General features: G+C 73.0%; 40 protein-coding genes and 1 tRNA gene (1 of these 41 cut by a window edge). 29 read left to right on the forward strand and 12 right to left on the reverse strand.

Going from position 1 to position 44,375, the window contains the following annotated elements:
- The 4 genes from WFH32_RS18015 to WFH32_RS18030 all read right to left on the reverse strand — a co-directional run.
- Positions 1 to 954, reverse strand: partial view of an NAD(P)/FAD-dependent oxidoreductase gene (locus WFH32_RS18015; RefSeq protein ID WP_191796358.1) — the 5' portion only. It extends 285 nt beyond the left edge of the window; 954 of the gene's 1,239 nt are visible here — the first part of the coding sequence; it begins with the start codon at positions 952 to 954; its stop codon lies off the left edge, out of view.
- A 227-nt stretch (positions 955 to 1,181) separates the two neighbouring features.
- A tRNA-Pro gene (locus WFH32_RS18020) sits at positions 1,182 to 1,258 on the reverse strand.
- A 123-nt stretch (positions 1,259 to 1,381) separates the two neighbouring features.
- Entirely contained in the window at positions 1,382 to 2,326 is a 945-nt protein-coding gene (locus WFH32_RS18025) for a metallophosphoesterase (RefSeq protein ID WP_336708679.1), read from the reverse strand.
- Positions 2,327 to 2,337: 11 nt separating this feature from the next.
- Complete coding sequence (locus tag WFH32_RS18030) at positions 2,338 to 4,668, reverse strand: transglycosylase domain-containing protein (protein WP_336708681.1); 2,331 nt, start codon at positions 4,666 to 4,668, stop codon at positions 2,338 to 2,340.
- A gap of 143 nt (positions 4,669 to 4,811) precedes the next feature.
- Here WFH32_RS18030 and WFH32_RS18035 point away from each other — a divergent pair, with 143 nt between their 5' ends.
- Positions 4,812 to 4,976, forward strand: coding sequence for a hypothetical protein (locus WFH32_RS18035; protein ID WP_021481786.1), 165 nt, complete (start codon positions 4,812 to 4,814; stop codon positions 4,974 to 4,976).
- A complete protein-coding gene (locus tag WFH32_RS18040; RefSeq protein ID WP_336708682.1) occupies positions 4,976 to 5,464 on the forward strand; it encodes a RidA family protein in 489 nt (162 codons plus the stop codon). Before WFH32_RS18035 ends, WFH32_RS18040 begins: the two co-directional genes overlap by 1 nt.
- Before the next feature lie 156 nt (positions 5,465 to 5,620).
- Here WFH32_RS18040 and WFH32_RS18045 read toward each other — a convergent pair whose 3' ends face one another.
- Complete coding sequence (locus WFH32_RS18045) at positions 5,621 to 6,298, reverse strand: Crp/Fnr family transcriptional regulator (RefSeq protein ID WP_030143997.1); 678 nt, start codon at positions 6,296 to 6,298, stop codon at positions 5,621 to 5,623.
- A 193-nt stretch (positions 6,299 to 6,491) separates the two neighbouring features.
- Here WFH32_RS18045 and nth point away from each other — a divergent pair, with 193 nt between their 5' ends.
- Positions 6,492 to 7,223: an endonuclease III gene (gene nth / locus WFH32_RS18050; protein WP_191796362.1), complete on the forward strand. Its 732-nt coding sequence runs from the start codon at positions 6,492 to 6,494 to the stop codon at positions 7,221 to 7,223.
- A 54-nt stretch (positions 7,224 to 7,277) separates the two neighbouring features.
- On the opposite strand, the gene WFH32_RS18055 is transcribed toward nth, so the two are convergent.
- Positions 7,278 to 8,210, reverse strand: a complete 933-nt coding sequence (locus WFH32_RS18055) for an alpha/beta fold hydrolase (protein ID WP_318244129.1) — start codon at positions 8,208 to 8,210, stop codon at positions 7,278 to 7,280.
- On the reverse strand, positions 8,207 to 8,983 hold the full coding sequence (locus WFH32_RS18060; RefSeq protein WP_318244130.1) for a winged helix-turn-helix transcriptional regulator: 777 nt from the start codon (positions 8,981 to 8,983) through the stop codon (positions 8,207 to 8,209). Before WFH32_RS18060 ends, WFH32_RS18055 begins: the two co-directional genes overlap by 4 nt.
- Positions 8,984 to 9,201: 218 nt before the next feature.
- On the opposite strand from WFH32_RS18060, the gene WFH32_RS18065 reads away from it, so the two are divergent.
- The 4 genes from WFH32_RS18065 to WFH32_RS18080 all read left to right on the forward strand — a co-directional run bounded on the left by WFH32_RS18065 (position 9,202) and on the right by WFH32_RS18080 (position 11,658).
- Positions 9,202 to 9,936, forward strand: a complete 735-nt coding sequence (locus WFH32_RS18065) for a hypothetical protein (RefSeq protein ID WP_336708687.1) — start codon at positions 9,202 to 9,204, stop codon at positions 9,934 to 9,936.
- 25 nt (positions 9,937 to 9,961) lie between these two features.
- Positions 9,962 to 10,423, forward strand: coding sequence for a thioredoxin family protein (locus WFH32_RS18070; RefSeq protein WP_318244131.1), 462 nt, complete (start codon positions 9,962 to 9,964; stop codon positions 10,421 to 10,423).
- 40 nt (positions 10,424 to 10,463) lie between these two features.
- Positions 10,464 to 10,925: a DUF4395 domain-containing protein gene (locus WFH32_RS18075; RefSeq protein ID WP_191796364.1), complete on the forward strand. Its 462-nt coding sequence runs from the start codon at positions 10,464 to 10,466 to the stop codon at positions 10,923 to 10,925.
- A gap of 61 nt (positions 10,926 to 10,986) precedes the next feature.
- Entirely contained in the window at positions 10,987 to 11,658 is a 672-nt protein-coding gene (locus WFH32_RS18080) for a pentapeptide repeat-containing protein (protein WP_336708689.1), read from the forward strand.
- A 147-nt stretch (positions 11,659 to 11,805) separates the two neighbouring features.
- On the opposite strand, the gene WFH32_RS18085 is transcribed toward WFH32_RS18080, so the two are convergent.
- Positions 11,806 to 12,216, reverse strand: a complete 411-nt coding sequence (locus WFH32_RS18085) for a DsrE family protein (protein WP_336708690.1) — start codon at positions 12,214 to 12,216, stop codon at positions 11,806 to 11,808.
- Between the two features lie 250 nt (positions 12,217 to 12,466).
- Here WFH32_RS18085 and WFH32_RS18090 point away from each other — a divergent pair, with 250 nt between their 5' ends.
- The 9 genes from WFH32_RS18090 (at position 12,467) to WFH32_RS18130 (ending at position 20,112) form a co-directional block, all read left to right on the forward strand.
- Complete coding sequence (locus tag WFH32_RS18090; protein WP_191796366.1) at positions 12,467 to 13,087, forward strand: FABP family protein; 621 nt, start codon at positions 12,467 to 12,469, stop codon at positions 13,085 to 13,087.
- A gap of 83 nt (positions 13,088 to 13,170) precedes the next feature.
- On the forward strand, positions 13,171 to 14,394 hold the full coding sequence (gene ygfZ / locus WFH32_RS18095) for a CAF17-like 4Fe-4S cluster assembly/insertion protein YgfZ (protein WP_442946358.1): 1,224 nt from the start codon (positions 13,171 to 13,173) through the stop codon (positions 14,392 to 14,394).
- Positions 14,395 to 14,454: 60 nt separating this feature from the next.
- Positions 14,455 to 15,606 carry an FUSC family protein gene (locus tag WFH32_RS18100; RefSeq protein ID WP_191796368.1) on the forward strand — a complete coding sequence of 384 codons (1,152 nt, stop codon included), beginning with the start codon at positions 14,455 to 14,457 and terminating at the stop codon, positions 15,604 to 15,606.
- A 163-nt stretch (positions 15,607 to 15,769) separates the two neighbouring features.
- Positions 15,770 to 16,033: a type II toxin-antitoxin system Phd/YefM family antitoxin gene (locus WFH32_RS18105; protein WP_138822733.1), complete on the forward strand. Its 264-nt coding sequence runs from the start codon at positions 15,770 to 15,772 to the stop codon at positions 16,031 to 16,033.
- A 13-nt stretch (positions 16,034 to 16,046) separates the two neighbouring features.
- Entirely contained in the window at positions 16,047 to 16,472 is a 426-nt protein-coding gene (locus WFH32_RS18110) for a type II toxin-antitoxin system VapC family toxin (protein ID WP_191796369.1), read from the forward strand.
- A gap of 9 nt (positions 16,473 to 16,481) precedes the next feature.
- Positions 16,482 to 16,829, forward strand: a complete 348-nt coding sequence (locus WFH32_RS18115; RefSeq protein ID WP_191796370.1) for a DUF2516 family protein — start codon at positions 16,482 to 16,484, stop codon at positions 16,827 to 16,829.
- Positions 16,826 to 17,833, forward strand: a complete 1,008-nt coding sequence (locus tag WFH32_RS18120) for an asparaginase (RefSeq protein ID WP_442946359.1) — start codon at positions 16,826 to 16,828, stop codon at positions 17,831 to 17,833. Before WFH32_RS18115 ends, WFH32_RS18120 begins: the two co-directional genes overlap by 4 nt.
- Positions 17,830 to 18,255, forward strand: coding sequence for a D-aminoacyl-tRNA deacylase (gene dtd, locus WFH32_RS18125; protein WP_191796372.1), 426 nt, complete (start codon positions 17,830 to 17,832; stop codon positions 18,253 to 18,255). The genes WFH32_RS18120 and dtd overlap by 4 nt, the downstream gene beginning before the upstream one ends.
- A gap of 300 nt (positions 18,256 to 18,555) precedes the next feature.
- Positions 18,556 to 20,112, forward strand: a complete 1,557-nt coding sequence (locus tag WFH32_RS18130; protein WP_336708693.1) for a glycosyl hydrolase family 18 protein — start codon at positions 18,556 to 18,558, stop codon at positions 20,110 to 20,112.
- A gap of 109 nt (positions 20,113 to 20,221) precedes the next feature.
- On the opposite strand, the gene WFH32_RS18135 is transcribed toward WFH32_RS18130, so the two are convergent.
- A complete protein-coding gene (locus WFH32_RS18135; protein WP_191796374.1) occupies positions 20,222 to 21,229 on the reverse strand; it encodes a CorA family divalent cation transporter in 1,008 nt (335 codons plus the stop codon).
- A complete protein-coding gene (locus tag WFH32_RS18140; RefSeq protein ID WP_336708695.1) occupies positions 21,226 to 21,537 on the reverse strand; it encodes a hypothetical protein in 312 nt (103 codons plus the stop codon). Before WFH32_RS18140 ends, WFH32_RS18135 begins: the two co-directional genes overlap by 4 nt.
- A gap of 467 nt (positions 21,538 to 22,004) precedes the next feature.
- Here WFH32_RS18140 and WFH32_RS18145 point away from each other — a divergent pair, with 467 nt between their 5' ends.
- The 4 genes from WFH32_RS18145 to WFH32_RS18160 all read left to right on the forward strand — a co-directional run bounded on the left by WFH32_RS18145 (position 22,005) and on the right by WFH32_RS18160 (position 31,135).
- Complete coding sequence (locus tag WFH32_RS18145; protein WP_336708697.1) at positions 22,005 to 25,022, forward strand: helix-turn-helix transcriptional regulator; 3,018 nt, start codon at positions 22,005 to 22,007, stop codon at positions 25,020 to 25,022.
- Between the two features lie 247 nt (positions 25,023 to 25,269).
- The gene (locus WFH32_RS18150; protein ID WP_336708698.1) at positions 25,270 to 27,222 is read left to right on the forward strand and encodes a glycosyl hydrolase family 18 protein; all 1,953 of its coding nucleotides are present in this window, start codon (positions 25,270 to 25,272) and stop codon (positions 27,220 to 27,222) included.
- 292 nt (positions 27,223 to 27,514) lie between these two features.
- Positions 27,515 to 30,202: a glycosyl hydrolase family 18 protein gene (locus WFH32_RS18155; RefSeq protein ID WP_336708700.1), complete on the forward strand. Its 2,688-nt coding sequence runs from the start codon at positions 27,515 to 27,517 to the stop codon at positions 30,200 to 30,202.
- 231 nt (positions 30,203 to 30,433) lie between these two features.
- On the forward strand, positions 30,434 to 31,135 hold the full coding sequence (locus tag WFH32_RS18160; RefSeq protein WP_336708701.1) for a hypothetical protein: 702 nt from the start codon (positions 30,434 to 30,436) through the stop codon (positions 31,133 to 31,135).
- A 107-nt stretch (positions 31,136 to 31,242) separates the two neighbouring features.
- Here the strand turns inward: WFH32_RS18160 and WFH32_RS18165 are convergent, their stop codons facing one another.
- Both WFH32_RS18165 and WFH32_RS18170 read right to left on the reverse strand, forming a co-directional pair.
- Positions 31,243 to 31,962, reverse strand: coding sequence for a peptidase (locus WFH32_RS18165; protein WP_336708703.1), 720 nt, complete (start codon positions 31,960 to 31,962; stop codon positions 31,243 to 31,245).
- Between the two features lie 182 nt (positions 31,963 to 32,144).
- Positions 32,145 to 33,974 (reverse strand): DUF4012 domain-containing protein, encoded by a 1,830-nt coding sequence (locus WFH32_RS18170; RefSeq protein ID WP_191798288.1) that lies wholly within the window; start codon positions 33,972 to 33,974, stop codon positions 32,145 to 32,147.
- Between the two features lie 144 nt (positions 33,975 to 34,118).
- Here WFH32_RS18170 and WFH32_RS18175 point away from each other — a divergent pair, with 144 nt between their 5' ends.
- From WFH32_RS18175 to WFH32_RS18215, 9 genes are all read left to right on the forward strand, one after another.
- Positions 34,119 to 34,724 carry an RNA polymerase sigma factor gene (locus WFH32_RS18175; protein WP_318244277.1) on the forward strand — a complete coding sequence of 202 codons (606 nt, stop codon included), beginning with the start codon at positions 34,119 to 34,121 and terminating at the stop codon, positions 34,722 to 34,724.
- Between the two features lie 56 nt (positions 34,725 to 34,780).
- Complete coding sequence (locus WFH32_RS18180; RefSeq protein ID WP_336708705.1) at positions 34,781 to 36,280, forward strand: hypothetical protein; 1,500 nt, start codon at positions 34,781 to 34,783, stop codon at positions 36,278 to 36,280.
- 366 nt (positions 36,281 to 36,646) lie between these two features.
- On the forward strand, positions 36,647 to 37,867 hold the full coding sequence (locus WFH32_RS18185) for an inositol-3-phosphate synthase (protein WP_336708706.1): 1,221 nt from the start codon (positions 36,647 to 36,649) through the stop codon (positions 37,865 to 37,867).
- A complete protein-coding gene (locus WFH32_RS18190) occupies positions 37,864 to 38,886 on the forward strand; it encodes an SCO3242 family prenyltransferase (protein WP_318244276.1) in 1,023 nt (340 codons plus the stop codon). The genes WFH32_RS18185 and WFH32_RS18190 overlap by 4 nt, the downstream gene beginning before the upstream one ends.
- A 32-nt stretch (positions 38,887 to 38,918) precedes the next feature.
- On the forward strand, positions 38,919 to 39,812 hold the full coding sequence (locus WFH32_RS18195) for a sugar phosphate isomerase/epimerase family protein (protein WP_336708708.1): 894 nt from the start codon (positions 38,919 to 38,921) through the stop codon (positions 39,810 to 39,812).
- A complete protein-coding gene (locus WFH32_RS18200; protein WP_191798280.1) occupies positions 39,809 to 40,588 on the forward strand; it encodes an EboA domain-containing protein in 780 nt (259 codons plus the stop codon). Before WFH32_RS18195 ends, WFH32_RS18200 begins: the two co-directional genes overlap by 4 nt.
- Positions 40,588 to 41,466: a TatD family hydrolase gene (locus WFH32_RS18205; protein ID WP_191798279.1), complete on the forward strand. Its 879-nt coding sequence runs from the start codon at positions 40,588 to 40,590 to the stop codon at positions 41,464 to 41,466. Before WFH32_RS18200 ends, WFH32_RS18205 begins: the two co-directional genes overlap by 1 nt.
- Positions 41,466 to 42,755: a metabolite traffic protein EboE gene (eboE, locus tag WFH32_RS18210; protein WP_336708709.1), complete on the forward strand. Its 1,290-nt coding sequence runs from the start codon at positions 41,466 to 41,468 to the stop codon at positions 42,753 to 42,755. The genes WFH32_RS18205 and eboE overlap by 1 nt, the downstream gene beginning before the upstream one ends.
- Positions 42,752 to 44,158: an alkaline phosphatase family protein gene (locus WFH32_RS18215; protein ID WP_191798275.1), complete on the forward strand. Its 1,407-nt coding sequence runs from the start codon at positions 42,752 to 42,754 to the stop codon at positions 44,156 to 44,158. Before eboE ends, WFH32_RS18215 begins: the two co-directional genes overlap by 4 nt.
- The last annotated feature ends 217 nt before the right edge of the window (positions 44,159 to 44,375 follow it).

Raw genomic sequence — 44,375 nt, forward strand, 5'->3', positions numbered from 1 at the left:
GCGCGCCGCGTGCGGCCCGGTCTCCAGGGCCACGGCCCAGTGCTCGACCCGCAGAGGGCGGCCGTAGCGCGGCGAGGGGACGCTCGCGATGTCTCCCGCCGCCCACACGTCCGGGGCAGACGTCCGCAGGGTCGCGTCGACGGCCAGCCCACCACCCAGGCTCGCGTCGCGCAGGTCGATCCCCGCGGCCTCCGCGAAGCCGACGTTGGGCGTCACGCCCACACCGACCACGACGACGTCGGCGGCCACGTGCGTCCCGTCCGCGACGTCGAGCCCTGTGACCCGCCCCTCGCTGCCCGTGATCCCCACGACCTGGGCGTTACGGTGCAGGTGCACGTCGTGGTCCGCGTGGACCTTGCCGTACATCTCGCCCAGCAGCGGGCCCAGCACGCGCCCGAGGGGGTGCACGCCGCGCCCGACGACGGTCACGTCCAGGCCGAGGCTGCGCGCCGAGGCCGCGACCTCCATCCCGATCCACCCGTCACCCACGACGGCGAGCCGACCCGCGCCCTCGCGGGCCGAGGCCTCGAGCGTCGCGGCGAGCAGGTCGGCGTGCTCGATCGTGCGCAGGTAGTGCACGCCCTGGAGGTCGGCACCGGGCACCGCGAACGAGCGCGGCGTCGAGCCGGTCGCGAGGAGCAGGCGCGCGTAGGGCAGGGACGTCCCGTCGATCAGCGTGAGGGAGTGCGCGTCGACGTCGATCCCGGCGGCCCGCGTCGCGGTCCGCAGGTCGACGTGGTGATCGGCGTACCACTCCTCGGACAGGGGGAACAGGACGTCGCGCTCGGCCTCGCCGCGCAGATAGTCCTTCGAGAGCGGCGGACGTTCGTAAGGCCGGTGCGGCTCGCTCGAGACGACCACGAGGTCGCCGTCGTACCCCTCGGTCCGCAGGGACTCGGCGGCCTTCGCGGCCGCCAGGCCGCCTCCGACGATGACGATCGGCTCCTCAGCCATGACGACGACCTCCGACGCTGGGGGTGCAGGACCCTCATCGTGACACCGGAAGGGGGGACCCGCATAGGGCGGTCGCGGGCGAGGGAACGACGTCGTCACCCTCGACGTGCGGTGCGGTCGCCCTCGACGGGCGGGGACGTCACCGTCGGCGGGTGGGAACGTCACCCTCGGCGGGCCGAGCGGGAACGACGAAGGCCCGGAGTCCAGTGGACTCCGGGCCTTCGTGCTGGTCGGGGTGACAGGATTTGAACCTGCGACCTCGTCGTCCCGAACGACGCGCGCTACCAAGCTGCGCCACACCCCGATTGCTCCTGTTGCGACCGGCCTGCGGAGGGTCCTCGAAAGGTCCCGCCAAACCTGCGCGCTGGAGCCTGCCTAGGATAGCCGACGTTTGCCCCTGCGACGAAACCGGCCCCTCGGCGCGTGCTCACGGTGCCGTGAGGGTCACGAGCGTGGCCTCCGGGCGGCACGCGAACCGGAAGGGCGCGTAGGGCGAGGTGCCCGCCCCGGCCGACACGTTGAGCCAGGTCGAGTCCTCGCCGCCCGGGGCGTCGGGCCGGGCTCCGGGCCACCCGTGCAGGCCCTTGGCCCGCCCGCGGTCCAGGTCGCAGTTGGTCACGAGCGCCCCGTAGAACGGGACGCAGAGCTGCCCGCCGTGGGTGTGGCCGGCGAGGATCACGTCAGCGCCGTCGTCGTGCATCTGGTCGAGGACGCGCACGTAGGGCGCGTGCACCACGCCCATCCGCAGGCCCGACGACGCAGCGTCCGTCCCGTGGTCGCCCGCCGCCCGTTCGCGTGCGGCAGGGAAGACGTCCCTGTCCAGGTGCGGGTCGTCGACGCCCACGAGGTCGATGTGCACGCCGCCGACGTCGATCGCGTCGCGGCGGTTGGTGAGGTCGATCCACCCCGCGGCACTGAACGCGGCGGCCAGCTTGTCCGCGGGGAGCCGCGGCGGGTCGATCTTGTGGAAGATCCGCGCGTCGGGCAGCAGGTACCGGGCAGGGTTCTTCGGCGAGGGCGCGAAGTAGTCGTTCGACCCCATGACGAATGCTCCGGGAGCGCTGCTCAGGAGCGGCTCGAGGGCGTCGAGGAGCGGCTCCAGCGAGTCGACGTGCGCCAGGTTGTCGCCCGTGTCGACCACGAAGTCGGGGCGGAGGGCCGCGAGGGACCGGATCCACTCGATCTTGCGTTCCTGCGTGGGCGTGAGGTGAAGGTCCGAGAAGTGCAGGACCCGCACGTCGGACGCCCCCCGAGGGAGCACCGGTACCGTGACCTCACGCAGCGTGAAGAGCTTGGTCTCCAGGTGGGCGTAGGCGAGCGCCCCCGCTCCGGCGGCGGCGAGTGCGCCGACGCCGACGAGCGCGGGGTGCACGCGGGCCCCGGTCAGTCCTGCTCCCCGCCCGGCGTGCCGGTCTCGCCGCCGCCGTTCCCGTTCCCGCCGCCATTACCGCCGCCGTTGCCGTTCCCGCCGTTGCCGTTCCCGTTGCCGCCACCGTTCCCGTTGCCGCCGTTGCCGGTCCCACCATCGCTCGGCGGGGTCGTGGGGGTCGTGGGGGGCGTCGTGGTCGGCGGAGCCTGGACCTGGCCGACCATCTTCGGGTCCGGCGCCGGGAACGGCTGGGCGGGGGTGCCCGCGAGGACGGTGTTCATGTAGTCACGCCAGGTCGGCGCCGCGAGGTCCGAGCCGAACCACCACTGCTTGCCGACGCCGTTGATGACGAAGCGACCGCGCCCGTTGCTCCGCATCTCGACGTTCTTCTCGGCGTTGCCGATCCACACGGCCGTGGAGACCTGCGGGGTGTAGCCGACGAACCAGGTGTGGGTGTTGAGGTTCGCGGTACCGGTCTTTCCTGCGCTCGGGCGCCCGTCGAGCTGCGACTTCTTGCCGGAGCCCTGGGTCATGACGTTCTCGAGCGCGTAGGTCACGGTGTTGGCCACCGCAGGGTCGAGCGCGGCCGTGCAGTTCGCCGACGGGACCTCGAGGTCCTTGCCCTCCGCGTCGACGATGCGGGTGATCGCGATGGGGTCGCAGTAGGTGCCGCCGCTGGCGAACGTGGCGTAGGCCGCGGCCATCTGCAGGGGAGAGGACTCCTGGGTGCCGATGACCATCGACGGCATCATCTTGACGCCAGCCTCCTTGTCGGCCGTGACGGCCGGCTTGAACCCGATGGCCTCGGCGGTCGACTTGACGTCGCACAGACGCAGCTGGGACTCCATGGACGCGTACGCGGTGTTGATCGAGTTGTACGTGGCGCGCAGGACGGAGATGTTGCCCTGGTCGTTGTTGCCGTCGGAGTTGCTGGGGCTCCAGGGCTTTGCCTCGTTGCGCACCCGCGCGCCGCACCAGTCGAAGTCGGTGTTGTTCCATGCGCGCTTGTTCGCGCTCACCGACTCGTTGAGCGTGTGGCCGGACCTGAGCCACTCGGCCAGGAGGAAGGGCTTCCACGTCGATCCAGGGGAGAAGCCTCGGGAGGAGCCGTGAGCCTGGTCCGCGCTGTAGTTCTGCGCCGTGGTACCCGGCTCGGGTTCGAGGGCCGCGTCGTACGGTCGGTTCTGGGCCATCGCCAGGATCTTCCCGGTGCCGGGCTCGATGGAGACGATCGCGTCCTCGATGCCGCTCGGGTCGTTCGTCGGCACCGCTGCCAGCGCGTTCTCCTCGGCCGCGGCCTGCATCGCGGGGTCGAGCGTCGTCGTGATGTCGAGGCCTCCGCGGTAGAGCAGGGCCTTGCGGTCCTTCTCGGTCTCGCCGAAGCTCGGGTTGGAGATGATGACCTTCGTGACGTAGTCGCAGAAGAACGCCGCGCCGTTGGCGGCCTCGCAGCCGACCTCCACGGGCACGATGTTGAGGGTCGCGGGCAGCGGGGTCGCGACGGCCTCGTCGTGCTCCTGCTGGGTGATGTAGCCCTGTTCGAGCATTCGACGGAGCACCAGGTTACGTCGCTCCTCGGACTTCGCCGGGTTGCTCACAGGGTCGTACTTGCCGGGAGCGTTGGTCACGCCGGCGATGGTCGCGGCCTCGACGATCGAGAGATCGGACGCGCTCTTGCCGAAGTAGTGCCGCGCCGCGGTCTCGACGCCGTAGACCCGGACGCCGAACTGCGCGATGTTGAGGTAGCCCTGGAGGATCTCGTCCTTCGTCATGCGCTTCTCGAGCGAGATCGCGAGCTTGGCCTCGCGGGCCTTGCGCTCGATGCTGCTCTCCTTGACCGCCTCCATGGCGATGGGGTCCTCGGCGCGGACGGCCTGCTCGATCAGGACGTTCTTGACGTACTGCTGGGTCAGGCTCGACCCACCCTGCTGCGACTTGCCCATCGCGTTGTTCACGGCGGCACGCACGGTGCCCTCGGGGTCGATCCCGCCGTGCTCGTAGAAGCGCTTGTCCTCGGTCGCGACGACCGCGTTCTTCATGTGCTCGGAGACCTGGTCCAGGGGGACCACGATGCGGTTCTCCTGGTAGAAGGTCGCGAGCAGCGTGGTGCCGTCCTTGGCGTAGACGCGCGAGAGCTCGGCGAGGGGGCCCGGCTCGAGCTCGTCGGGCAGCTCCTCGAAGATCTGGACGCTGCTGTCGGTGACCTGGCTGGCGCCCGCCGCGAGGGGGATGAGCAGGCCCGCGCCGAGCACGCCTCCGACCCCGGAGACCAGGACGAACGCCAGCAGCAGGGCGATGAGCTGATAGGCGTTGACTTGTCGACGGGGACGCGCAGGGGAAGCCATAGGCGCAAGCCTACGGGAGGGCCCAGACGGTCCCCGGGGGATTCCGCCCTCGTCCGGTGTGCGGGTTGTGTGAGCATCCGTGGGCCGGTTCGGGGAGCGGGTGTGACCTGTGCGCAGGCTGGATGGCGACTACGCTCGGGCGCATGGCAACCACCTGGGAGTACGCGACCATCCCCCTCATCATCCACAACACCAAGGCAGTCCTCGACCAGTGGGGCTCGGACGGCTGGGAGCTCGTCCAGGTCGTCACGGGACCGGACGGGAACGGCCTCGTGGCCTACCTCAAGCGCCCGACCGGCGAGAAGTAGTGGTCGGCGTCGTCGACGCCCGGCTCGCCGAGCTGGGCATCACCCTGCCCGACGTCGCCGCGCCCGTCGCGGCGTACGTGCCCGCGGTGCGCACCGGCCGGTACGTGTACACCTCGGGCCAGCTCCCGTTCGTGGCGGGCGCCCTGCCGGCGACCGGCAAGGTGGGTGACGGCGAGGGGCTCGTCGCGCCGACCGACGCGGCGGGCTACGCCCGCACGAGCGCGCTCAACGCGCTCGCGGCGGTCAAGGCGCTCGTGGGGGATCTCGACCAGGTCTCGCGGATCGTCAAGGTCGTCGGGTTCGTGGCGAGCGACCCGTCGTTCACGGGTCAGCCGGCCGTGATCAACGGCGCCAGCACGGTGCTCGGGGAGATCTTCGGCGAGGCCGGAATCCATGCGCGCAGCGCGGTGGGCGTGGCGGTGCTCCCGCTCGACTCCCCGGTGGAGGTGGAGCTCGTCGTCGAGCTCGCGGACCCTGCGGACGCCTGAGCGACGCTTCCGAGACGGCGAGAGGCCCGGGGGGCGCCCCGCAGGGGGCGCGCCCCGCCGCGCGCGCGGGGGGGCGCGGGGCCGGGGGGCGCCCCCCCCCCCCCCCCCCCCCCCCCCCCCCCCCCCCGGCCTCTCGCTGGTCTGGTGCGTCCGCGGTCAGCGCGCGCGGCGCTCGAGCCGGTCGACGTCGAGCAGGACGACCGCCCGGCCCTCGCGGCGGACCCACCCGCGCGTGGCGAAGTCGGCGAGGGCCTTGTTGACCGTCTCGCGCGACGCGCCGACGAGCTGGGCGAGCTCCTCCTGCGTGAGGTCGTGCGCGACGCGCACGCCCTCGTCGGTCTCCTCGCCGAAGCGGGTCGACAGGTCGAGGAGCGCCTTGGCGACACGGCCGGGCACGTCCGAGAACACCAGGTCGGCGAGCGTCTCGTTGGTGCGGCGCAGCCGGCGGGCCAGCGCGTTGAGCAGGTGCTTCGCGACGCTCGGGTGCTTCTCGATCCACTCGATGAGCTGCTCGTGGCGGAGCTCGTAGAGCAGAGCGTCGGACACCGAGCTGGCCGTGGCGGTGCGTGGCCCCGGGTCGAAGAGCGAGAGCTCACCGAACATCTCGCCCGGTCCGAGGATGGACAGGAGGTTCTCCCGACCGTCGTTCGAGCGGCGGCCGAGCTTGATCTTGCCCTGTGCGATCACGTACAGCCGGTCGCCGGGCTCACCCTCGCGGAAGAGCACGTCTCCACGGGTGAGCTCGATCTGCTGCATCGAGTCGAACAGCGTCCGGGTCTCTTCGCGGTCCATGGTGGCGAAGAGGGGGGCCGAGAGCACTACGTCGTCGTCCACGCGATGTCCTTCGAGTGTTGAGCGGACTTTCCCGGTATGAGCCCGTCTGCATCGGCGGAGTTCGAGCGAACCGGTACTCGTGATTCCTCCCACAAGTCTGCCTCATGCGCGCAACTCGGATCGCCACCGACCTGGTGAGACCTGCGCGGAAGGCGTGGGGGAGGTGTGGGTGGGGCCGAGTAGGCTGCCGGACGTGACCACTTCGGGCGGTACCTCGAGTCCTGCACCAGCCCCGCACGTCGAGTCACGGCTCGCCCTGGTGCGGCGAGCACGGCGCACCAACCGCGAGCTGGCGCTGACGTACCCGGACGCGCACTGCGAGCTGGACTTCACCACGCCTCTCGAGCTGCTGATCGCCACCGTCCTGTCGGCGCAGACCACGGACAAGCGCGTCAACCTCACCACCCCGGAGCTCTTCGCCCGCTATCCGGACGCCGCGGCCTACGCCGCCGCGGACCGGGAGGACCTCGAGGACATCCTGCGGCCCACGGGCTTCTTCCGGGCCAAGGCGCAGTCGGTCATCGGGATCGGGCAGGCGCTCGTCGAGCGCTACGACGGTCAGGTCCCCCGCAGGCTCGACGACCTGGTGACGCTGCCCGGCGTCGGGCGCAAGACCGCCAACGTCGTCCTGGGCAACGCGTTCGGCGTCCCGGGCCTGACGGTCGACACCCACTTCGGGCGCCTCGTGCGCAGGCTGGGGTGGACCACGGAGGAGGACCCCGTCAAGGTCGAGACGGAGGTCGGCGAGCTCATCGAGAAGCGCGAGTGGACCATGCTCTCGCACCGGCTGATCTTCCACGGCCGCAGGGTCTGCTTCGCGCGCAAGCCCGCGTGCGGGGCGTGCACCATCGCGCAGCTGTGCCCGTCGTTCGGGGTCGGCGAGACCGACCCGGCGGTCGCGGCGGGCATGGTCAAGACGGACTGAGGTGCGCGGCGGCGCAGGGCCTGCAGCCTGCAGGGCCCGCGCCACGCACCCTGCTCAGCCCTGCGTGGTGGGCAGCCAGTCCAGCAGGAGGCGGGTGACGTCGTCGGGCGCCTCCTCCGGGAGGAAGTGCCCCACCCCGTCGAGGACCTCGAAGCGCAACGAGCGCGAGACGGCGGCTGCGTCCGCGTCGGTGAGCTCGCGGCGCAGGAAGCCGTCGGCCCCGCCGTGGACCTGGAGCGTCGGGATGGCGATCGGGCGGCGCAGCGCGCTGCGGAAGCGGCGCCCGTCGGGCCGTGGTGCGGAGCGCACCGACCAGCGGATGGCCTCCATCGCGGAGTGCGCCGCGAACGGGATGCGCATGACGGTGCGGTACGTGTCCACCGCCTCGGTGGCGAACGGGGTCGCGGACCCGTCCGCGAGCACCCGGCCGACCAGGTCGTCCTGCGTGAGGGCCCGCTCGGGGAACGTCGGGAGCTGGGCGAACGCGAGGTGCCGCTGCGCGAGCGGCGTCAGGAGCCTGCGGCCCGAGGTGTGGACGTGCGAGGGGTGCGGCGCGGCGAACGCCGCGACGCCGGCGGTCACCGCGGGCTGGAGCGCGGCCATGGCCCAGGCGAGCCCGCCGCCGGTCCCGTGCCCGACGACGACGGCGCGGTCGGCGCCCAGCGAACGGACCACGCCCGCGACGTCGCGCGTACGGGTCGGGGCGTCGTAGCCGATCGGAGGCTTGTCCGACGCACCGGTGCCGCGCAGGTCCATCGCGGCGACGCGGTAGCCGGCCTCGGCGAGCGCCTCGAGCTGGTGCCTCCACGCCCACCAGAACTGCGGGTACGAGTGCAGCAGGAGCACGAGGGGAGCGCCCGAACCGCCTCCGCGGGACTCGGGGCCGGCCACCGCGAGGTGGAAGCGGGCGCCGTTGGCCGGCACGAACTCGTGCCGCCAGGGGCCGTCGACGAGGGCTGCGGAGAAGTCGCTCGAGTCGGTCGTCACCCGGACGAACCTACCTGCTCGCTCGAGGCCGTGGGTTCGGTCGCCTCGGTTCCCGGCGCGTCGCTCGTGCTCCCGTCGGCCGCCGCGGACGCGCGCCGGTCCTTGGGCGGGTCGAACCGGTAGCCGACGTTGCGCACCGTCCCGATGAGCTGCTCGTGCTCGGGGCCGAGCTTGGCGCGCAGGCGCCGCACGTGGACGTCGACCGTCCGGGTGCCCCCGTAGTAGTCGTAGCCCCAGACCTCCTGCAGGAGCTGGGCGCGCGTGAACACGCGGCCCGGGTGCTGCACCAGGTACTTCAGGAGCTCGAACTCCTTGTAGGTCAGGTCGAGCGGGCGTCCGCGCAGGCGGGCCGTGTACCCGCCCGCGTCGATCGCGAGCTCGCCCGCGGAGATCTCCTGCGGGGCGTCGTCGGCGCGGCCGTGCGACGAGCGCTCGATCACGAGCCTCAGCCGGGCCTCGACCTCCGCGGGGCCCGCATGCTCCAGGAGCAGGTCGTCGGCCCCCCACTCGGCGGTGACCACGGTCAGGCCGCCCTCGGTCAGGACGAGCACGAGGGGCACCGTCAGACCGGTCGCGTGGAGCAGGCGGCAGGTGGTGCGGGCGGCCGCGAGGTCGCGGCGCGCGTCGAGCAGCACGACGTCCGAGTCCGGAGCGTCGACGAGTGCCGACGGCTCCATGGGCAGCACCCGCAAGCGGTGCGACAGCAGTCCCAGCGCAGGCAGGATGTCGACGGACCCACCTGTCGCCGGTGTCAGGATCAACAGCTCTGCCACCGACGCACCTCCTCCCAGTGACCCCCGAGGAGGCCGGAATCATTACCGTAGCGCGTGGAACAGGGGTCGACGGGGTGACCAAGGCCTTTGCGCTGTTACAACCTTGTTTCGTGTTCTCGTGCGGCGTCATCTGGGAGACTCATGTTCGTGCTCAGCCTCTTCGGACCCGGTGCCGACCCCGCCCTCTCACCGCTCATGCTGTCGGGGGAGTGTGCCTAGTGGGTCTCTCCTCGCGCGCCGTCGCCACGTCCGTGGTGGCTGCGGCGGTCGCTGCCGCCGCGTTCTTCGGACTCCTGCCCCTGACGATCGCGGCCGCCGTGCTCGTCGTGCTGGTCGCGGTCGGGTGGCCCGCGCTGCTGGGGCAGCCCGCCCCGGGCGGTTCCGGCCTGGTGATCGGCCTGACCGGGGTCGGTGCGGTCGCCGTCGTGGCTGCGACCGACGGCGAGCCCGCGCTGCGCAACCTGCCGCTCGTCCTCGCGATGGGCATCGTGCTGGCGTTCGTCGCCGAGATGCTGCGCCGGGACGGCCGCCCGCGACTCGTCGAGTCGCTCCTGGGCACGGTGAGCGGACTGGTCGTCGCGGTCTCGGCCGCAGGGTGGATCGCGACCGACCGCACCGACGCCGGGGCGGAGCTCGTCGTGACGTGCGCGGCGACGCTCGCCGTCGCGTCCGCGATCTCCGCGCTGCCCCTCGCCGGGTGGTGGAGCTCGGTCGTGACGGTCGTCGCCGCCGCGGCGGCCGGGGCCGCCCTCGGGTACGTGCTGCCCGAGGTCGCGATCAGCAACGGGCTGTGGACGGGCGTCGTCTCGGGGATGCTGGTCGCGGGGCTGCGCGCCCTGTTCGACCAGCTGCCGGCCCTCGAGCGCAGGCAGGCGGCCGTTGCTGCGATAGTGCTGCCCGTGACGGTCGGGGGGATCCTGGTCTTCGTGGTCGGTCGCGTGCTCGTGGGCTGACCGGCCCGCCGCACGGCGGGCCGCCGTGCCGCTGTCCGAGAGAGAGGTCGACGCCATGGTCTGGCGCATCGTGGTCCTGGTCGTGGTGCTCGCCGCGAGCGTGCTGCTCGGGCTCTGGTGGCAGCGCCGACAGGGGGTGGTCCGCGCAGCCCGGCCCGCGGCCGAGGACGGCGCGGTCGACTGGGCGGCCCTCGGCATCGTGCTCGGGGAGCACCGGACGTTCGTGCAGTTCTCGAGCGAGTTCTGCTCGCCCTGCCGGCACACGGCCCGCGTGCTCGACGAGGTCGTCGCGGCGCGCACCGATGTGACACATCGCGAGATGGACGTCGACGAGCACCACGATCTCGTGCGAACCTTCGGCATACTGCGCACTCCGACGGTGCTCGTCCTCGACCCGTCCGGTCGAGAGGTCGCTCGGATGAGCGGCAGCGTGAACCGGACCCAGGCGGTCGAGGCGCTCGACGTGCCCGCGGGGTCCGTCGCCTGACACCGCTCGCCCACCGGGGCGGGCCGACCGAGGAGCCGCCATGTCGCACGACCCGCACCCTTCTTCGAGCGTGGCTCGGGGCATCGACCCGCGTGGTCCTCGCGTCGGGGCCGGGATCACTGCTCTGCTGCTCGCCGTGACCCTCCTCCTGGGCACCTCCCAGGCTGCGCTGTGGTTGCTGACGTTCATCGCGCTGAGCTTCCTGCTGGGGGCGCTGCGCGGTGCGCAGGGCACGTGGCAGGGCTGGGTCTTCAAGACGCTCGTCCAGCCCAGGCTCGGCCCGACGGCGGAGCGCGAGGACCCGCGTCCGCCCCGGTTCGCGCAGGGCGTCGGGTTCGTCATCACCGGGGTCGGCGTGCTCCTGGGCTTCACGGTCTCGCTCGTGGCCGTGCCGGTCGCAGCGGCGCTCGCCCTGGTGGCGGCCGTGCTCAACGCGGCGTTCGGGCTGTGCCTGGGCTGCGAGATGTACCTGCTGATCCGACGGTTCGCACCCGCCCGCTGAGGTCCCGCGCCGGCAGCGAGGCGCCGAGGGTGCCGTGGCAGGAAGCGCGTAGGGTCGTGCGGTGCCTGCGCAGAACGACTCCTCGACCACCGTCCCTCCCCGGATCAAGCGGCTGCGTGCCGGGGTCCGTCCCCCGGGCGACGCCGAGGGGATCGGCGCGGAGGAGCGTCGCCACGACGAGCGGTTCGAGGGTGGCGACCTGTCCCACGCGGACCTGTCCGACGTCACGTTCGAGCGGTGCGACCTCGTCGGGCTCTCGCTGCACCAGGCGGACCTGCGGGCCGCGACGTTCAGCGAGTCCCGGCTCGAACGGATCGACGCACCCGTCCTGAGCGCCCCGCGGTCCGTGTGGCACGACGTCGTCGTGGCCGGGTCGAGGATCGGGTCCGCCGAGCTCTACGAGTCGGGGTGGCGGTCGGTCGAGCTGGTCGACTGCAAGCTCGGGTACGTCAACCTCCGGGGGGCGACGATCCGCGACCTGCGGCTCACGCGGTGCACCGTGGACGAGCTCGACCTGACGAACGCCCAGGCCACGCGGGTCGCGTTCGAGGACACCTCGGTCGACCACCTCGTCCTGGCGAGCGCCCGGCTGGCGCACACCGACCTCCGCGGGGCGACGCTGCGCCGGATCACGAGCCTCGAGAGGCTCGCGGGGGCCACGCTCAGCCCGTCCCAGCTCGTCGAGATGGCGCCGCTGTTCGCGGCGGAGCTCGGCATCCGCGTCGAGGACTGAGCGCGAGGTCCGCCGCCCGGAGCCCGCCACGCCACCGCGAGCCGCTCCGGACACGCCACGCCGCAGTGCAGCGCGAGGCGAGGCGCTCGCGCGGGGCGAGCGCCGCCGTCGGGCAGAGGGGTACCCCGCTGCGAGGACCGCGGCGCGTCAGTAGACGAGGGCCTGGGCCCCCGGCCGCAGCGCCTCCTCGACGAACACCGACGCCCCCGCGATGCGTACGCCCGGCAGGAGGTCGGCCTCCGTGATGCCGCGGCGCACGGCGCACTGGGTGCACACCGTGACGGTCCCTGCGGACAGGATCACGTCCAGCAGGTCCGGCAGGGCCGTCGCGTGCTCGAGCTCGAGCTCGCTCGCACGTCCCGGGAGCCCGAACCACGCGGACTCCCCGGTCAGCCACACGCTGACCTCGACCCCGGCGGCCACCGCGGCGGCCGCGACCGTGAAGGCCTGGTTGGTCGCCTCGGGGCGTTCGAGGCCCGCCGTCGTCTTGACGACGAGCGAGCGGGAGACGGCGGCCGGGGCGGCCGAGGACAGCGGCGGGACGGGCTGGGAGGTCACGTGCGCGAGCCTAGAGGCCGGACGGTAGGATCGGCGACATGTCCACGCATGCACTCGAGCTCATCTTCCTGGGACTGCTGATCGCCGCGACCGTGACCATCACGTGGTTCGCCGGGTTCGTCGTCTACAAGCTGTACAAGGGTCAGCGCTGACCTGAGCGTCGCTCCGGGCGTCCGCGCCCGGTGGGACCACGGTCCCGCTCCCCTCGTCGTCGTCACCGGTCCGCTGGGACCGCCGGAGGTACCACCAGATGGCTTTCGCGTTCCCTGAGGGGCTCGCCCCCGAGGCCTACCCGCTCGCGTGGCTCGTGGGCTCCTGGCGTGGCGAGGGAGTCATCGCCTACCCCGGGATCCCCGAGACCCCGTTCGTCCAGGACGTCGTGTTCGACCACGACGGCGGCCCGTACCTGCGGTACGAGTCGACCCTCCGCGTCCTCGAGGCCGAGGTCCCGGAGACCGTGCCGGAGGCCTGGACCGCGAACGAACCCGTCGACCCCGAGGCCGACGCGTCGAGCGACCAGACCGAGCCGAGCACCGAGGGGCACCTCGCGCCCGGCCGCATCTGGTCCACCGAGACGGGCTACTGGCGCGTCTCTCCCGAGCGCCCCGAGGGGCTGCCCGAGGACAAGTCCGCGATCGAGGTCATGATCGCGGACCCGTCGGGCCGCATGACCCTGTACCTGGGGGTCGTCGGCAACGGTCGGGTGGACCTGTCGAGCGACGCCATGATGCGCACGGCCACCTCGGCCGAGGTCACGGCGTCGAACCGGCTCTACGGCAACGTCCAGGGCCAGCTCCTGTGGGTCTGGGAATTGGCGGCCTTCGGTCAACCGTTGCAGTCGTATGCGTCGGCGAAGCTGGACCGCCTCTAGCCCTCCGACGCATGAGGCACGGCCGACGCCACCGCGCGGCCGGACGGACGTGCGCCCACCGGCGCCGAGGAGGTTGTTGCACCGTGACCGCTGGACCTGACGACGCCACCCAGACCGACCCTGTGACCGAGACCCCGGTCCGGACGAGCCCGCTGCTCGCGCGCCCCGGCGCGGTCGCCGGCTCCGGCCCCGACGCGGGCGTGGCATGGCACTACGGCGACCCGACGGGCGAGCAGCGCGCGCTCGGGTCGGGCGGTGCGGTCGTCGACCTCTCGCACCACGGCGTCGTGCGGGTCACGGGCCCCGACCGCCTGACGTGGCTCAACTCGATCACGTCGCAGAACCTCCTGGGCCTGGCGCCCCGCACCTCGACCGAGCTGCTCGTCCTGAGCCCGCAGGGGCACGTCGAGCACGCGGCAGGGGTCGTCGACGACGGCGAGTCCACGTGGCTCGTGACCGAGGGCTCGCACGCCCCGACCCTGGCCGCCTGGCTCGACCGGATGAAGTTCTCGCTCCGCGTCGAGATCACCGACATGAGCGACGAGATCGCCGTCCTGGGCGAGCCCCGCGACGCGGAGGGCGTGGAGGGGGAGCCCGTCACGTGGCGCGACCCCTGGCCGCGCACCGCGCCCGGAGGGACGCGCTACGGCCCCGCGGACGACGAGCACCCCGGTGCCCACCGCCCGTGGCGCCTGGTCCTGGTGCCCCGCGCCGAGCTGTCCGACGCCGTCGCGGCCCGAGAGGCCGCCGGGTGGCGGCTCGCCGGGACCTGGGCGAGCGAGGCGCTGCGCGTCGAGGCCTGGCGCCCCCGCCTCGCGACCGAGGTCGACCACCGCTCGATCCCGCACGAGCTCGACTGGCTGCGCACCGCGGTCCACCTGAACAAGGGCTGCTACCGCGGCCAGGAGACCATCGCGCGCGTGCACAACATGGGCCGTCCGCCGCGGCGCCTCGTGATGCTCCACCTCGACGGCTCGGGACACCTGCTCCCCGTCGCCGGGGCCGAGGTGCGGCTGCCGGGCGGAACCCCGGGGCCGGACGGGGTGGCGGCACCGGGCCGTGCCGTGGGGGTCGTGACGTCGGTCGCCCGGCACCACGAGCTGGGCCCCGTGGCGCTCGCGGTCCTCAAGCGCAGCGCCCCCGAGGACGTCGAGCTCGTCGTCGACTGCGACGGTGGCGCGGTCGCCGCGGCCCAGGAGGTCGTGGTCCCCGGCGAGGGCGTGTCGGTCGACCGCCCCGCACCCCGCGGTCCGGTCGCACGAGGCATCACTCCCAAGGGCGCGGGCGCGCCCCAGAGCATGATCTAGAACAGAGTCTGAGGACCGTGCCGGGACTCCGGCACGGTGGGACGCGGTGAGCAGGAGCACATGACGCAGGCGCGGGAGTCGGCCGGGGGAGCGACGACCCCGGAACCGGGGGCGGTCGAGACGGCTCGCAAGGCGTTCCGCCGGCTCGTGCTCCGCGCCCGGCTGCGGCAGGGGACCTCCCGGGTCCGGGTCGCGTTCTGGCCCGTCATCCAGGCCTCGCTCGCCGCGGGCGTCGCCTACGGGATCGCGCACTACCTGCTCGGGCACCCGTACCCGTTCTTCGCCCCGGTCTCGGTGTGGATCTGCCTCGGGTTCAGCCAGGACCGTCAGGTCCGCAAGGTCGGCGAGCTCGCGATCGGGGTCGCGGTGGGCGTGGGCCTGGGGGACCTGATCGTCCACTTCATCGGGTCGGGCTGGTGGCAGGTCGCCGTCGTCCTCGCGACGTCCGCCCTGGTCGCGCGCTTCATCGACCGCGGCGCCCTCCTCGCGACCCAGGCCGGTGTGCAGGCCATCGTCATCGTTGGTCTGCCCGCGACCCAGACGGGTGGGCCCGGGGGGCGCCTGGTCGACGCCCTGGTCGGTGGCGCGGTGGCGCTGCTCGTCGCGACGCTCACCCCCGGCGACCCACGCCGTCGGCCTCGGATCCTGGGGGACGAGGCGACGACCGAGCTCGCGGAGACGCTCGAGCTGCTCGCCCGTGGCTTCCGCTCGGGCGACATCGACGACCTGGACGCCGCACTCGTGCGGGGGCGGGCGTCCGAGCCCGCGCTCGAGGAGTGGCAGGCCACCGCGACGAGCGCCCAGGAACTCTCCCGGGTGAGTCCCGTGGGGCGCAAGCACCGCAGCGAGCTGGGCGACATCGAGCGCAAGGCGGTCCTGGTGGACCGTGCCATGCGCAGCGTCCGCGTCCTGGCCCGGCGTGCCCGCCCGGTCGCTGGGACCGATCACGACCTCCTGCCCGTCGCGGCGATCGTCGACCGGTTCGCGGCCGGCACGCGTGTCCTGGCCGAGGCGATCGGCGCGGGCCGCGACCCGTCGACCGCGCGCGAGATCCTGGCCGACACCGCGGCCGCGGCCGACCCGCGGACCGTCGGTGCCGGGGACTGGCAGGTCCAGTCGCTCGTGATGCTGCTGCGCTCCCCGATCGTGGACACGCTCGAGGCCGCGGGGATGTCCCCCGAGGACGCCCGGGCAGCCCTGCACGAGCTCTGACCGGGGTCGTGGCGCGCGCCGGGAGCACGCGGGAGCGCGTCTGGCGGGGCGCCGATCGTGCCGGGGCGTGCCCGGGCGTGCCGGGGCTCGCACCCGACACATCCGCAGGACTGGCACGCGTGGAGGTCTACGCAATCCGGGCGCTGGCCGGTACCTTCGGGGGATGGAGGTTTCCGTCAGCGCCCTGCGGGCCGAGCTGAAGTCGTGGATCGAGCGGGCGCGTGACGGGGAGGACGTGGTGATCACCGAGCGCGGCATCCCGGTCGCCCGCCTGAGCGCGATCGACAGCGCGGACCTGATCACGTCGCTGACCCGGGACGGCCTGCTGACGCCGGCCACCGAGGAGCGGCCCGTGCACACGCCGCCCGCTCGCCCGGCTGCCAAGCAGTCGGCGATGTCGGGCCTCGTGCGCCGCATCCGACGCTGAGCGGGCGCGCCCCATGGCACTGGTCTACTTCGACGCGAGCGCGCTCGTGAAGCTGTGCGTCGCCGAGCCCGGGTCCGAGCTCGCGAGCGCCCTGTGGAACCGGGCGGACGTGGTCAGCACGAGCCGGCTGTCGGACACCGAGGTCCGCGCTGCGCTCGCCGCGGGCGAGCGAGCGGGGGTCCTCGACGCCGCCGAGCGTGCTCAGGCGCTCGCCACCTGGGAGCGGCTGTGGCCCGCGCTGCACCTGGTCGAGGTCTCGCCCGAGGTCCTGGACCGGGCGAGCGCCCTCGCGGGGGGCAACGGGCACTCGCTGCGCGGCGCGGACGCCGTGCACCTTGCCTCGGCGCTGGTGCTGCGCCACGAGGACGCGATCTTCGCGGTGTGGGACGAGCGCGTCGCGAGCGCGGCGCGCGCGGAGGCGCTACGGGTCCTGCCGTAGGCTCGTGTCGTGTTCGGAGCAGCCCAGACCCTCGTCTACCTCGTCCTCTTCCTCGCGGTGTTCGTCGCGCAGCTCGTCGCGCTCATCGACGCCGCGAGCCGCCCCAAGAACGCCTACACGGCCGAGGGGAAGCTGACCAAGAACCTCTGGCTGCTCATCCTCGGTGTCTGCGCCGCGCTGGGCTTCATCGCCCTGCCGCCCATGGGGGCGAGCGTCGGCTTCCTCAACATCTTCGCGGTGGCTCCCGCCGTGATCTACCTCGTCGACGTGCGTCCCCGCCTCAAGCCGTACGGCCGCGGGTCGGGCGGCTCGGGAGGGTCGGGCGGCAACCGTGGCGGCCGTCCGGGCGGGTGGTGACCCCCGTGCTGCGCTCCGCCGCTCCGCTCGCTGAGGTCGTCCGGGGCGACCTGGTCGAGTCTGTGCACCTGGGGCACCTGGTGACGCTCGACGCCTCGGGCGCCGCCGACCTCGTGGTGGGCGACCCGTCGACCGTGATCTGGCCCCGCTCGTCGGTCAAGCCGTTCCAGGCCGTCGCGATGCTCCGTAACGGGCTCTCCCTGCCGCCGCGCCTGCTGGCCCTCGGTGCTGCGAGCCACAACGCGGAGGACTTCCACCTCGCGGGGGCACGCGAGATCCTCGCGGGCGTCGGGCTCGACGAGTCGGCGCTGCGCAACACGCCCGACATGCCGGTCTACCCGCCTGCGGCGTTCGCCTGGCAGGAGCAGGGCAACGGCCCGGCGTCGATCACCCAGAACTGCTCGGGCAAGCACGCGGCGATGCTCGCGACGTGCGTCGCGGCGGGCTGGGACACCGCGACGTACCTGGATCCCGCACACCCGCTGCAGGTCGCGATCCGCGAGACGCTGCTCGAGCTCACGGGGGACGACGCGGCCGACCTCCACGTGACGGTCGACGGCTGCGGTGCACCCCTCTTCTCGACCACGCTGCTCGGGATGGCACGGGCGTTCGGCCGGTTGGCCGCGGCACCGTCGAGTGCGCCCGGGTCGCCCGAGGCGCTGGTGGCGCGCGCGATGTCCTCGTTCCCCGAGATGGTCGGTGGGACGGGGCGCGACGCGACCGACGTCATGCGGGCCGTGCCGGGCCTCGTCGCCAAGGACGGCGCGGACGGCGTGTACGGCGCGGGCCTGCCGGACGGGCGTGCGCTCGCGTTCAAGGTCCTCGACGGCTCGCCGCGCCCGCGCCCCGCGGTGCTGGTCGCTGCTCTGGCGTCGCTGGGTGCGGGGGACGTCCCAGGGGTCGACGGCGCCGCGCTGGACCGCGTCGGCCGCACCCCGGTCCTGGGCGGAGGAAAGCCCGTCGGTGAGGTGCGGGCCACGTTCGGACCGGGCCACGCCGCATGAGGGCCGTCCTGCAGCGCGTGGCGCGCGCGAGCGTGAGCGTGGGCGGCGAGGTCGTGGGCAGCATCGACCGGCCGGGGCTGGTCGTGCTCGTGGGTGTGACGCACGACGACGGGCCCGCGCAGGTCGAGCTGGTGGCGCGCAAGGTCGCCGAGCTGCGGATCCTGCGCGACGAGCGGTCGGTGCTCGACGAGGGTGCGCCCGTGCTGGTCGTCAGCCAGTTCACGCTCTACGCGGACACGAAGAAGGGGCGTCGGCCGTCCTGGAACGGTGCGGCAAGGGGGGACGTGGCCGAGCCGCTCGTCGCCCAGGTGGTCGCCGCGCTGCGCGCGAAGGGCGTCGAGGTCGCGACCGGTGTGTTCGGTGCGGACATGCAGGTCGAGCTCGTCAACGACGGCCCGGTGACGATCCTCGTCGAGGCGTAGCGCCTCGTCGAGGCGCGGAAGGCTACCCTTCGTAACGTTTCGAACGATTCGCCGCGTTGGTAAGGGAAATCCCTTATGTGACCGCTGTGAACCATGTGGAAGCCCCGTACATCATTCGCGCGCCCCCCTGGCTAGGTTCGGAAGTGCCCAGCCGCTGGTTCCCGTTCAGGGATCCCCGGTGCCTGGGGCTCCGGAACGGACCGGAGTCAGCAGCACGGAAGACGAAGAGGCCTCCCTTTGCACGCATCCCGCAACAACCCCTCGCTACCACGCCGCACCCGCCGTGCCGCCGGTGCCGTGGTGACCGCGACGACCCTCGCCCTCGTGGGCTCGGGCCTGGTCGCAGCAGGCACCGCGACGGCCGCGCCGGCCGCGCCCGCCGCGGTCAGCCCCAACGGTGACAACGACATCAACGGGTACCGCAACGTCGGCTACTTCATGTCGTGGGCTCCCGAGAACTACGGCTACACGGTCAAGGACTTCCAGGAGTCCGGCCAGGCCGACCAGATCACGCACGTCAACTACGCGTTCGCGAACATCCACCCGACCGACCTGACGTGCTTCATCTCCGACAAGGACGGGTCGCCCGCACCTGGCGGCAACGACGGGGCCGGCGTCGCCGGTGCCGACTTCGTCGACGCGGTCAGCGCGGCGGACTCGATCGACGGGGTCGCCGACACGGCCGACCAGGCGCTCGCCGGGAACTTCAACCAGCTCCTCAAGCTCAAGGAGAAGAACCCCGACACCAAGGTGCTGGTGTCGATCGGTGGATGGACCTGGTCCAAGTTCTTCTCGAAGGCCGCCGCGACGCCCGAGTCCCGCGAGAAGTTCGTCTCCTCGTGCATCGACCTCTACCTCGAGGGCAACCTGCCGGAGATCGACGGCCGCGGAGGCGCGGGCGCAGCGGCCGGCCTCTTCGACGGAATCGACATCGACTGGGAGTGGCCGGGGGCACCGAGCTGGTCGCAGCACCCCGAGAACTTCGTCGACCCGGTGAACGACAAGGCGAACTTCACGGCGCTGCTCGCGGAGTTCCGCGAGCAGCTCGACGAGTACGGCGCCTCGCAGGGCGAGGAGTACCTCCTGTCCTCGTACATCCCCGTGAACCCGACGGTCATCAACGCGGGCTGGGACGCGCCGAAGATCTTCGACTACCTCGACTACGGCAACATCCAGGGCTACGACCTGCACGGCGGCTGGTCGCCGAACCTGGCCGGGCACCAGTCCAACCTGCACGACGACCCGACCTACACGGGCGAGATCTCGGTCGAGCAGGGGATCGACCTGTACCTGAGCCGCGGCGTCGACCCGCAGCAGATCACGCTGGGCATCCCGGCGTTCGGCCGTGGCTGGACCGGCGTCGTGGCCGGCGACTCGAACGGTGCGTGGCAGTCCGCCGCGGGCGTTGCCGAGGGCACGCACGAGCCCGGCTACAAGCAGTACTTCGAGCTGCGTGACCTGGGCACCGAGTACTTCGACGAGACGACCGGTTCGTCCTGGCGCTACGACGGCAACGAGTGGTGGACGGTCGACACCCCGCGCGCCGTCGAGTTCAAGGCGAAGTGGGTCGCGGAGAAGGGCCTGGGCGGCTCGATGTGGTGGGACCTCGCGGGTGACTACGAGGACGAGCTGGTCGGCACGGCCGCGGACGTCTACCGTGCGTCGCAGGCCGGTCCGGTCGACTCGGACGCTCCCGGTGGATGCTACGGCGACTGGACCAAGGCGGGCATCTACACTGCTGGCCAGGTGGCGTCCCACCAGGGCGTCAACTACCAGGCCAACTGGTGGGTCCACACCAACGCACCGGGCACCGAGACGCACTGGAGCCCGTGGCGCGTGGTCGGTTCCTGCGTCTGACCTGACGCGGTAGCGGCCTCGGCCCTGCGCAACTCGACGCCGTCGGGACCACGACCTGCCTGTCGTGGCCCCGACGGCGTCCGCACGTCCTTGGGACGGGGAGCGTGGCTCAGCGGAGCCAGCCGCGCCGCTTGATGTACACGAGCGGGATGACCGCGGCGACGAGCGTCACGAGCACGACCCACGGGAACCCGAGCTCCCACTCGAGCTCGGGCATGCGCGTGAAGTTCATGCCGTAGAACGACGTGATGAGCGTGGGCGGCAGGAACACTGCGGTGATGATCGTGAACACCTTGACGATCTGGTTCTGCTTGACGTCGAGCGAGGTCATGATGGCCTGCTGGAGGTAGCGGACCTTGTCGTGCTCGAAGCTCGCGTGCTCCTTGACGCCGTCGACGTCCGCGATGAGGGTCTCGACCAGGCTCGCGAGCACGGGGTCGGTGTCGGCGATCTCGCTGCGCAGGTGTCGTGCGGCGCGCGCGAGGGAGAGCTGGGACTCCTGGGTGCTGGAGACGATCTCCTCGGCCCGGTTCATGCGCGAGATGGTGCCCTGCATGTCGGTCACGCCGATCTCGCGCCCACGCCGGTCGTAGCCGAGCGTGGCCTCCTCGATCTGGTCGGACATGTCCTCGAGCAGGTCGCTGGCGTGGTGGATGACGCGTTCGGCGGCCTCGTTGAGCGCGTACAGCAGCGCGTACGTGACGCCGTAGGACGTCTGGGTCAGTCGCGGTGTGCGCCGCATGCGGGCGATGGCCTTGTCGAAGATCGGGTAGTGCCGGCTGGGCTGGAGGGTCACGACACGTTCGGGTGACAGCGCGAGCATGAGCACCTCGCGCTCGATGCGCTCGCCGCGCCGGTAGGTCGCCACGACCGGCAGGTACACGTGGTCGTCGGTCTCCCAGACGCGCCCGGACGCCGGGGAGAAGTCGACGCCGACCTCCGCCGCACGCTCGAGGGCGGCCGGGTCCTCGGACGCGACCTGGAGCCAGCGGGCGCGCAGGGCCTGCGGGTCGAACCGTGGGGCCGTCCGGACCGGGGCGGGCGTCCGCCGTGCAGCGGCGCGGGGCGACGTGAGGGCGCGGGGCGACTCGGCGACCGCGGGCGTCGTCCCGGTCACGGTGCCACCGCCGTCTCGCCCGTGGGCAGCGCGTCGGTGCCCGACGGCGTCGCCCCCGTCGGCGCGGTCGTCGTCACCAGCGGCGCCGGGACGGGGGCGTCGTCGTGCCCCGCGGCCAGCAGGTGCGTCCCGAGCAGGGTCGTGCAGATGAACAGGTACAGGCCGATCGTGAACGTGATCGACTGGCGTTCGAGGTCGGGGCGGCGGGGAGCGGGCGCGGGGGTGGTGGCCCGGTTCGTTCGGAGTGGTGCGGAGCCCTTGCGAGTGGTCGCGGGGCAGGGTGCACTGAGGTGTGTGCTCGTCGACATGGTGGTCCTTCCCGGCGCCGTGCTCTCGACGGTGCCGACCGGACGCCGGGCCGCCCTGCGTGCGGGCAGGGGCAGGTCCTGGCGAGGGGGGATGACGGTGCATGGAGCGCACTGGCGACCGCCCCGCGGGCCGTGCCGGGAGAGCCGACCGGAAGGGTCAGCGGGCAGGGTGGAGGGGAGCGAGCGCGCAGTGCGGGGATCTATGACTGCTGCCGTCCGGCATCGCTCTCACCTCCTTCTCATCTGCTTCTGGTTCCGTGCTCGTCTGAGGTACCGAGATCTCTCGGCAGAAGCAGACGGAGGAACGAGGTCACCCTAGACCTGGTCGAAGGCCCCGGCAAACCGCCCCCGGCGGAAGCCACCGAAGACACTGACGGGTAACAGGACAGGATGCCCGCCTTTACGTCGGGTTGTTAACATTCCTGAGAGTCGTCCGGCCATCGTTGCCCCGGACGGGAGGGTCTGACATGCCAGCCAGCCAGCAAGAAGTCCTGACCTCAGATCAGGTGCGCACGTCCCGCACGTCCACCGAGCACCGGCCCGAGCGGCTCTCGTCGCGTCGGGCGGAGATAGACCTCGCGCTCTCGGCGGTCGCCGACGGGCGGGGCGCGTTCGTCTGGACCGGGGAACCCGGCATGGGGGCGAGCACCACGCTCGAGCGCGTCCACGAGGCGCTGCACGGGGCGAGCGGTCCGCACCCGCCCCTGGTCCTGAGGGTCGCCCAGACGGTGGGCCCGCAGCGTTCCGGCGGAGCGGTGCGTTCGCTCGTGTCCCAGGTCGCCCAGGTCACCGGGTGCGCGGTGCCGGACCGGCTCGTGCGCCCGCTCGACGTCGCCGACCCGGAGTACGGGTACCTGCCCGAGGTCGGCGCGGTCGCGCTCGCCGAGTACCTGGAGGAGGCGGTGCCCGACCGCACGGTCGTGCTCCTCGCCGACGACCTCCACCTGGTCGACGAGATCAGCCGTGCCGTGGTCGTCGGGCTCGTCGCCCAGCGCCGCGCCGCGCTCGTGCTCCTCGCGACCGCCGTCCCCGGAGGGTTCGACCGCCCGCTGCCCTACCCGATCGAGGTCCGTGAGCTCGCGCCCCTGGGGCCGCCCGAGGCGCTGCACCTGCTGCTCGTCGAGGAGCGCCTGGCCGTGGCCCCGCACGTCGCGGCGAGGCTCGCCCAGAACCTCGCGGGCAACGCGGCGGCGATCGCCCAGACGGCCCGGCTGCTGTCGAGCGAGCAGCTCGCGGGCACCGCGATCCTCCCGGACCCGCTGCCCCCGGTTCCCGCGGTCCGCACGCTGCTCGGCGACCGGCTCGACGGGCTCGCCCCCGAGGAGCGGCGTGCGCTGCTCGTCGCGGCGGTCGCGGTCGTCGAGCGCACGGACGTGCTGCTCGCCGCGTCGGGGCTGAGCATCGAGGAGGTGCTCGACGGGCCGCTCTCGGGGCAGCTCTCGCTGGTCTCCGGTCGCTTCGCGTTCACGGACCCGCGGGTTCGCTCGCTGGTCCACGGCGACGCCCGCCTCGCAGACCGCACGGCCGCGCACCTGCGGCTCGCGACGGTCCACACGGCGGTCGGCGAGGAGGACATCGCCACCTGGCACACGGCGCTCGCGACGCTCGCGGGTGACCCGACGCTCGCCCCGGGGCTCGTGTCCCTGGCCCAGCGTCTCCTCGAGCGCGGGGACGTCGTGTGGGCCCACGAGGTCGCGCGCGAGGCCGCGAGCCAGGCCGCTGCGGCGGACCGCGGCGAGGCGTACGTGGTCGCGGGGACGGCCGCGCTCCAGTCCGGTCATGTCCACGACGCGGCCGACTGGCTGCGGCGGGCCGCGCGCTGCGAGGGCGGCGTGAGCTCGGCCCGCATCCTGGGCCCGCTCGTCACGGCGCTCACGCACGTCCAGGGCCAGGTGCCTGACGACGTGATCGCCCCGTTCCTCGCGCTCGCGGACAACGACGACGCCTGCACCTGTTGCGTCGACCACGAGGGCCGTCCCCGCGACGCGGCCGGGGGGTGCGAGATCGGCGACGTCGTGCAGGGGCTCACGAGCGCGGCGACGCTGCACGCCGAGCGCGGCGACGGCGTCGCCGCGTCCCAGGCGTTCGACGCGGCGAAGCGGCTCGCGCGACGCTGCACGCAGGGGGTCGGCGGGCTCGACGTCGTGCGGTCCTGGCTCGCCAACTACGGGGTGGGGGAGCGCGGCAAGGGGGCCAACCTGCCTGGTTCGTGCCTCTCTCCGGAGCAGGAGGCGTACGCACAGGTCAGCCGCGCGATCGCGCTGGCCGACGAGGACGCCCTCGACGTCGCGGGCCAGGCGCTGGCCAGCGCGGTCGCGAACCTCGCGCCGGTACGGAACGGGGGCCGCTGGTTCGACGCCCCGTCCGGTGCGGTGACCCCGTACGTCGAGGCGCACCTGCGCCTCGCGCAGGTGCTCGTCCACTTCTGGTCGGGGAACATCACCAAGGCGCGCCGCGAGCTCGAGGAGGCGGCCTTCCGCCTGCCCGTCGGGTTGCCGTTCGCGGGGACCGGGGTCGCGGTCGCACGCCGCCTCGACATGGCGGTGCACGGCAGCGTCGGGACGGTCGCGACCGCGCTCGAGGAGACCTGCTCCTGCCCGACGTCGCGGCCCGTCCGGCTGGGGCTCCTCGTGGACCGGGCCATCGGTGCGTCGTTCGCGCGCCACCACACCCAGGCGGCGACGCTGCTCGAGCTGGCCGCCGAGACGGACCGGCGCGACTGCGCCCACATGCTGCACCTGCCCGGGATGGACGACGTCGAGGCCTGGGTGCTCGCCGGACGTCCCGACGCGGCCGAACGGGCGCTCGCCCGGCGGCGCGTCGAGGCCAAGGACCTCTCCCCGGCGAACCGGGTCGCGACGCTCGCCCGTGCCGAGATCGCCCTGGCGCGGCCAGAGGACTCGGTCGCGCTGCGCGACGCCGTCGCCTCGGCGGGCAGGGGGATCGCGTCGCCGTTCGAGCACGGGCGCACCGAGCTCTGTCTGGGCCGGGCGCTGACCCGCTGGGGAGACCTGCCCGCGGCCCACGAGCACCTGCTCTCCGCGGTCGAGCTCCTCACGCAGTCCGGGGCGTGGGCGTGGGCGCGGCAGGCGCAGGGGGAGCTCGCCGGCGTCCTCGAGCACCTCCACGCGCTCCAGGTGGCTTCCGCCCGCAGCGACCACGCGCCCGTGCCGACCACGACGCCCGGGGGAGGCGTCCCGCACGCGGGGGCTGCGCCGTCGGGCAGGCCGCGCCTCGCCGCGCGCGAGAGCGACGTGTCCGACGACGCCCTCGACGAGCTGCGCGCCCGCTGGGCCGACGAGCTCACCGAGCGGGAGCTCGACGTCGCGCTGCTGGTCGTCCAGGGAGGCTCCAACCGTGAGGCTGCGGACCAGCTCTACCTGTCCGTGCGCACCGTCGAGGTGCACCTGGGCCGCGTCTTCCGCAAGCTGGGGGTGCGCTCGCGGGTCGAGCTCGCGGTGCTCGCGCACCGGGTCGGACGATGAGCCGGACGGTACGCGGGGTCGGCGCGACCCGTATGCGACGCGCGGGTACGTAGGGGGGAACACCTACGCGTCCGTGTGTATGTACGCGAGGTGAACAATGTGGGAAACGCTGATTCACGAGGACAGGGTCGCTCCCTAGGGTCGGGGTGTTCCTGGGCAACGACGTCCGGGTCACCGGGCACCCGAGCCCCCAGCCAAGTGAGGCAGACACATGCGACTGAGAACTCCACGAGGACGCGCGAGGAAGGTGGCAGCGGGACTGACCGCAGCAGCCATGCTCGCGACGTCCCTGGTCGCCGGCACCGTCGCCGCGACCGCGACCCCCCTCCCCGCAGCCACCACGACCGCCGAGACCGGCGACAGCGCGATCAACGGCTACCGCAACGTCGCGTACTTCACCCAGTGGGGGGTGTACGGGCGCGACTTCAAGATGAAGGAGCTCCAGGACTCCGGCGCCGCCGCCGACCTGACGCACCTCAACTACGCGTTCGGCAACATCCACCACCAGACGCTCACGTGCTTCGAGGCCAACAAGGCGCAGGGCACGGGCCCCAACGGGTCCGACGGCGCGGGCGACGCCTGGGCCGACTACGGCATGGGCTACACCGCGGCCAACTCGGTCGCGGGCGTGGCCGACGCCTGGGACCAGCCGCTCGCCGGCTCGTTCAACCAGATCAAGCAGCTCAAGGCCAAGAACCCCCAGGTCAAGGCCATGCTGTCGATCGGTGGCTGGACCTGGTCCAAGAACTTCTCCAAGGCCGCCGCGACCGACGCGAGCCGCAAGAAGCTCGTGTCGTCCTGCATCGACCTGTACCTCAAGGGCAACCTGCCCGTCATCGACGGCCGCGGCGGCCCCGGCTCGGCGGCAGGCGTGTTCGACGGCTTCGACATTGACTGGGAGTGGCCCGGCTCGCCGAACGGTGAGGTCGGCAACATCGTCGACGTCGCCAACGACAAGGCGAACTTCAAGGCCCTCCTCAAGGAGTTCCGCACCCAGCTCGACGCCTACGGTGCGACGACGGGCAAGAAGTACCAGCTCAGCGCGTTCCTCCCGGCGAACCCCGACGACATCGCGTCCGGCGGCTGGAACGACCCCGAGAACTACCAGTACCTCGACTTCGGGAACATCCAGGGCTACGACCTGCACGGCGCCTGGAACAAGACCCTCACGGGCCACCAGGGCAACCTGTACGACGACCCCACCGACACGCGCCCCGCGAACCGCCGCTACAGCGTCGACAAGGCCGTCAAGGCCTACCTCGACGCCGGCGTCCCCGCGAAGCAGCTCACCATGGGCCTCGCGATGTACGGACGAGGCTGGAAGGGCGCGACGTCGTCGGCCCCCTGGGGCGTCGCGACCGACGCCGGACCCGGCACCTGGGAGGCCGGCAACGAGGACTACGACAAGCTGAAGAACCTCGGCACCGGGTACTACGACCCGGTAGCGGTGGCCTCGTGGCGTCACGACGGCAACCAGTGGTGGAGCTTCGACGACCCGAAGTCCGTCGCCGTGAAGGGCGACTACATCGCCGCCAAGAAGCTCGGCGGGGCCATGTGGTGGGACCTCACGGGCAACCAGGACGGCTCGCTCCTCAAGGGCCTCGCGACGAAGTTCCGCGCGGCACCGGCCGGGCCGGTGATCGGTGACCCGACGGGTGGCGGCGGGACGACAGGTGGCACCACGGGTGGCACGACCGGCGGGACCACTGGTGGGACGACCGGCGGGACCACCGGTGGCACGACCGGCGGGACGACCGGTGGGACCACTGGTGGGACGACCGGTGGGACCGGGACCGAGTGCGCTGCGGCGTGGACCGCGACCGGTACCTACAACGGCGGAGCGACGGTCTCCCACAACGGCAAGAACTACAAGGCCAAGTGGTGGACCCAGAACGAGACCCCCGGCACGGCCGGTGGCCCCTGGGAGCTCGTCGGTACCTGCGGCACCTCTGGTGGGACGACCGGTGGTACGACCGGTGGCACGACCGGTGGCACGACGGGTGGCACGACCGGTGGCACGACGGGTGGCACGACCGGCACCGGTACCTGCACCGCCCCCGCCTGGTCCGCCACGGCGGTCTACGTCGGTGGGGCTCAGGTCTCGCACAACGGTCAGAAGTACACCGCCAAGTGGTGGACGCAGAACAACGTCCCCGGGGCCGAGCAGTACGGCCCGTGGCAGGCGCTCGGCGCCTGCTGAGAGTCGAGCCGGGGGGCGGGATCCCCGCCCCGCCCCCCGGCTCCTTCCCCACGACCCCCGCCGAGGACCGACGCCGATCGAGGCTCCGTCACCGGTGGGTACCACGTAGCGGCTCGCCGCTGCCGAACCCGAGGTCCCGTCGACCGGCCCGAGGGCCGCCCAGGATCTCGGGTTCGGCGACCTTCCTCCTGAGATCCCCGATCTCCCCTGATCTCCGCCGGGCCCCGCCCTGCGGTCTTTCGGCGCTCCACGCACACCGCGCGTTGCGCTCCGCACAACGAAGGCAGATTCGATGCACGTGAAACTCACCGGGCACCGCGCCCGGGTCGGCGCGGCCCTCGCGACCACGACGGCGCTGTTCGCGACGATGCTCGTCGCGGCCACCACCTCGTCGGCCATGGCCGCCGACTGCGCCCCGGCCTGGTCGGCGACGGCGACCTACACCAACGGCGCGACCGTCTCGAAGGACGGCGTGAACTACTCGGCGAAGTGGTGGACCCAGAACAACGTCCCCGGCGCTGAGGCGTCCGGTCCCTGGGCCTCGCAGGGGGCGTGCGGGACCGGCGGGACCACTGGCGGCACGACCGGTGGCACGACGGGTGGCACGACCGGCGGGACCACGGGTGGCACGACCGGCGGGACCACGGGTGGCACGACGGGTGGCACGACCGGTGGCACCACGGGTACGACCGGTGGCACGACCGGTGGCACGACGGGTGGCACGACGGGTGGCACCACGAACCCGGAGACCCCTGTGACGGGCCACGAGGCCTGCCGTCCGGACGGCATGTACAAGACCCCGGGCGTGGACGTCCCCTACTGCGACGTCTACGACACCGCGGGCCGCGAGAAGCTCCCCAACGGGCTCGACCGCCGCGTGATCGGCTATTTCTCGAGCTGGCGCACGGGGGCCAACGGCCAGCCGCGCTACCTCGCGAGCGACATCCCCTGGAACAAGCTGTCGCACATCAACTACGCGTTCGCGCACGTGGGTCCCGACAACAAGATCTCCGTCAACGCACAGGCCGCGGGCAACGCGTCGACGGACATGACGTGGCCTGGGGTCGCCGGGGCCGAGATGGACCCGACCCTGTCCTACAAGGGGCACTTCAACCTGCTCGCCAAGTACAAGAAGGCGAACCCGGGCGTGAAGGTGATCCCCGCCGTCGGGGGCTGGGCCGAGACCGGTGGCTACTTCGACGCGAACGGCAACCGTGTCGCGTCGGGCGGTTTCTACACGATGACCGAGTCCCAGGCGAAGATCGACACGTTCGCCGACTCGACCGTCGCGTTCATCCGTCAGTACGGGTTCGACGGCATCGACATCGACTACGAGTACCCCACGTCCAACAAGGGGGCCGGGAACCCGGACGACTTCGCGTTCTCGGACGCCAAGCGTGACAAGCACTTCCAGGGGTACGTGAACCTCCTCAAGACGCTCCGCGAGAAGCTCGACAAGGCAGGGGCCGAGGACGGCGAGTACTACGTGCTGACGACCGCGACGCCGTCGTCCGGGTGGCTGCTGCGTGGCATGGAGGCCTTCCAGGTCGTCCAGTACCTCGACTACGTCAACCTCATGTCGTACGACCTGCACGGGGCGTGGAACGAGCACGTCGGCGGCAACTCGCCGCTGTTCGACGACGGCAAGGACCCCGAGCTCACGGCCGCGGGGGTGTACACCGCGTACAAGGGCATGGGCTACCTCAACGGTGACTGGGCCGCGCACTACTTCCGCGGTGCCATGCCCGCAGGCCGCGTGAACCTCGGCGTCGGCTTCTACACGCGCGGGTTCCAGGGCGTCCAGGGCGGCACCGACGGCATGGGCGGCAAGGCCGTCCCGCCCGCGGGCTTCACGTGCCCGGCAGGTACGAACGGCAAGTGCGGGTATGGCGCCGAGGGCGTCGACAACCTCTGGTTCGACTCCGACCCCATGGGCAACGCGGTCCCGGCCGGCGTCAACCCGATCTGGCACGCGCTGAACCTGCAGAAGGGGATCGCCGGCGACTACGCGGCGTCGTACAAGGTCCCGACGACCGTCTCGGGTTCGTACGTGCACCACTTCGACCCGGTCACCAAGAACGAGTGGTGGTGGAACGCGAGCAAGAAGGTCTTCCTGTCCGGTGACACGACGCAGGCGATCGGGGCGAAGACGGACTACGTGGCCGACACGGGCCTCGGCGGCGTCATGATCTGGGAGCTCGCGGGCGACTACGGCTACAACCAGACCAAGGGCCAGTACGAGATCGGCCAGACCATGGTCGACCTCATGCACTCGAAGCTCAGCACGACGACGGCCTACGGGGCCACCAAGGCCAACGCGGACCGCGTGATGCCGAAGCAGGCGATCGACATGAGCATCGACTACACGCAGTTCGCGCTCGGTGACAGCAACTACCCGATCAACCCGAAGGTCGTGTTCACCAACAGGTCGAAGACCGCCATCCCGGCGGGCGCGACCATCTCGTTCCAGTACGGCACCACGGACACGGGCGAGATGAGCGACTGGTCGGGCATGAAGACGACGACGACCAAGCAGGGCCACACGGGTCCGAACGTCGGCGGCCTCAAGGGCGACTTCCACACGGCCGAGTTCACGGTGCCCCTCGGCGGGATCCCCGCGGGCGGGAGCATCACGAACCAGCTCAAGTGGACCATGCCGATCGCGCAGTTCTCCAACGTGATCGTGACGATCGGCGGGACGTCCTACTCGACGACCTACGACCACCCGCGGGGCGTCACCGTCGTCGAGCCCACGGGTGGGACCGGCGGCACGACCGGAGGCACCACGGGGGGCACGACCGGCGGGACCACGGGCGGCACAGGCGTCTGCACCGCGACGGCCTGGTCCGCCACGGCGACCTACGCCGGCGGCGCCCAGGTCAGCCACGCAGGGCGCACGTGGACGGCGAAGTACTGGAACCAGGGGGACACGCCGGGTGCTCAGCAGTGGGGGGCCTGGACCGACGGAGGCGCGTGCTGACGTCTCGGGACCACTGACCTCCGTGGGGCGGGCGGGCGGGCGCCTCGGTCGGCCCGCCCGCCCCACGGACGTCGTCGGGTACGGGATTACCCGTACCTCCCCGGCAAGGATGTGGGATCCCCTCATCACCCTTTCCGGCAGCCATCAGTAGCGTGAAATCGTCCGAGGCCCCGGCGCGACCCTCCCCAGTGGGTCACGCCGGGGCCGACCTACATGAGTGAGGCAGTACCCGTGCACCAGCACCGAGTGATCCTTTCTTCGGCCGCAGCAGCGGCGACGTCCCCGCAGGCCCGACGGCGTGGCACCGCACGTGCGCGTCTGGTCCCGTTCGTCGGGGTCGTCCTGGGAGTGGGGCTCCTTGCCTCGGCGTGCTCCGGTGGTGGAGCGACGGACAAGGGCACCGCGAGCACCGACCCGTCCGGCTCCGGCCCGGCGGCCGCCGACACCCACGACGGGCACGAGGGGCAGCACACGAACACCGTGGACGTCGGCCCCCTGGCTCTCTTCGCGGCCGACTACTGGTCGGTCGTGCAGCCCTCCGAGGGGCTCACCCAGGTGCGCGCGGGCGGGTGCCCCGAGTCGGAGGCGTGCCCGACCTTCGACGTCCTGAACGGCGACCCGGTCGCCGACGTCGACACGACCCAGGCCTACGTCCCCGAGGGGTCCTTCTGCCCCGGGACCGGGAAGCTCACGGTGGGCGCGTCCACGGAGACGAGCAAGCTGGACGTCGAGATCGACGGGCAGCCCGCGACGCTCACGCGCTTCGAGCTGAGCTGCGTCGACGCCTCGGGTGCCGAGCAGATGACGGTCGAGCAGATGCAGTGGTTCGTGCCGGACTCGCCCAACGGGCCGACCCTCATCGCGGACCGCTGGGCGTTCGAGGGGCTCGAGCAGCGCCTGTACGCCGCGACGTGGGCGACCGCCTCGGCGTAGCGCTCCCGGTGCCGCGCGGCGCGACCGGCGCCTGAGCCCGCCGCACAGCAGGAAGGCCCCCGGCGAACATCACCGGGGGCCTTCCTGCTGTCACGGGGTGCGGTGCGTCAGGCGTCGCTCTTGCGTCCGCGACGCGCGACCAGCACGAGTCCGCCACCGACCAGCAGGAGCGCTGCGCCGATGCCGACGAACTTGCCGACCGTCGCGCCCGTCGCGGCGAGCCCGCTCTCCTCGGCGCCGGCGCTGTTGGAGACGGTCGTGACCTTGCCGTCGACCGTCGTCGTCCCCGGGGGCGTCGTCTTGCCCGGAGGGTTCGTGTTGCAGTTGGGGCTCGACGGCGGGTAGTCCACCGAGACCGTGGTCTCGGGGTTGACCTGGAAGAGGACGTTCACGGTCGGGCGGACCCAGCCGAAGGTGCCGCCCTCGACCCACTCGCCGTTCTCGAAGACCCAGCCCGGCCAGCCCGTGGGGTTGCCGGCGTCGTCCACCGTGGCTCCAGGCCACAGGACACGACCGGAGAGGGGCAGCCCGGCCTGGACGACGTTCGCGCCCGACGGGTTGAGCCACGTGATGGTCACGGTGTCGTTCGGGGTTCCTGTCACGTCGACGTCGTACTCGAGGTAGGGCACGTCGCCGTCGCACACGGGCTGGAGCACCGTGAGCTCGATCGTGGGAGGCGGCGTCGTCTCGACGTAGTCGCCCCCGGCCGGGGTCGGTTCGGGGGACTCGACGGAAGCGTTCGCCGCGGGGCCGACGAGAGCCGTCGCACCCACGAGCCCTGCGACGAGGAGCCCCCGCGCCCAGAGTGTGGTCCTTGAAGTGCTCATGGCGTCTTCACCAGTCTTGGTCGTGGCGGTCGATGAAAGGGAGGGTCGAAGCCTCGGCGTGCCTTCGTACCGTCACTGGACCCTGGACTTTTGAGGGTAGCGACTATCGGTCAGGAAGTGGACGGTTGTCCGGGTGAAAAGACATTCCTGGGAAATCGTTGTCTCGCCGTGATTTCCGGCGGTCATCCGCAGACAGGGACCTCGATCGTCGCGAGCCCCGGCTGGTCGACGGTCGGGGTCGACCAGAGATCGATCCACCGCGTGCCCGACGAACCGTCGCCGTCGGTGGTCGCGACCGTGAACGTCACGCTCGTGCTCTGCCCTGGGGCGAGCTCTCGCGGGAGCGTCGCGACGGCACGGCCCTGGTTCTCGACGACCTCGCTGCCTGCGAGCGTCCCGTCGGCGGTCACGTTCAGGATGCGCCCCCCTCGGGGCGGGTAGAGGAACAGGTCGGTGCGGATGCTCCCGGGCGGGGTCCCGGAGATCCCGCCACCGGTCACGTACCAGGGCAGGTCGGTCGCGGCGTCGGCGGGTGCCGTCGACGTGAGGTCGACCTGGAACGTGTCCGCGCGGCCCGACGCCGTGCACTCGCTCGACACGTGCTGCACGGCCGAGTCGAGGTAATAGCTCATCTTCCCCGCGGTCGCGTCGTTGAAAAAGACGCCGACGGTGTCCGCGGCTCGGTCGGACGACGAGATGTCGCCAGAGACCACGGTGTCGGCGAGCATCGACTGCTCGTCCTCGTGGCTCGACCACACGAGGGCGCGGTGCTCGCTCGTCGCGCGCTGGACCGCGCCGAGCAGGCTCTGCGGGTCCGTGTCGCCCGACAGCGCCGTGGTGAGGACCTGCGCGGCCACCGCGGCGAAGAACGCGTCCGTCTCGGGGCCGGGCTCGAGCTCCGCGTAGGCGTCGGAGAGGAGAACGTCGACCGCGTTGCCGGCGTCGATCGTGGCGCCCGCGACGTCGATCGGGCCGGTGGCCTCGAGCAGGTAGGAGAGCGCGACGGGGTCGAGGGTCAGGACACCGTCGACGGCCTGCCCCTTCGAGGCTTCCCACATCGCCGCGGCGAGGGGAGCCGCGGTGGGGAAGTCGGGCGTGTACACGGTGTCCTGGACGTAGACGGCCATGTTCGGTCCGAAGAGCTCCTCGTCGGCCGGGGCCAGGGGGCCGATGCCCTCCGGGAAGGGGCCCACGTCCTGCGTCGAGGCCTGGTCGAGCAGCGTGATGCGCCCCGCGTCGGTGCCGATCACGGCGAACGACCCGGGGATGCCGCCGGGGGAGCGGAGCTCGGCGCTGTTGAGCGCCATGACGAGGTAGGTCCGTGGCCCGTCCCCCCCGAGCATGGCGGGCAGGAGCGTCGTCGCGCGGTGGGCGGTCGCCACGAGCCCGTCGAGCGTCCAGACCTTGTCCTGGAGGTCGGAGACCGGACCGGCGAGCACGTCCTGCAGCGCGGACACGTCGATGTCGCCGACGCGACCGACGACGGTCGACATGGTGTCGGCGGCCTCGGCGACCGCCGGCGCGGCGGCGGTGAGGGGGGCGAGGTCGACCGTCCCGCCCTGGACCTGGATCCCGCCCTCCGAGACGAGCGCCGCGGCGCCGGTGAGGGGAGGCAGGACGTCCTGCGTGATCTCGTCGACCGCCCAGGCCGCGGTCGAGAACGCGCTCACGTCGGCACCGACGAACGGCAGACGAGCAGCCACCCACCACAGGGGGCCGTCGGTGTGGCTGCGGGCGTCGGCCGTGAGGGGCTGGACCTCGGCCAGCGCGGCCTCGGCGGCGGCGCCGTCGCCGGCGCGGAGCGCCTCCTCGACCGCGGGCAGTCGGTCGATCGCGTCGGTCAGGGACGAGCGCGCGGCGAGCGCGTCGCGCACCAGGAGGCCCGCGCACACCAGCAACCCGACCAGGACCAGGAAGATCGTGAGGACGATCCAGCCTGCACGACGCCCCGCGCGACGCGGACGGCGAGAGGTCGGTGGCGTCGTCGGGCCTGCGTCGTCGGTGGCGCTCATGGCATCAGGGTAGAGGCATGATCGGAGCAGCACGCGCGGGCGCGGGCCGCATGGCCCGACGGTGGTCCGCGGCGCTCTTGCAAGGATCGACGGTGCCACGACACAGGGAGGTTGACGATGCCGGCAATCCCACCTGGAGCCTCAGTGACGCCCCCGACCCGCGACGACGCCTGGTTCGAGGCGCTCTTCACCGCGCACACGACTGCCGTCTACCGCTACTTCCGGCGCAGGCTCCCCGCAGGTGCGGGAGGAGCCGCCCCGGACACCGAGGACCTCACCGCGGAGGTCTTCGCGACGGCCTGGCGGCGCCGGGAGGACGTCCCCGAAGGGGCCGAGCTGCCCTGGCTCTACCGCACGGCAGGCTTCGTCCTCGCCAACCACCGACGCAAGATGCGTCCCGTCCTCGTGGCCGACGTGCCCGAGGAGGCCGACGACGTCGACCCGCAGTCCCTCGCGCTGTCCGACGACCACGTGCGCCGCGTGCTCGGCGTGCTCGCCCCGCGCGACCGGCGCATCCTGCTCCTCAACGCCTGGGACGGCCTCACGGGCGACCAGCTCGCGCAGGTGCTGGGCGTGAGCCGCGGCGGCGCGGACGCCGCCCTGTCCCGAGCGCGCTCCCGCCTGCGGGACGCCTGGGCCGCGCAGGCGCGCGCCGGCGACACGGGCGAGCTGCCCGTCGCCCAGGTCCGCGCCCGCGCCGCCGCACAGCCCGCGCAGTCCTCGCGGCCCGTGCAAGAGTCCGAGCGGTGACGACACAGACGGGGTAGAGGATCCGGGCCCCCGGATCGACGAGCTGGAGGCTCCCGATGAGCACCGACGACCAGGCCCCTGGATCTGCCCCCGGAACCGGACCCGGAACCGGACCCGACGCCGGTCGGACCCCGGACGAGGCGTACGAGCGCGTCCGCGACGCCGACCCGGCCGCGACCGTGACCCCCGACCTCGCGGCCATCGCCGCGAAGGACGCGACCGTGCGGGCGCACCTGGGGGAGTCCTACGGTCCCGCACCCACCACCGGTCCGGGGGAGCCGGACGCCACGGCCGGTGCGACGCCGTCGGGCGGGGCGACCGACGCGCCCGACGAGCTCGCCGTGCACCGCGAGAAGAAGCGGCGCCGTGTGCCGCTCGTCGGGGCGGCGGCCGCGGCCGTCGCGGGCGTTCTCGCGTTCGGTGTCGGGGGGTACGCGCTCGGGAGCGCGGGGAGCTCGGGGGGTGGGGCATCGGTCGCGACCGCGGACGCGCCCATCGCCCTCCAGGACCTCGCGGCGGGCAGTCGGGGGGCCGCGCCCGAGGGGGCGGCCATGGGCGCCGCCGACGCGAAGATGTCGAGCATGCCTGGCTTCGGGGGGCGGACCGTGTTCACGTCCGCAGGGCTCGGGACCGAGGGCACGTCGGCTCCCGCGTGGGCGTTCGACGCCGCAGGCACCTTCTCGGCCGAGACCGCCGAGAAGGTGGCCTCGGCGCTGGGCGTCGCAGGCGAGCCCCGGCAGGAGTACGGGGCGTGGACGGTCGGGCCGAACGACGGGCAGGGGCCCACCGTGAGCGTCCAGCCGGACGGTACGACGAGCGTCTCGTTCAACGACCCGAGCAAGGACCCGTGGGCATGTGCCGTCGTCGCGACCCCCGGGAGCGGCACGGCGACCACCGAGGAGATGGAGATCGACCCGCAGGCGGGGTGCGGCGAGTCCGACCTCGGCCCGGCACCCGCGCCCGTCGCCGCGATCTCGACGAGCAAGGACGTGCTCGGCTCGCTCGGCCTCGACCCGGCCGCCTTCGAGTACACGACCGAGTCGTACGACGGCGCGGGGAAGGTGCTCGCCGTGAGCGCAGCCCAGGTGGTCGAGGGACAACGGACCGGCATCGTGTGGAGCATGACCTACTCGGGCGCGGGACTGTCGTCGCTCTACGGTTCGCTCGCCCCGACCGTCTCGATGGGCGACTACGCCGTGGTGAGCCCCACGGCGGCCGTCGAGCGTCTGGGCGACCCGCGGTTCGGGAGCCCGGGGATGATCGCCTATGCGCGCGGCGGGGACGCGTCGGTGCTGCTGGACGGGGCCACGACGGACGTCGCGCCGGTCGAGCCCGAGGTGCCGGGCGTCCCACCGACCGCCGACGCGGGCGCTGCCTTCTCCTGGCCCGTGGAGGAGGTGACCATCACGTCGGCACGGCTCGGCTGGGCCGTGCACTACCAGGCAGACGGCGGAGCGGTGCTGGTCCCGTCGTACGAGCTGAGCGACGCGGAGGGCAGCACGTGGTCGGTCATCGCGGTGGCCGACGACGAGCTGGACTTCTCGTCGGCCGGCTGACGGGCCGGCACACCTCGCCGGGCGACGCCCCCGCCCGCCGAGGGTGACGCCGTCCTCGTCGAGGGTGACGCGCAAGGGCGCCGAGGGTGACGCGCCGGGGGGTGCCGAGGGTGACGCGAGAGCGTTGCCCTCGGCACCTTTCTTTTGTCGTCGAATCTGAGAGTCGGCGCAACAGCCATCCGGCTTTTGATTGACCATCGACAAAAGGGGGGTTAGGGTCGCTGCACGGCCACCAGCCCGGCAGGACTGGGCACGCCTCGCTCGCGCGAGCGTGCCCGCCACGGGACGGAGCCCGTCGAGGGCGACGAGGCCCTCGACTCCGCACTTCGGTCCTGTCAGCGGGGACCGACGGGACCAGGAGCGACGATGCACCTTTCACCCCACCAGCCCACCTGGGACCACGGCCGCACCGGCATCTGGTTCGTCGGGGCACGAGGATCCGTCGCGACGACCGCCACGCTCGGCCTGGCCGCGATCGCCTCGGGGCTCAGCGCCCCCACCGGCTGCGTCACCGCGCAGTCGCCGCTCGACACGGTCGCCCTCCCGGCGTTCACCGACCTCGTCGTCGGCGGCCACGACATCAGCGACACCCCGCTCGGCAAGCGCGCCGAGATGCTCGTCGAGGCGGGCATGATCCCGTACCGCCTCCTCGAGGCCGTGCGCCCCCAGCTCGACGCGGCCGACGCAGAGATCAGGCCCGGATACGACCCCGCCCACCGCACGGGCTCCCAGGCGGCGAGCGCCGAGCGCCTCGCCGCGGACATCCGGTCCTTCCGCGAGCGCCACGGCCTGGCTCGCGTCGTCGTGGTCGACCTCGCCTCGACCGAGCCCCTGCCGGACCCGGCTGCCGAGCTCGACGACCTGGACCTGCTGCGCGCCGCGATCGAGGACCCGGAGCGCGAGGTTCTGCCCGCGAGCTCGGTCACCGCGTACGCGGCGCTCCTCGCGGGGGCGCCGTACGCGGGCTTCACGCCGTCGGCGAGCATGAACCTGCCCGCGCTGCACGCCCTCGCGGTCGAGCGTGGTGTGCCGTTCGCGGGACAGGACGGCAAGACCGGTCAGACGTGGCTCCGGTCCGTCCTGGCCCCGGCGCTCGCGGCCCGCGGGCTGCGCGTGCTGTCCTGGGCCGGGTCGAACCTTCTCGGTGGCGGCGACGGCGCGACGCTCGCGGACCCGCACGCGGTCCAGAGCAAGCTCGTCTCGAAGAACCGTGGGCTGCAGGACCTCACGGGGACGAAGGTGACTCCGCTGCACATCGACAACGTCCCCGACCTGGGCGACATCAAGGTCGCGTGGGACCACATCCACGTCGAGGGCTTCCTGGGCTCGCGCCTGACGCTCCAGACGACGTGGAGCGCGTACGACTCGATGCTCGCCGCCCCGCTCGTGCTGGACCTGGCGCGCCTGCTGGCGCTCGCGGACGCGGCGGGCCTGTCCGGGCCGGTGCCGGAGATAGGCTTCTTCTTCAAGGACCCGTGGGGTTCGGACGTGCACTCGTTCGCGGAGCAGACGCGCGAGCTGGGAGTGTGGGCGCACCGGACGAGCGCGCAGGCGGACCAGGCACGCGCGGAGGTCGGCGAGCCGTGACGCTGCGCGACTACCTCGACCTGGTCCGGGCCCCGGCGGTCCTGTCGGTCCTGGGGGACACCCTCGCCGGCGCGGCGGCGGGCGGTCGGCTCGGCCCCGCACGCCCCGCGGCCGGGGCCGGGACCGACGTGAGGCCGTGGCGCCTCGCGCTCCTGCCGTTGTCGTCCGCGTGCCTGTATGCGGGCGGGATGGCTCTCAACGACTACGCAGACCGCGAGCTCGACGCGGTCGAGCGCCCGGAGCGCCCGCTGCCCTCGGGCCGGGTCTCGCCCGCGCAGGCCCTCGGGGTCGCGTCGGGGCTCACGGTCGTGGGGCTCGCGCTCGCGGGGGTCGGAGGTGGTCGGCGTTCGTTCGCGCTCGCGGTCCCGCTCGCTGCGAGCGTGTGGACGTACGACCTGGTCGCGAAGAACCACGCGACCGGTCCCGCCGTCATGGCGGCCTGCCGGGGCCTGGACGTGCTCATGGGTGCGGGTCTGGGTCGCGTGCGCGCTGCGCTCCCGGCGGCGGCGGCCCTCACGGTGCACACGGCCGGGGTCACGGTCCTCTCGCGCGGCGAGGTCCACGGCACGACGCAGCCCGTCGCCGCCGCGGTGGCCGCGGGCACGGTGGGCGTCGCGGGCGCGGTCACGGTGGGTGCGCTGCGCTCGCTGCGCACGCGCCCGACGGCGGCGCTCGCCTCTGCGCCGTCGGCGGTCCGGTCGTCGGGCGGGCAGGTGGACACGCTCGGCCGGGCACGCGCCGTCGTCTCGGCGGCGGCCGCACTCGTCTCGGCGGGGGTCTACGTGGCCTCGTGCCTGCCGCACCAGGCCGCTGCGGTGGGCTCTCCGGACGCCAAGAACGCCTTCGCGGCGACCAAGGCCGGCATCCGGTCGATGGTCCCGCTCCAGGCGGCGCTCGCGGCGCGGGGTGGGAGCCTGGGCTCGGTCGCGGTCCTCGCGGGGGTCGAGCTCGCGGGGCGCGCCCTGCGAGCCCGGGGGCGGCGCAGCGTGAGCCCGAACCCGGGCCTGAGCGAGTCATGAGCGAGACCTCGGTGCCGCCCCCCGTCCCTCGCATGCCGTACACCCTCGGCTACGGCACCAACGGCTTCACCGACCACCCGCTCGACGTGACGCTCGACGTCCTCGCGCACGAGGGGTACGGCGCGGTGGCCCTGACGCTCGGGCACCCGCACCTGGACCCGTTCGCGGACGACGCGGACGCGCAGGTCGCCCGCCTGCGCGGTCGTCTCGACGACCTGGGGATGCGCGTGGTCGTCGAGACGGGCACGCGCTTCCTGCTCGACCCGTTCCGTAAGCACCACCCGACGTTCCTCGACCCCGACGCGGACCTCGCGGACCTCCGGGTCCGCTTCCTGTGCCGCGCGGTCGAGGTCGCGGCGGGCCTGCGCGCGGAGTGCGTGTCCTTCTTCTCGGGCGTTCTGCCCGCGGGCACGACGGCGGAGCATGGGTGGGAGCGTCTGCTCGCCCGGGTGCCGCGCGTCGTGGCCCACGCCCGCGACCACGGGGTCCGGCTCGCGCTCGAGCCCGAGCCCGGGATGCTCGTCGAGACCGTCGCCGACGCGTTGCGGCTGCGCGAGGACGTCGGCGCTCCCGACGAGCTGGGCGTGACGGTCGACCTGGGGCACTGCGTCGTCGTCGAGCCCGACGGGGTGCGCGGCGCGCTGCTCGCCGCGGCCCCTCACCTGCTGAACGTGCAGGTCGACGACATGCGCCCCGCCGCGCACGAGCACCTGCCCTTCGGGGACGGCGAGCTCGACCTGGCGCTCGCCCTGGGCACGCTCGGCGAGATCGGCTACACGGGGGTCGCGGCCGTCGAGCTGCCCCGTCACTCGTACGACGCCCCCGGGCTCGCGCACCGCAGCATGGCCGCGATGACGGGTGCCTGGGCCGCCTGGCACCAGACCACCACAGGTTCCGCATCCACACCCCAGGAGGCACTCCGATGACCACCCCCGACCTCACCGACGCGCCGGGCCGCCCGACCACCGCAGGCGATCCAGGTGCCCTCGCGGGCCTCCTCACCGACGAGCAGGCCGCCTGGCTGGCCACGGCGTGCGGCGACGTCGCCGCAGACCCGGGCTCCGCCGTCGGGCACCTGGCACGCGCCGGACGCGCCGTGGGACGCACGTCCCTCGACCCCGACCTGGACCCCGCCGGGGTCCTGCACGGGACGCTCGACGACGCCGCGCGCGCCCGCCTCGTCGTGGCGCTCGCGGGCGCCCTGCCGCCCGACGGCGAGTCCCTCGCGACGCGCCTGACCGAGACCTACCAGCGCGGGGACACGCCCGAGCGGCGGGGCGTGCTGCGCGGGCTCGACGCGCTGACCCTCGCCGGGAAGCCCAGTGACACCCTGCCGCCTGCCGTAGTCCGTGCCGGGACGACGCTCGCGGCCGACGCGCTGCGCGCCAACGACCAGAGCCTCGTGGCGGCGGCCGTCGGACCGTTCGCGGCCGCGCACCTCGACGACCACGCGTGGCGCCACGCGGTGCTCAAGCTCGTGTTCATGGGCGTGAGCCTCGACGCGGTCGCCGGGCTCGACGACCGCGCCGACGACGAGCTCGCGCGCATGGCCCGCGACTTCGCGGCCGAGCGCCGGGCCGCGGGGCGCGTCGTGCCCGACGACGTCGCGCGCATCGCGCCCGGGGCGCCCGACAGGACCGGCGCCCCCACCCTGCCCACCGTGCCCACGATCTCTCTCGCGAACCACAGCAAGGACGCCTGATGCGCATCTTCGACCCCCACATCCACATGACCTCGCGCACGACCGACGACTACGAGGCCATGTACGCCGCGGGCGTCCGCGCGCTCGTCGAGCCGGCGTTCTGGCTCGGACAGCCCCGCACGACCGTCGGGTCGTTCCTCGACTACTTCGACGCGCTGCTGGGATGGGAGCGGTTCCGGGCCACGCAGTTCGGGATCCGCCACCACGCGACGATCGCCCTCAACCCCAAGGAGGCGAACGACCCGCGCTGCACCCCGGTGCTCGACGAGATCCCCCGCTACCTCGCCAAGGACGGCGTGGTCGCGGTCGGCGAGGTCGGCTACGACTCCATGACGCCCGCCGAGGACGAGGCGTTCACGCGCCAGCTCGCGATGGCGGTCGACGCGGAGCTGCCCGTCATGGTCCACACCCCGCACCGCGACAAGCTCGTCGGGACCCGGCGCACGCTCGACGTCGTCCGCGAGTCGGGGATCGCCCCCGGGATGGTCGTGGTCGACCACCTCAACGAGACCAACGTCGCGCTCGTCAAGGACGCCGGGGCGTGGATGGGCTTCTCGGTCTACCCCGACACCAAGATGGACGAGCACCGCATGGTCGCGATCATGCTCGAGCACGGCACCGAGCGCGTGCTCGTCAACTCGGCCGCGGACTGGGGACGCTCCGACCCGCTCAAGACGCTCAAGACCGGGCGGGCGATGCTCGCGGCCGGGTTCAGCGACGACGAGGTCGACAAGGTCCTGTGGCGCAACCCCGTGGCGTTCTACGGGCAGTCGGGGAACCTGCTGCTCGACCCCGTGCCCGGTTTCGTCGAGGGCGAGGCCCCCGCTGCGTCCGCGAGCTACGAGGGCAGCTCGGTGCTGCGCGGGGCCCGGGTCTGATGCAGCTCTCGTACTGCACCAACGTCCACCCCGCCGAGGACCTCGACGGCGTGGTGGACCAGCTCGCCCGGTACGCCGGGCCCGTGCGCGAGGCGGCCGGGCTCGACGTGCTCGGGGTCGGGCTGTGGCTGCCGGCCTCGCTCGCTCACCGGCTCTCGGCGTCCCCGCGCGCGGCCGAGGACATGGCCCGGCTGCGGGCCGCGCTCGACGAGCACGGCCTCCAGGTGCACACGCTCAACGCGTTCCCCTACGGCGGGTTCCACGACGACGTCGTCAAGCTCGCCGTCTACTCGCCCACGTGGGCCGACGCCGAGCGCCTCGCCTACACGCTCGAGTGCGCCGAGGTCCTCGCGGCTCTCCTGCCCGACGGCGTGGACGGGTCGATCTCGACGCTCCCGCTGGCTTGGCGCGAGCCGGACGGGGTCGCGTGGTCGCCCGCCCAGGACGCCGCGGCGACGCGCGCGTTCGAGGACCTCTCCGCGGGACTGCGGGACCTTGCCGCCCGCACGGGCAAGGTCGTGCGCGTCGCGGTCGAGCCCGAGCCCGGGTGCGTGCTCGACACCGTCGAGGACGTCGTGACCTGGCTCGAGGCGCGGCTCGCGCCCGGCCCGGTCGGTCGGGCTCATGAGCAGGTGAGCAGCGGCATCGACCCCGCGTTCGTGGGCGTCTGCCTCGACACGTGCCACCTCGCGGTCTCGTTCGCCGACCCGGCCGCCGCCGTCGAGCGCATCACGGGGGCCGGCCTGCGCGTGGTCAAGGTGCAGGCCTCGGCCGCGCTGCACCTCGCCGAGCCGTCCGCGCCGGGGGCGCGCGACGCCGTCGGGCAGTTCGTCGAGAAGCGCTACATCCACCAGGTGCGCGAGCTCGCCCCGGGCGGCGACGTACTGCCTGCCGACGACCTGCCCGACGCCCTGGGTGCCGGTGCGGCGCCCGGTCTGCCGGGGGAGGGACCGTGGCGCGTGCACTTCCACGTGCCCCTGCACCACGAGCCCGCCCCGCCCCTGGCGGCGACGACCGACGTGCTGCGCGACGCCGTCGCGGCCGTGCGTGCCGCGCCGCACGGCGACGAGGCCCACCTCGACGTCGAGACCTACACGTGGGCCGTCCTGCCGCCCGGCTCGCCTGCGTTCCCGGCCCCGGCACCGTCACCGTCGGTGGAGGACGCGTCACCCTCGGCGGACCGGCCGCTCGTCGCCGGGATCGCCGCCGAGCTGCGGTGGGCCACCGAGCACCTGCTCGGGCCCGCGCTCTCCACCACCACCCCTCAGACCTCAGGAGTCCTCGCATGAAGCCCGTGCTGCTGCTCGACGTCGTCGGGCTCACCGAGAAGGCCCTCGCCCACATGCCGCGCCTGCGGCAGCTCGCCGCGGGCGGCTGGCAGACCCAGCTCGCGACCGTGCTGCCCGCCGTCACGTGCACCGTCCAGGCGACCATGATGACCGGGCTCGCCCCCGCCCAGCACGGCGCCGTGGGCAACGGCTGGTACTTCCGCGAGCTCGGGGAGGTGTTCCTCTGGCGCCAGCACAACAAGCTCGTCTCGGGCGAGAAGATCTGGGAGGCCGCCCGGCGCGCGAACCCCGACCACCGCACCGCGAACGTCTGCTGGTGGTACGCCATGGGCGCCACGACCGACGTGACCGTCACGCCCCGCCCGATCTACCACGCCGACGGGCGCAAGTCGCCCGACGCGTACATCCGCCCGCCCGCGCTGCACGACGAGCTCACCGGGCGGTTCGGCGAGTTCCCCCTGTTCACCTACTGGGGTCCGACGGCCGCGATCGCGTCCTCCGCCTGGATCGTCGAGGCGACCCGGCACGTCCTGCGCACCCACTCGCCCGAGCTCACCATGGCCTACGTGCCGCACCTCGACTACGACCTCCAGCGTTTCGGCCCCGACGCCCCCGAGGCCGACGCCGCCGCGGCCGAGCTCGACGCCGTCCTCACCCCGCTGCTCGACGACGCGGCCAACAACGGCGTCGCGGTCGTCGTGGTCTCCGAGTACGGCATCGCCGAGGCGAACCGGCCCGTGCACCTCAACCGCATCCTGCGCCGCGAGGGCCTGCTCGAGGTCTACGTGCAGGACGGCAAGGAGCAGCTCGACCCGTGGACGTCCAAGGCGTTCGCGGTCGCCGACCACCAGGTCGCTCACGTGTACGTCGACGACCCGTCCCGCCTCGCGCGCGTGCAGGACCTGCTGCGCAGCGTGCCCGGCGTCGACGAGGTCCTCGACCGCGAGGCGCAGGCCCGCTACGGGCTCGACCACAAGCGCTCGGGCGACCTCGTCGTGGTCGCCGAGCCCGGTGCCTGGTTCACCTACTACTACTGGCTCGACGACGCCCGCGCCCCCGAGTACGCGCGCGGCGTCGACATCCACCGCAAGCCCGGCTACGACCCCGCCGAGCTGTTCTTCGACCCCGCCGACCCGCTCGCCAAGGCCAAGGCCGGCATGAACCTCGTCAAGAAGAAGCTCGGTCTCCGCTACGCCATGAGCACCGTCCCGCTCGACGCGTCCTACGTGCGCGGCACGCACGGACGGCTGCCCGACTCCGCGGCCGACACACCCCTGATCCTGTGCTCGGAGGCCGAGATCCCGGCGTCGGTCGCCGCGCTCGTCGAGCGCGGGGGACAGGTGCCCGCTGCGGCGATCAAGGGCCTCGTGCTCGAGATGCAGAACCTCGGCGTGAAGGTCTGAGGACGCGGACCACGGACTTGTCAGAACGAGCGTGAACATGGGGCCACGCTCGTTCTGACACGGTTCCCCCGGTGCCCCTCGGGCATCCGGGGAAGCCAGAAGGGGGCGCCCCCGGGGGGGGGCCCCGGGGCGGGCCGGTCACCCGGTGGGGGCGCGGGCCCGGGGCGGGCGGGGGGGGGCCCCGCCCCCCCCCCCCCCGGACGAGGGCCGGCGGGGC

It is taken from the genome of Oerskovia sp. USHLN155, from assembly GCF_037145535.1.
In the GTDB taxonomy this organism is placed as follows: domain Bacteria; phylum Actinomycetota; class Actinomycetes; order Actinomycetales; family Cellulomonadaceae; genus Oerskovia; species Oerskovia rustica.

Excerpts from the sequence above, each read along its gene's own strand:
- WFH32_RS18075 (WP_191796364.1), top strand. The coding sequence starts at position 10,464 with ATGTCGCACGACCCGCACCCTTCTTCGAGCGTGGCTCGGGGCATCGAC.
- WFH32_RS18185 (WP_336708706.1), top strand. The coding sequence starts at position 36,647 with ATGCACCTTTCACCCCACCAGCCCACCTGGGACCACGGCCGCACCGGC.
- WFH32_RS18155 (WP_336708700.1), top strand. The coding sequence starts at position 27,515 with ATGCACGTGAAACTCACCGGGCACCGCGCCCGGGTCGGCGCGGCCCTC.
- WFH32_RS18100 (WP_191796368.1), top strand. The coding sequence starts at position 14,455 with ATGACGCAGGCGCGGGAGTCGGCCGGGGGAGCGACGACCCCGGAACCG.
- WFH32_RS18180 (WP_336708705.1), top strand. The coding sequence starts at position 34,781 with ATGAGCACCGACGACCAGGCCCCTGGATCTGCCCCCGGAACCGGACCC.
- WFH32_RS18145 (WP_336708697.1), top strand. The coding sequence starts at position 22,005 with ATGCCAGCCAGCCAGCAAGAAGTCCTGACCTCAGATCAGGTGCGCACG.
- dtd (WP_191796372.1), top strand. The coding sequence starts at position 17,830 with ATGAGGGCCGTCCTGCAGCGCGTGGCGCGCGCGAGCGTGAGCGTGGGC.
- WFH32_RS18195 (WP_336708708.1), top strand. The coding sequence starts at position 38,919 with ATGCCGTACACCCTCGGCTACGGCACCAACGGCTTCACCGACCACCCG.
- WFH32_RS18105 (WP_138822733.1), top strand. The coding sequence starts at position 15,770 with ATGGAGGTTTCCGTCAGCGCCCTGCGGGCCGAGCTGAAGTCGTGGATC.
- WFH32_RS18165 (WP_336708703.1), bottom strand. The coding sequence starts at position 31,962 with ATGAGCACTTCAAGGACCACACTCTGGGCGCGGGGGCTCCTCGTCGCA.
- WFH32_RS18205 (WP_191798279.1), top strand. The coding sequence starts at position 40,588 with ATGCGCATCTTCGACCCCCACATCCACATGACCTCGCGCACGACCGAC.
- WFH32_RS18140 (WP_336708695.1), bottom strand. The coding sequence starts at position 21,537 with ATGTCGACGAGCACACACCTCAGTGCACCCTGCCCCGCGACCACTCGC.
- WFH32_RS18090 (WP_191796366.1), top strand. The coding sequence starts at position 12,467 with ATGGCTTTCGCGTTCCCTGAGGGGCTCGCCCCCGAGGCCTACCCGCTC.
- WFH32_RS18030 (WP_336708681.1), bottom strand. The coding sequence starts at position 4,668 with ATGGCTTCCCCTGCGCGTCCCCGTCGACAAGTCAACGCCTATCAGCTC.
- eboE (WP_336708709.1), top strand. The coding sequence starts at position 41,466 with ATGCAGCTCTCGTACTGCACCAACGTCCACCCCGCCGAGGACCTCGAC.
- WFH32_RS18200 (WP_191798280.1), top strand. The coding sequence starts at position 39,809 with ATGACCACCCCCGACCTCACCGACGCGCCGGGCCGCCCGACCACCGCA.
- WFH32_RS18035 (WP_021481786.1), top strand. The coding sequence starts at position 4,812 with ATGGCAACCACCTGGGAGTACGCGACCATCCCCCTCATCATCCACAAC.
- WFH32_RS18170 (WP_191798288.1), bottom strand. The coding sequence starts at position 33,974 with ATGAGCGCCACCGACGACGCAGGCCCGACGACGCCACCGACCTCTCGC.
- WFH32_RS18215 (WP_191798275.1), top strand. The coding sequence starts at position 42,752 with ATGAAGCCCGTGCTGCTGCTCGACGTCGTCGGGCTCACCGAGAAGGCC.
- WFH32_RS18110 (WP_191796369.1), top strand. The coding sequence starts at position 16,047 with ATGGCACTGGTCTACTTCGACGCGAGCGCGCTCGTGAAGCTGTGCGTC.